The sequence below is a fragment of the Agathobaculum sp. Marseille-P7918 genome, assembly GCF_964248325.1.
In the GTDB taxonomy this organism is placed as follows: Bacteria; Bacillota; Clostridia; order Oscillospirales; family Butyricicoccaceae; genus Agathobaculum.
Map to the genome: position 1 here is coordinate 1 of NZ_CAXTXI010000015.1, position 57,671 is coordinate 57,671.

General features: G+C 51.8%; 54 protein-coding genes, 1 tRNA gene and 2 pseudogenes (1 of these 57 running past the window's edge). 39 read left to right on the forward strand and 18 right to left on the reverse strand.

What is annotated here, in order from left to right; translation table 11 throughout:
* Window positions 1-149 precede the first annotated feature (149 nt).
* Window positions 150-226, forward strand: a tRNA-Arg gene (locus ACESSO_RS15585).
* A 232-nt stretch (window positions 227-458) separates the two neighbouring features.
* On the opposite strand, the gene ACESSO_RS15590 is transcribed toward ACESSO_RS15585, so the two are convergent.
* Window positions 459-629, reverse strand: a complete 171-nt coding sequence (locus ACESSO_RS15590; RefSeq protein WP_373166467.1) for a hypothetical protein — start codon at window positions 627-629, stop codon at window positions 459-461.
* 304 nt (window positions 630-933) lie between these two features.
* On the opposite strand from ACESSO_RS15590, the gene ACESSO_RS15595 reads away from it, so the two are divergent.
* Window positions 934-1,254 carry a hypothetical protein gene (locus ACESSO_RS15595; RefSeq protein ID WP_373166468.1) on the forward strand — a complete coding sequence of 107 codons (321 nt, stop codon included), beginning with the start codon at window positions 934-936 and terminating at the stop codon, window positions 1,252-1,254.
* 309 nt (window positions 1,255-1,563) lie between these two features.
* Here the strand turns inward: ACESSO_RS15595 and ACESSO_RS15600 are convergent, their stop codons facing one another.
* From ACESSO_RS15600 to ACESSO_RS15635, 8 genes are all read right to left on the reverse strand, one after another.
* Window positions 1,564-2,136 carry a recombinase family protein gene (locus ACESSO_RS15600; protein WP_373166469.1) on the reverse strand — a complete coding sequence of 191 codons (573 nt, stop codon included), beginning with the start codon at window positions 2,134-2,136 and terminating at the stop codon, window positions 1,564-1,566.
* A gap of 96 nt (window positions 2,137-2,232) precedes the next feature.
* The gene (locus ACESSO_RS15605) at window positions 2,233-3,624 is read right to left on the reverse strand and encodes a stalk domain-containing protein (RefSeq protein ID WP_373166470.1); all 1,392 of its coding nucleotides are present in this window, start codon (window positions 3,622-3,624) and stop codon (window positions 2,233-2,235) included.
* Window positions 3,625-3,656: 32 nt separating this feature from the next.
* Window positions 3,657-4,049: an HI0074 family nucleotidyltransferase substrate-binding subunit gene (locus ACESSO_RS15610; RefSeq protein WP_373166471.1), complete on the reverse strand. Its 393-nt coding sequence runs from the start codon at window positions 4,047-4,049 to the stop codon at window positions 3,657-3,659.
* The gene (locus ACESSO_RS15615; RefSeq protein ID WP_373166472.1) at window positions 4,036-4,335 is read right to left on the reverse strand and encodes a nucleotidyltransferase family protein; all 300 of its coding nucleotides are present in this window, start codon (window positions 4,333-4,335) and stop codon (window positions 4,036-4,038) included. The genes ACESSO_RS15610 and ACESSO_RS15615 overlap by 14 nt, the downstream gene beginning before the upstream one ends.
* 310 nt (window positions 4,336-4,645) lie before the next feature.
* The gene (locus ACESSO_RS15620) at window positions 4,646-5,584 is read right to left on the reverse strand and encodes a class II glutamine amidotransferase (RefSeq protein WP_373166473.1); all 939 of its coding nucleotides are present in this window, start codon (window positions 5,582-5,584) and stop codon (window positions 4,646-4,648) included.
* Entirely contained in the window at window positions 5,584-6,690 is a 1,107-nt protein-coding gene (locus ACESSO_RS15625) for a zinc-binding protein (protein ID WP_373166474.1), read from the reverse strand. The genes ACESSO_RS15620 and ACESSO_RS15625 overlap by 1 nt, the downstream gene beginning before the upstream one ends.
* 14 nt (window positions 6,691-6,704) lie before the next feature.
* Complete coding sequence (locus ACESSO_RS15630) at window positions 6,705-6,992, reverse strand: DUF960 family protein (protein ID WP_373166475.1); 288 nt, start codon at window positions 6,990-6,992, stop codon at window positions 6,705-6,707.
* Window positions 6,993-7,112: 120 nt separating this feature from the next.
* A complete protein-coding gene (locus ACESSO_RS15635) occupies window positions 7,113-7,442 on the reverse strand; it encodes a helix-turn-helix domain-containing protein (protein ID WP_373166476.1) in 330 nt (109 codons plus the stop codon).
* A gap of 112 nt (window positions 7,443-7,554) precedes the next feature.
* Between ACESSO_RS15635 and ACESSO_RS15640 the strand changes: the two genes are divergently transcribed.
* The 4 genes from ACESSO_RS15640 to ACESSO_RS15655 are packed head-to-tail and all read left to right on the forward strand — an operon-like array spanning window position 7,555 to window position 11,690.
* Window positions 7,555-8,241, forward strand: coding sequence for a zinc ribbon domain-containing protein (locus ACESSO_RS15640; RefSeq protein WP_297283147.1), 687 nt, complete (start codon window positions 7,555-7,557; stop codon window positions 8,239-8,241).
* Window positions 8,242-8,260: 19 nt separating this feature from the next.
* Window positions 8,261-9,835, forward strand: a complete 1,575-nt coding sequence (locus ACESSO_RS15645) for a YARHG domain-containing protein (protein WP_373166477.1) — start codon at window positions 8,261-8,263, stop codon at window positions 9,833-9,835.
* Window positions 9,836-9,864: 29 nt separating this feature from the next.
* Entirely contained in the window at window positions 9,865-10,641 is a 777-nt protein-coding gene (locus tag ACESSO_RS15650; RefSeq protein ID WP_373166535.1) for an N-acetylmuramoyl-L-alanine amidase, read from the forward strand.
* A complete protein-coding gene (locus tag ACESSO_RS15655) occupies window positions 10,638-11,690 on the forward strand; it encodes an S-layer homology domain-containing protein (RefSeq protein ID WP_373166478.1) in 1,053 nt (350 codons plus the stop codon). The genes ACESSO_RS15650 and ACESSO_RS15655 overlap by 4 nt, the downstream gene beginning before the upstream one ends.
* Before the next feature lie 109 nt (window positions 11,691-11,799).
* Here ACESSO_RS15655 and ACESSO_RS15660 read toward each other — a convergent pair whose 3' ends face one another.
* From ACESSO_RS15660 to ACESSO_RS15670, 3 genes are all read right to left on the reverse strand, one after another.
* Entirely contained in the window at window positions 11,800-11,964 is a 165-nt protein-coding gene (locus ACESSO_RS15660; protein WP_373166479.1) for a helix-turn-helix domain-containing protein, read from the reverse strand.
* Entirely contained in the window at window positions 11,961-12,236 is a 276-nt protein-coding gene (locus tag ACESSO_RS15665; protein ID WP_373166480.1) for a MerR family transcriptional regulator, read from the reverse strand. Before ACESSO_RS15665 ends, ACESSO_RS15660 begins: the two co-directional genes overlap by 4 nt.
* Window positions 12,237-12,380: 144 nt before the next feature.
* Complete coding sequence (locus tag ACESSO_RS15670) at window positions 12,381-13,568, reverse strand: hypothetical protein (protein ID WP_373166481.1); 1,188 nt, start codon at window positions 13,566-13,568, stop codon at window positions 12,381-12,383.
* Between the two features lie 255 nt (window positions 13,569-13,823).
* Between ACESSO_RS15670 and ACESSO_RS15675 the strand changes: the two genes are divergently transcribed.
* Both ACESSO_RS15675 and ACESSO_RS15680 read left to right on the forward strand, forming a co-directional pair.
* Complete coding sequence (locus tag ACESSO_RS15675) at window positions 13,824-15,344, forward strand: hypothetical protein (protein ID WP_373166482.1); 1,521 nt, start codon at window positions 13,824-13,826, stop codon at window positions 15,342-15,344.
* 10 nt (window positions 15,345-15,354) lie between these two features.
* A complete protein-coding gene (locus ACESSO_RS15680; protein ID WP_373166483.1) occupies window positions 15,355-15,771 on the forward strand; it encodes an immunity 70 family protein in 417 nt (138 codons plus the stop codon).
* A 430-nt stretch (window positions 15,772-16,201) separates the two neighbouring features.
* Here the strand turns inward: ACESSO_RS15680 and ACESSO_RS15685 are convergent.
* Window positions 16,202-16,608: pseudogene (locus tag ACESSO_RS15685) on the reverse strand (transposase).
* Between the two features lie 603 nt (window positions 16,609-17,211).
* On the opposite strand from ACESSO_RS15685, the gene ACESSO_RS15690 reads away from it, so the two are divergent.
* From ACESSO_RS15690 to ACESSO_RS15730, 9 genes and pseudogenes are all read left to right on the forward strand, one after another.
* Window positions 17,212-18,585 (forward strand): glycosyltransferase family 39 protein, encoded by a 1,374-nt coding sequence (locus ACESSO_RS15690; RefSeq protein ID WP_373166484.1) that lies wholly within the window; start codon window positions 17,212-17,214, stop codon window positions 18,583-18,585.
* Window positions 18,578-19,198 (forward strand): annotated as a pseudogene (locus ACESSO_RS15695) (glycosyltransferase family 2 protein); the annotation flags it as partial. The gene ACESSO_RS15690 and the pseudogene ACESSO_RS15695, both read left to right, overlap by 8 nt.
* 11 nt (window positions 19,199-19,209) lie before the next feature.
* Window positions 19,210-19,731 (forward strand): GtrA family protein, encoded by a 522-nt coding sequence (locus ACESSO_RS15700; RefSeq protein ID WP_373166485.1) that lies wholly within the window; start codon window positions 19,210-19,212, stop codon window positions 19,729-19,731.
* Window positions 19,732-20,444: 713 nt separating this feature from the next.
* Window positions 20,445-21,938, forward strand: coding sequence for a sugar ABC transporter ATP-binding protein (locus ACESSO_RS15705; protein WP_373166486.1), 1,494 nt, complete (start codon window positions 20,445-20,447; stop codon window positions 21,936-21,938).
* Between the two features lie 14 nt (window positions 21,939-21,952).
* Window positions 21,953-22,900: an ABC transporter permease gene (locus tag ACESSO_RS15710; RefSeq protein ID WP_373166487.1), complete on the forward strand. Its 948-nt coding sequence runs from the start codon at window positions 21,953-21,955 to the stop codon at window positions 22,898-22,900.
* A 68-nt stretch (window positions 22,901-22,968) separates the two neighbouring features.
* Window positions 22,969-23,940, forward strand: a complete 972-nt coding sequence (locus tag ACESSO_RS15715) for a sugar ABC transporter substrate-binding protein (protein ID WP_373166488.1) — start codon at window positions 22,969-22,971, stop codon at window positions 23,938-23,940.
* Window positions 23,941-24,070: 130 nt separating this feature from the next.
* On the forward strand, window positions 24,071-25,654 hold the full coding sequence (locus tag ACESSO_RS15720; protein ID WP_373166489.1) for a response regulator: 1,584 nt from the start codon (window positions 24,071-24,073) through the stop codon (window positions 25,652-25,654).
* Window positions 25,655-25,663: 9 nt separating this feature from the next.
* Entirely contained in the window at window positions 25,664-26,485 is an 822-nt protein-coding gene (locus tag ACESSO_RS15725; protein ID WP_373166490.1) for a sensor histidine kinase, read from the forward strand.
* Between the two features lie 3 nt (window positions 26,486-26,488).
* Window positions 26,489-27,916: a hypothetical protein gene (locus tag ACESSO_RS15730; protein WP_373166491.1), complete on the forward strand. Its 1,428-nt coding sequence runs from the start codon at window positions 26,489-26,491 to the stop codon at window positions 27,914-27,916.
* Window positions 27,917-28,313: 397 nt separating this feature from the next.
* On the opposite strand, the gene ACESSO_RS15735 is transcribed toward ACESSO_RS15730, so the two are convergent.
* Window positions 28,314-29,690 (reverse strand): MATE family efflux transporter, encoded by a 1,377-nt coding sequence (locus tag ACESSO_RS15735; protein ID WP_373166492.1) that lies wholly within the window; start codon window positions 29,688-29,690, stop codon window positions 28,314-28,316.
* 295 nt (window positions 29,691-29,985) lie between these two features.
* Between ACESSO_RS15735 and ACESSO_RS15740 the strand changes: the two genes are divergently transcribed.
* The gene (locus ACESSO_RS15740) at window positions 29,986-31,179 is read left to right on the forward strand and encodes a PLP-dependent aminotransferase family protein (protein WP_373166493.1); all 1,194 of its coding nucleotides are present in this window, start codon (window positions 29,986-29,988) and stop codon (window positions 31,177-31,179) included.
* 5 nt (window positions 31,180-31,184) lie between these two features.
* A complete protein-coding gene (locus tag ACESSO_RS15745; protein WP_373166494.1) occupies window positions 31,185-32,186 on the forward strand; it encodes a D-isomer specific 2-hydroxyacid dehydrogenase family protein in 1,002 nt (333 codons plus the stop codon).
* On the opposite strand, the gene ACESSO_RS15750 is transcribed toward ACESSO_RS15745, so the two are convergent.
* The gene (locus ACESSO_RS15750) at window positions 32,147-33,040 is read right to left on the reverse strand and encodes a LysR family transcriptional regulator (protein ID WP_373166495.1); all 894 of its coding nucleotides are present in this window, start codon (window positions 33,038-33,040) and stop codon (window positions 32,147-32,149) included. The two genes, ACESSO_RS15745 and ACESSO_RS15750, sit on opposite strands and share 40 nt — an antisense overlap.
* Window positions 33,041-33,085: 45 nt before the next feature.
* On the opposite strand from ACESSO_RS15750, the gene ACESSO_RS15755 reads away from it, so the two are divergent.
* Together ACESSO_RS15755 and ACESSO_RS15760 are read left to right on the forward strand one after the other, a co-directional pair.
* The gene (locus ACESSO_RS15755; protein ID WP_373166496.1) at window positions 33,086-34,000 is read left to right on the forward strand and encodes an AEC family transporter; all 915 of its coding nucleotides are present in this window, start codon (window positions 33,086-33,088) and stop codon (window positions 33,998-34,000) included.
* A 170-nt stretch (window positions 34,001-34,170) separates the two neighbouring features.
* Window positions 34,171-35,013, forward strand: a complete 843-nt coding sequence (locus ACESSO_RS15760; RefSeq protein WP_373166497.1) for a bacteriohemerythrin — start codon at window positions 34,171-34,173, stop codon at window positions 35,011-35,013.
* Between the two features lie 120 nt (window positions 35,014-35,133).
* Here ACESSO_RS15760 and ACESSO_RS15765 read toward each other — a convergent pair whose 3' ends face one another.
* Complete coding sequence (locus tag ACESSO_RS15765; protein ID WP_373166498.1) at window positions 35,134-36,090, reverse strand: hypothetical protein; 957 nt, start codon at window positions 36,088-36,090, stop codon at window positions 35,134-35,136.
* A 267-nt stretch (window positions 36,091-36,357) separates the two neighbouring features.
* Between ACESSO_RS15765 and ACESSO_RS15770 the strand changes: the two genes are divergently transcribed.
* The 9 genes from ACESSO_RS15770 (at window position 36,358) to ACESSO_RS15810 (ending at window position 43,668) form a co-directional block, all read left to right on the forward strand.
* On the forward strand, window positions 36,358-36,678 hold the full coding sequence (locus ACESSO_RS15770) for a thioredoxin family protein (protein ID WP_373166499.1): 321 nt from the start codon (window positions 36,358-36,360) through the stop codon (window positions 36,676-36,678).
* Window positions 36,679-36,719: 41 nt separating this feature from the next.
* Window positions 36,720-37,649, forward strand: coding sequence for a thioredoxin-disulfide reductase (gene trxB, locus ACESSO_RS15775; protein WP_373166500.1), 930 nt, complete (start codon window positions 36,720-36,722; stop codon window positions 37,647-37,649).
* Window positions 37,650-37,673: 24 nt separating this feature from the next.
* Complete coding sequence (locus tag ACESSO_RS15780) at window positions 37,674-37,958, forward strand: GNAT family N-acetyltransferase (protein WP_373166501.1); 285 nt, start codon at window positions 37,674-37,676, stop codon at window positions 37,956-37,958.
* 18 nt (window positions 37,959-37,976) lie between these two features.
* Window positions 37,977-38,192: a hypothetical protein gene (locus ACESSO_RS15785; RefSeq protein ID WP_373166502.1), complete on the forward strand. Its 216-nt coding sequence runs from the start codon at window positions 37,977-37,979 to the stop codon at window positions 38,190-38,192.
* 342 nt (window positions 38,193-38,534) lie between these two features.
* Window positions 38,535-39,947 carry a protein kinase gene (locus ACESSO_RS15790; RefSeq protein ID WP_373166503.1) on the forward strand — a complete coding sequence of 471 codons (1,413 nt, stop codon included), beginning with the start codon at window positions 38,535-38,537 and terminating at the stop codon, window positions 39,945-39,947.
* On the forward strand, window positions 39,940-41,001 hold the full coding sequence (locus ACESSO_RS15795; RefSeq protein WP_373166504.1) for a hypothetical protein: 1,062 nt from the start codon (window positions 39,940-39,942) through the stop codon (window positions 40,999-41,001). The genes ACESSO_RS15790 and ACESSO_RS15795 overlap by 8 nt, the downstream gene beginning before the upstream one ends.
* Before the next feature lie 254 nt (window positions 41,002-41,255).
* Window positions 41,256-42,620 carry a phenylacetate--CoA ligase family protein gene (locus ACESSO_RS15800; RefSeq protein ID WP_373166505.1) on the forward strand — a complete coding sequence of 455 codons (1,365 nt, stop codon included), beginning with the start codon at window positions 41,256-41,258 and terminating at the stop codon, window positions 42,618-42,620.
* Window positions 42,621-42,890 carry a hypothetical protein gene (locus tag ACESSO_RS15805; protein ID WP_373166506.1) on the forward strand — a complete coding sequence of 90 codons (270 nt, stop codon included), beginning with the start codon at window positions 42,621-42,623 and terminating at the stop codon, window positions 42,888-42,890.
* Between the two features lie 166 nt (window positions 42,891-43,056).
* Window positions 43,057-43,668, forward strand: a complete 612-nt coding sequence (locus ACESSO_RS15810) for a recombinase family protein (protein ID WP_373166508.1) — start codon at window positions 43,057-43,059, stop codon at window positions 43,666-43,668.
* Between the two features lie 72 nt (window positions 43,669-43,740).
* Here ACESSO_RS15810 and ACESSO_RS15815 read toward each other — a convergent pair whose 3' ends face one another.
* Entirely contained in the window at window positions 43,741-44,067 is a 327-nt protein-coding gene (locus ACESSO_RS15815; RefSeq protein ID WP_373166509.1) for a PTS lactose/cellobiose transporter subunit IIA, read from the reverse strand.
* A 2-nt stretch (window positions 44,068-44,069) separates the two neighbouring features.
* Window positions 44,070-44,369 carry a PTS sugar transporter subunit IIB gene (locus ACESSO_RS15820; RefSeq protein WP_373166510.1) on the reverse strand — a complete coding sequence of 100 codons (300 nt, stop codon included), beginning with the start codon at window positions 44,367-44,369 and terminating at the stop codon, window positions 44,070-44,072.
* A 79-nt stretch (window positions 44,370-44,448) separates the two neighbouring features.
* Between ACESSO_RS15820 and ACESSO_RS15825 the strand changes: the two genes are divergently transcribed.
* The 9 genes from ACESSO_RS15825 to ACESSO_RS15865 form a co-directional block, all read left to right on the forward strand.
* Window positions 44,449-45,171, forward strand: a complete 723-nt coding sequence (locus ACESSO_RS15825) for a MurR/RpiR family transcriptional regulator (RefSeq protein ID WP_373166512.1) — start codon at window positions 44,449-44,451, stop codon at window positions 45,169-45,171.
* Window positions 45,172-45,380: 209 nt separating this feature from the next.
* A complete protein-coding gene (locus ACESSO_RS15830) occupies window positions 45,381-46,784 on the forward strand; it encodes a 6-phospho-alpha-glucosidase (protein WP_373166513.1) in 1,404 nt (467 codons plus the stop codon).
* 32 nt (window positions 46,785-46,816) lie between these two features.
* Window positions 46,817-48,115, forward strand: a complete 1,299-nt coding sequence (locus ACESSO_RS15835) for a PTS sugar transporter subunit IIC (RefSeq protein ID WP_373166514.1) — start codon at window positions 46,817-46,819, stop codon at window positions 48,113-48,115.
* Between the two features lie 80 nt (window positions 48,116-48,195).
* Window positions 48,196-48,774, forward strand: a complete 579-nt coding sequence (locus ACESSO_RS15840) for an RDD family protein (RefSeq protein ID WP_373166515.1) — start codon at window positions 48,196-48,198, stop codon at window positions 48,772-48,774.
* Between the two features lie 136 nt (window positions 48,775-48,910).
* Window positions 48,911-50,494 (forward strand): amidohydrolase, encoded by a 1,584-nt coding sequence (locus tag ACESSO_RS15845; protein WP_373166516.1) that lies wholly within the window; start codon window positions 48,911-48,913, stop codon window positions 50,492-50,494.
* A gap of 102 nt (window positions 50,495-50,596) precedes the next feature.
* The gene (locus tag ACESSO_RS15850; RefSeq protein WP_373166517.1) at window positions 50,597-51,847 is read left to right on the forward strand and encodes a DUF4317 domain-containing protein; all 1,251 of its coding nucleotides are present in this window, start codon (window positions 50,597-50,599) and stop codon (window positions 51,845-51,847) included.
* Between the two features lie 159 nt (window positions 51,848-52,006).
* Window positions 52,007-52,780: a 23S rRNA (guanosine(2251)-2'-O)-methyltransferase RlmB gene (rlmB, locus tag ACESSO_RS15855; protein ID WP_373166518.1), complete on the forward strand. Its 774-nt coding sequence runs from the start codon at window positions 52,007-52,009 to the stop codon at window positions 52,778-52,780.
* 21 nt (window positions 52,781-52,801) lie between these two features.
* Window positions 52,802-55,129 (forward strand): hypothetical protein, encoded by a 2,328-nt coding sequence (locus ACESSO_RS15860; protein WP_373166519.1) that lies wholly within the window; start codon window positions 52,802-52,804, stop codon window positions 55,127-55,129.
* Between the two features lie 464 nt (window positions 55,130-55,593).
* Window positions 55,594-57,671, forward strand: the 5' portion of a protein-coding gene (locus ACESSO_RS15865) for an elongation factor G (protein ID WP_373166520.1). 7 nt of this gene lie beyond the right edge of the window; only the first 2,078 of its 2,085 coding nucleotides appear in the window; its start codon is at window positions 55,594-55,596; its stop codon lies beyond the right edge, outside the window.

A 57,671-nucleotide genomic window follows, 5' to 3' on the forward strand; every position in this document is an offset into this window, starting at 1 on the left:
AACTCAACTTTAACCGATGTGGCCCTATCCTTCATCCCTTTTTTATTCAACTGTCCAAGATGTATTGTACTCCTACAACCCAAAAAGAAAAAGACCGAGGAGAATGCTTTACAAACGGGACAGTAAATGGTATAATACCTTTTGTACCCGCGCCCGTAGCTCAGCTGGATAGAGCGTTGGACTCCGACTCCAAAGGCCGTGCGTTCGAATCGCATCGGGCGTACCATAAAAGCCGCTTGTTCGTAAGAACAGGCGGCTTTTTTGTAACTTTTTAGAGTGGATAAAATAAGGGGTGACGGCTTTGGCGTCCGTCTTGGCGTCCATGACGGGAGCCAAAGACAGTGGAAAACGCAAAAGGGGGAAGGTGCTCCAAGTGGTCGGAGTGTAATTATAGGACTTGGAAAAGTCAGGCATATCAATAGTTCGCAGGCTGTCAGCAAGAGGATTTATCATATGGTTTAATACATTGCTTGTTTAATTCTGGATAAAAATTCTCTAATTTCGTTAGGAATATCATCAATCTGTAATTCCGCAATTATGGCTTTCTTTGATACTTTCAGCTTTTTTTCTTCATTGAGCCAAGATAAAATCTGCTTAAGCCCCTCTTTCCCCATTCCGGATCTTCTCAATTCATCAATCTCAGTAAGCGTTTCGTTAGCTGTACGTATTTCTTTTGCTTTCCTTCGGTATTCATTGCTGGAGCGATATAATTCTAATCCGTCAAAAGATGATAATTTTTGGAGATTATCCTCAATGACAGTACAGTAATCATATTTAGCTAATTGAATGGTATTTTGTAGTGATTTACAGATTTCCGTTTCAAGTTCTTCTATCGAGGGGATTTCTTTGTTTGGGTTCAGTTTCTCAAGTGTTCGACGAAGTAGAGGTGCAGATAAAATATAGGATTCAATTTCATAGTTTTTAAGAAAATAATTGAAAGCGATGGATAAGTTTTATCAACCCATGTTGGTTTTTAAACCCTTTAACCAATCACAGGGTATGCAGGTTGGATTAAGGAACTATGCAGATCTAGAATTGCGCGAAATAAAACCTACATTTAAAAAGCTAACATGTAAGCCTTTTGGAATGTTATTTTGCAGAACAGATAGATTAGCTCTTGATTTAGCGTTATATTGTAAATTATCTTATGAAAAGATGGTTCATCTTCGAGAGCAACTTCCTCAATATGTAACGAGTTATAAAGATAATCAGAAAGTTAAAAAAATGAATATGGGGATCAAGCTGCCGAAATAATAAAAGTTTTCACCGAGCTTATAAAACAAGATATTTATTCCTGCGGGATGTGCTGGGATGAAAAGTTATTATTGGACATTACTGCGCTATTATATTACTGCGTTGCAATACAATAAGGTTGGAAAATATGAATAGTACATCTGAAGAGAAATCAAAAGCAACTAGTATTTGACTGGTAACTGAGCATGGTTGCAGTAACTTACGTTGCATTGCATCTAGATGGTTTGCAAAGCAACCGAATCATTATTATATGGCGGATGTTATCTTGATGCTGGGGTATCTGGGTGAATCTCCCAGATACCCCAGCGATTAGAATGATGCGATATGGCTTTGTGCGTATTTCACTCTGCGATAGAACGTGTTGGATTTTAATCCCGTCTGCCGCATGGCTTCCTTGGCGGTGATCTCGCCACGCTGCCAGCGGGTGGCGACGGCTTCGAAGTTATCCGGCAGGGGAAGGGGCGCGCGGCCATGGTACTTGCCTTGTGACTTGGCGATGGCGATGCCCTCGCGCTGGCGCTGGAGGATGTACTCCCGCTCGAGCTCAGCCACCGCCGCGAATATGGTCAGCATGAATTTGCCGGTCGGGGTGGTGGTGTCGATCACCTCCTTCTTGGAGACGAACTCGACCTGCTTGGCTGTCAGATGCTCCACCAACTCCAACAGGTCGCGCGTATTGCGGGCGAAGCGGCTGATCGACTCGACGATCACGGTGTCGCCCTTTCGGACGTAGCTCATCATGCGCTGCAGTTCTGGGCGGTCGGTGTTTTTGCCGCTCGCCTTGTCGATGAAGATCTCGTCCGCGCCCAGATCGCGCAGCAGCGCCTGCTGCCGGGCGGGGTTCTGCTCCTCCGTGCTAACGCGGACATAGCCGATGTTCATATGACTGCCTCCTTTTGGTTCCGTCCAACGGATGGAAAAAGCCTGCCGGAAAATCCGGCAGGCTTTACCTTACTGTATATGCATTTTTAGCGATGCTCAACTTGCGCACTTCTGGCATGGCGTCAGACCGAGCGACTTGGCGTTCGACAACGTGGTCGGCGTGGCATTCTTGCCCGCGCAGCTGGCCTCATAATGATAGCGTTTGCCACTGGGCGTGATGTATACAGTGGACGGGACGCTGTCCTCTTGTCCGCCTGCATCGACCGAGGTGCTGGGTGTGGATGGTTCGGACGGAGTGGAAGGCGTTGTTGCAGGCGGTTTAAGCGCGGCCGTTCCCTTTTCCGCTGTCAGGCGGCAGGTCTGGCCGTCGGTCATGGCAATAATTGTGCCGTTCAAATCGGTACGCCAGACTGGCACGCCGGTCAGTTTTTGCAGCGTCGTGGCGCTCGGATGTCCATAGCTGTTGCCCGCGCCGCAGCTAATCACCGCGGCGTTCGGCGAAACCGCAGCAAGGAACGCGCTGCTCGTGGATGTGCTTGACCCATGGTGGCCAACCTTGAGCACATTGCTCTTAACATTCGTACCCGCCGACAGGATGGCATTCTCGACTTCGGTTTCCGCGTCACCCATAAACAGGAACGATGTATTCTCATAGGTTGCTTTAAGAACGATCGAGGTATTGTTCAGATTATCTGCCTGCTGCGCGGCCACGACCGAGACTGTCGCGTCGCCCAGCTGGAAGGCCTGGCCCGCGATCGGAACGGTCACAGAAACATTTTTTGTCTCGATTGCATCCAGCACATCCGTGTATGTCTGCGTGTTGGTAGTCGTGTCTGGCAGCAGTACATTGTCTACATCAAGTGCAAGGATGACGTCATCCATGCCGCCGATGTGATCGGCATGCGGGTGGGTGCCAACCACATACTTCAATTCATCCGCGCCTACATCACGCAGATAGCTGACAATATCGTCGCCGTCCTCGTTGTTGCCCGCGTCGATCAGCATGTATTCGCCGTCGCTCGACAACAAGATGCTGTCCGCCTGCCCGACATCCAGATACTCCACAACAAGCGATTCATGGTCGGAGGTGATAACATATACACTTTCTGTATTGCCGTCCCACAGCACGCGTGCGTCCAATGACTCGGAGACAAAGCGCGCCGGCACCATGGTGCGACCACCGATCAGCTTAGCGGGAACGTCCAGCGTTTGCGCGCGCCCATTGACATAGGCGGTCGTGTTGTCGATGGTAACCTGTACAGTCGTGCTGGCCTTTTGAGCCGAAGCGGTCTGCGTAGCGTTGTCCCAAGTCACATCAGCGTCCAGCGCTTCAAAAATTGCGCGCAGTGGCACCAGTGTACGACCGTTCAGGATGGTCGGCGGCACATCGGTTTGCAGCGCGCCGCCGTCCACATACAGGTCAACAGCAAACGTGCTCGGCAACAGCATTGTCAGCGCAAGCAGAGCGGAAAGAAGTTTCTTTTTCATAGTAGAACCCCTCGATCATAGCATAATTTCCGCTAATGCACCCAGTTTTGCTCAATGGATGTTTGCAATGCGCGGAACAGCGGTAGATAGGTGCTGCTGATCTGCGAAATGATCTCAAGGGCGGTTTGCTGGTTGTACGCGTGTGACGCGAGATTGCGCGCCTGCAATGCGTTTAGCCAAGCAGCCTCATCGTCGATCATATGCAGTCGATAGGCTTCCTTGATAATGCTGCGCGGCGAGCCGGTCACAGCGGTGTTGACACCTTCGTTTTCCATCGCCTCTTTTATGGCCTTCCAAGCCTGCTCAAAACAAATTTGATAGAGCGAAACCAGCCCGGTCAGTACAACATTGTCATAGGGCGGCTGATAATTTTGGATATCCTCCAGATTGTGCAGCGCCTTGCAGAAATTCTCAAACTTTTTCATAAAGCACTTTTCCGTCCTTCTCAATATTTTCAAGCAGCGCCTCATCCACGGTACAATCTAGATTGACCACGTCATATTGCAGCAGGGTATCAGTCTCTTCGTCTACCGCAAGCGCGAAGCCGGAAATATCACCGCCGCTGACCGCAAGGTCGATGTCGCTGCGTTCTTTGAAGTCGCCACGCGCGCGGGAACCAAACAAGACCACCTGGCACAAGCCATATTGTGCCGCGAGATCGCAGATCTGTTTCAAAACGACATCGCGGATGCCGGTCGATTCGGGCAGCATATTATCCCTCCTAGTTAGATTGTCCTCATTATAACAAAAATCGCTCTGCCCGTAAAGCAAGATGCTGTCGAATCGGGTCGAAGTGTTGCAATAGGGTCGGGTTCCGTTTTGACATATTGCAAAACCCCAAAACCGACCCTATTGCCATACTTTTCGCGTGTGTCAGTAGGGTATACCCTATTGACAGGCTATTTGTCTGGTGGTTTGCTGTTTTTCGCGGACTTCTCTGCAATCTCGATCACAACCTCGACCAATGCGCCGAGCAGCTCGAATGCTTTGGAAATTGCCCCATGTGTGATGATTCCCCCTTTTAATATGCGTATAGTAATTCGCCGGTCATTTCGTGCAGCAGCGCCGGGTCGTACAGCAGCTCCTCAATCTCGTCCGGGTCGCAGCCGTAGTCTAAGAGCGCTTGCACCTCGGCTTCGCTTACGCCCATCGCTTTGGCAGCGGCGACCAGCTCGTCATGCAGACCGCCATCCTCGTCCCAAGGGTAGCCGTAGCACGGGGAATAGCGCCACCAGTGTGGATAGGTCGTGCGCGGCATAAAGCTGTCGGTGGTTTGGGAGCCATGTTTGTCGATCCTCAAGATTTCACCTTCCTCCGGCTGCTGTACGCTTTCCGGTTTGCCCAGCCGCAGACGCTTGGTTGCCTTAACCAGAATGTCCTGCGTAGAAGCATAGAGGACAAAACCATCATAGTGAAACAGGCACAGCGGATTGTCACCCACGACAAACCAGATGGCATCCTCACTGTCTAATACCGTAAATACAAAAGAGCCCTCGACTTGTTCGGCCATGGTTTTCAGGCTGGCAAAGTCGAGGGCGTTTTGTTGTTGTAAGAGCTGCACAGCAACATAGCTGTCGGTTTCGACGCTGGTCTGCGGCAGGTTTTCCTGTTGTCGCAGGAGCTTATCGTTCCACAGGATGCCGTTATGCGCGAGGGCAAAGGTTTTGCCATTGATGCTGCCAGGGAATGGATGGTTGTTTTGATTGAACTTTTCGTTGCCCTGTGTCGTCATACGGGTATGTCCCATGATGACGTTCACATCACTCGGCACGCGCAAGCGCAGCTTGCGGGCTGGCAGCGGGCGCTTGAAGATGCGCAGCCGTCCGCCGAAGTGGTAGGCGATGCCGGTCGCATCCGTGCCACGCACCTCGCATTCGCGGGCAAGAGTGTTCAAAATGCGGTTCTTTTCGCGCGTGGTGAGCTTGTTTTGGTGATCAATTAGTCCGAATAAACTGCACATCAGCATGCCTCCTCATTCTCTATGTTGGTGTTTACCGGCTCGTTGACATAGAGCCGACGTTCTTTTAGGTACTGGATCAGCTCGGGTTCTTCGATACGGTCGAGAAAATCGAACCAGCTCAAGTCCTGCAATTCCGCGTCGGAAAGCGAAATCGCCACCTCACAGAGGTGGTTTACCATCTGCAAAGTGGCGATTAAAGTGTTCAGTTTTAGCGTGCCACGGAACAGGCGAAGCTCAATCGTGTCCGCATTGGTAAGGTTAACGGCGGTGTACCGTCCGGCACAGGAGTCCTTCGCGTGGTTGAGTTGTTCCCGTGGACACAGTTTCATGCCGTAACGTGCTGCCCAGCGATTGAGCTGTGCCTGCGTCCTCCGGCTGAACCGCAGCAACTCCGGCCAGAACTTTTCGACGAAGTACACCAGCCGCGCGATACAGGATTCCTGTGTCTCGTAAGTACAGCCGAACGCCATGCGCGAAATATGAACGTGCAGCCCACAGGTGCCTGCACCGTGGCTGCGGTAACCGAGGTGCTTGGCTTCGTGTAGGATGTCCTCCCACGGCATTTCGTTCAGATGATAGTCCAGCGTCATCGGGTGGGTGACGAGTTCAAGGCCGTCGTCCAAGCTGCCATCTGTTTTGATGTACAGGTTTTCAGAATGGCGGTTGGCAATGTCGAGAAAACGGCGTGCGTGCGCGGTGCTTTCTCCGCCCTCGTCGATCTCGAGTTCCACACCAAAGCGGCGCAGCCCCTTGCCGTGGAACACCAGTTCCGGCATATAGCTATATTCATGGATCGGTCCGGACTCGCAACGGTCATCATAGCAATCACGGCACAGATCTTCGCCGCCATATTGGTAGACAGAGTCGTTTGTAATCAACGCGCCGCAACGTTCGCAGTGGGTATAAAAGCGCTCCCGGCAGGCGTGGCAGAGGACATGGGTATCGTCACCTTCGTCATCGTCGATGTAGATGCGCGTGCCGCATTCGTCACACAGGATAGTCAGGTCGCCTGCGCAGTCCGGGCAGAGCACATCCTCGCCAACGTGGAACATTTCATCAAGCGGGTGGACAGCTCCGCAGTTATCACAGGTGTAGGTTTCTTGCATAGTATTTTCCTCCCCTAATATTCTTCGGCCAGCAGCATGGTGCTGTGGGTTTGATCGTCAATGACATAGATTTTGGCGCTCACCGCGTTGCCGCAGGGAACGTCCATTTCGTAGGAATAAGGCGGCTGTTCCTGTGAGTGGGCGATGTGCTGTCCGGCTGCGGTGCGCGTCAACTGGAATACCTGCAAGTAATCGCGTTGTTCGTCCGGGATGCGGTCAATGAGGCTCCAGAGCAGGATCACCAACCAAGCGGGAAGGCCATGCTGCACGCCGCGGGTCAAGTACTTCGGGTTTTGAAACATAGGCAATTCTCCTTTGAAAACGAAAATAGCCACTGGAACGACGTGTCGTTCCAGTGGCTCTATTATTATAGTATGTGTTTGATATGGCTGCAGGTTCAGATGTGAAAAAGCGGCCATTATTTACTCAAGCGATAAGATATTCTGTAAGATGATTGCAATTTTGTTTAGATTATTAACAGAAAGGCCTTGAAGCAGATCGTGCAGTTCCGTCAATATGGCATCTTTTTCTCCGCTGACTGGTTTCGGCTCGGCGAATAGTTCTGCCATTGAAATATCTAGCGCGCAAGCGATCTTTTCCAGCGTTTTTACGGTTGGGCTCTTAAGGCCGCGTTCCAAATGTCCTAAGAATGCGGGGTTGATCTCTGCCTGTAGTGCTAAAGTTTCCTGACTCCATCCTTTCAGCTTACGGAAGTATCGGATGCGGCTTCCGATATCGATTGCACAATACATAGCTTCACCTGCCCTTTGGTATTACGATATCTTCACAATTAGTATTGCGCAAATCCTTAAAAGTATTGTATAATAATACCTATAAAGATTGAAATGATCAGGGGGAGTTGAAATGAGCAAAAGATGTATAAATTGCGGTGCTGAGCTACCAGATCATGCGAAATTTTGCAATAAATGTGGCGCTACAGTGCCAGAGCAGAACAGTGCACTGTTTTGTCCGAAATGCGGTGCAAAGCTGGAGTCGGGTACGAAATTCTGTGGTAGTTGCGGAACTCCGATTGGAGGAGCTGCCAATACAGCTTCAGCAGGTACGGGTACTTATACGCAGGATCAAACCGGAAATCCTCAACCGATCACGGATTTTAGTATGGTACGCCCAAAGAAAAAGAACTGGACGAAAGTACTGGCGGGAATCGGTATCGTTGTGGTTATCTTGTTTGTAATTGGAATTTTGTCTGAGGATAAAGCCAGCAGTATTGTCCAGAACGGCACCTTCGATGATTATTCAGATAAAACGGTAGGCGAAGCGTTTGAAGAACGGTTTTTAAAAGGATCATGGTCGTCGGAAAATAGTGGGGATATAACGTATGTCACGTTCACAGGCTATGATTCCGATACGGTCACTGATTGGGAAATCGTGTTCAAAGTTTTAGATAATCGCTTCCGTGTGGAATCCGTTGCGGTCGATGGGGAGTATTATACTGACGCGTTATCAATTTCAGCTTTGCTGGAGTACGTCTATACAGGGAATACAGATTCTTTGTTAGGATATGCTTTCTTACAGGCATTGTTTTCATAAAAAGTAAGGAGTAATACATATGTTTTGTACAAAGTGCGGCAAAGAATTGCCGGATGGAAGTGCGTTTTGCACGAATTGCGGTGCAAAAATCGTATCAGAATTCTCAAACGGACAAGCGCAAAAGTCTGATCCACCACAGCCTGAGACAGCCTCTACAACCGAGTCCCATAGGGTATCCAAAACGCAGGATGGAATCCAATTCTCTCAACAGCAGACAGCAGAACAATCCGCAACGAGTGCATCAAATACAGGGTCAGAAGAAACGAATTCGGAAACAGTTGTGCAGCAGATCATCGGGAAGAATGCAGAGTACTATTTGACTCAATTTGTTCGCATGCGACAGGGTGCCAAAAGCAAAATAAATTGGGCATCGTTCTTTCTTGGTATAGGTCATGCATCCTATCGCAATGTATGGCGAGAGTGGCTGAAAGCAGTTCGCCTACCTTTGATACTGAGTATCGGCCTACAGGTGCTTGGTATACTGTTGCTACAGATTCAATTTATCCTTGGAATTATTGTGGAATGCCTTTCCATACCGGTTTCGATATGGTTTTGGGTTGCAGCGCTTTTACTATCAAAACGGTTTAATCAAATTTATATGCGTCATGTCGAAGATAAAGTGGCAAGACATGATTTGAAGCCGGATCCCTCCATCGGCAGGGCTATTTTAACTTGGTTTGTCAGTTGGATTGCCTATATGCTTCTTATGAGTATTTTGTCTTCGCTTTTGATGAGTGCGTTGATTGGCGCGTTTAGTGGAGCGAATGAACAGATATTAGATGATATGGTACCAAATCAGGAAATTGTTGATTCCATAGAGCCAATATCTCCAGAAACGGATGATTCTTTGGATTCACAAGCTTACGCAATCGATATGAATGATTATGTGGGCTCTTGGATGGTGGATCGGTATAACAGTTACATGGATGGCTTTGTTGGTTTTACCATCGAAAATAACAACGATCAGTTTTATTTCTCTGCAAATGGAGTATGGAATCAAGGCGATCGTGTCACCAACATTGAGTATGCGCAGATCGAACTCAATTACGAGGGGACCCAAGCGGGCGGTTATTATGAAGATGATCGCGGCAACACGGGCGATATCATTTTGGACTTTGAGGATGGAGAACTGTATTTAACGATTACTGTGGATGGCAGCGGCAATTATAGCTTCGCCATGTCGCATGAGCATTGTACGCGAGATTATGATACGGCAGGAAACATATCTGAGCCGGAAAGTGCGCCGCAGACGCAATCCTATAAGTTCTATCACGAGGATCATACCTACTCCAATGGAATGGATGGCTTGGGTGGATATACGATCGGTGAAGATCATCTTTGGCCGACCGATACGTTGACGATTACGGATGCAGATCTGAACGAGTTGACCCGCATGGAGGTTGCCGCTATCCGAAATGAAATCTATGCACGTCATGGCTATACATTCTCTTCGCAGGAATGGGCTGATTTCTTTGCCACAGCTACATGGTATGTACCAAACTTTGCATTCTCCAACGATATGCTGAATACAACAGAAAAACAGAATGTTGAAACCATTCTTGCCTATGAAAAAGCACGCGGGTGGAACCAATGAAGCAAATACTTTGCTGCTTGCTAATTACTATGTGCCTAAGTGGTTGTGCATTCAGTCTCAAACAAAAAACGGAAAGCGTATCTGGTCAGACAGAACCCGTATCATCTCAGCAACAGGTGAAGCAAGACGAACAGGAGATGGTGCAACCGGAAAAGAATTTGCCGTTGGAGGGAAAAGTGATCTGTGTAGACCCTGGCCATGAGGTTACCAATTTGCGGGAACAGGAACCGATCAATCCCTATAGCAGCGAGACAAAAGAGGCGTTTGTGGGCGGCACAACGGGCAAAAATCAAACAGAAGAACAACTGAACTTGTCGGTCGGCTTGAAGCTGCAGGCGCTGTTGGAAAAGCAGGGCGCGACGATTGTAATGACGCGCACGACTCATGAAAGCGATATGACCAGCTATAAGAGAGCAAAGCTAGCAAATGAGAAGCAGGCGGATCTGTGTATCCGCATTCACGCCGATGGTTCGACTGACTCTTCGGTACATGGAATGTCCATGCTGGTGCCGTATGGAGAGCAGCTTGCTTCGCAGTCGATTGTGGAGCCAAGTCGCCTTGCCGGAGAATATGTGTTGACGGCTGCCATCAAGGCTACCGGTGCGAAAAATAACGGCATCGTGCAGCGCTCTGATTTAACAGGGTTTAATTTCGCAGAAGTGCCGACGATTTTAATCGAAATGGGCTTCATGAGCAACCCGGAGGAGGATGCGCTGATGGAAACCAAAAGCTATCAGGATCAACTGGCACAGGGGGTGTGTGATGGTATTATAGCGTATTTTTCTGATCAGAAGAACAATGAATGAAAGAGGGAACAATGATGAAGATGATGAAAAGAAAAATGGCATTGGCACTGACAGCGCTTACTTTGTTTGGAGGGATGCTGCCTGTGGCAGGCGCTGCATTAAGTGACTTTACGCAACAACGTACTTATTCCGGTCAATTTTCAGATGTAGCTGCAAATGCTTGGTACTATGACAATGTAAAGACTGCCTATGAGCTTGGATTGGTGAATGGTTCAAGCAACACGACCTATTCGCCGGAGGATAATATTACGGTGGCGGAAGTGCAGACGTTGGTAGCGCGCATTCATGCGACCTATCATGGCAATACCATCCCTGCAAAGTCAGGGGCTTGGTATACCCCATATATAGAATACTGCATGGAGCACATCGACCGTGAGATTTGCTCCATGGCATATATGGTGGATGGGGGCACTAAGGTAGCAGATACACCGGCTAGCAGAAGCTATTTTGCATATTTGATGTATGCCGCGATGCCGTCGAGTGAATACACCGCAATCAATACCGTGGCAAATGGATCGCTTCCTGATGTGGACAATATCGTATTCATGGATGCCAACAAGCGGGTTTATGCGTTGTACCGCGCAGGCATTTTGACGGGAAGTGATAGCCAAGGTACCTTCCATCCGGATTCGAATATCACACGTGCAGAAGTTGCTGCAATTGTTGCGCGCATGATTGACCCTTCTCAGCGCAAAACTTTTGTATTGCAGAATGAACCAAGTGAACCTTCTTTGGATAACTATGTGGGTCAATGGTACTTTGTGAACACTCCGGATAGTGGGCTTTCGATTGAAAAAATAGGAAATGATTATTATTTGACGCTGACGGTAGTGCAGGGAACCGGCCTTCGGTTCAATGGCACATTGGAACCGGCAAAGCTTGTCAAGATGGGGTCGTATTATCAAACGGAACAGTTTGATACAATGGCGGCAACTACTGCAATAACGCAACTTCGTCCGGAAGGGTCGCAACTGGTTATTTCTTGCACAGAGTATGGGGATAGCAGCTTGTCGATCAACATGTCAGGTGTCCGTTGCAGCAGAAGATAGTTTTTTTATTTATAAGACAAGTTCTTATATGTAGTTATGGATGAAGCTACCTGCAGTGATGTCCAATGTAACGATATAAAATCGCTTCGATGAATTGAAAGTATTGTAATTATAACGTGTTTTCCAGAAAAAGTAGAATGCTTTCCATGGTAATCCGCCACTCCCGGCCGACTTTAACGGCCGGGAGTTCTCCGTTTGCGATCATTTTGCGAATCTGCTGGCGAGTGGTTTTCAGCTGCGCGGCGGCTTCTTTCACTGTCAGGATCTCACTCATGCCCATGGACCAGACTTCCTTTCCGGATTGGTATTGCCCCAAGAGGAGTAGCTGCCGCCGTCAGTGGCATTGCGCTGCTCCCGGTAAATGAAATTATGCAGCTTGCGTACCAAAACTTTGCGAAAGCCCCAGTTGCCGTACTGGTCTTCCTGCGGTGAAATGCTGTATTTCTCGACATATCGCCTGAGGTTGGCCTTGTCCATCTCGAACAGACGACAAACCTCGGCAATGGTGTAGAAGTCCTTCATATCGTTATAGCTGATGTATTTCATGCGATAACACTCCTTAACGTGAATTGGAATTTGGCGGCACGGGAAGATGCAGCGCACCGTATTTCATGCCGTCTTATTTCTATGTTAGGTAATTCACTTCAAAAAGCGCTGGTTTATAGAGGGAAATAGGACGAAAAGGGGAGGTTATTTCCATTTCCAATGGTAAAGCGCAACATTCACCGGCTGATTGCTGACAGAATGGAGAATTTCTGTTAGGCTGGGCATGCGATTTTCCAGCAGACTGGGCATGTGCTTTGTGCTATATCTTTCGAGCAATGGAATGGGATTGATACCGAGCTTGCGAAATTTATTGAGCAAACCGTCTGTTTTGATACCCTGCTGCTCCATTGCTTGAAATGCGTTGTCGATATTCTGTGTGCGACGCATTTTAGTCAGTAAGGTACTCATCGTGTCTTTCACAGGCTGCGGAAATTTATCATGGCTGTCTATGGCGGCAAGACCATCCTCATAACTGAGGTATGGCTGATCCGGATAGCACTTTCCCACTAGCTTGCAGATACGCTGTTCGCTCTCCTGCATCAACTGCCAGAGCAGGTCGAGTGGATCATCTGTTCCGCTGCTTTTTTCCAGACGGCGCAGCTTGTCCCGGCCGTAATGGACTTCGATGCGCAATACACCCGAAGGCAGGTTTTCGTAGTCCACCACCAGATCGTTTTCGTTCATCTGATAGGTCTTGTCGTAGATGACCAGCTCCTGAGAATCGCAGGCGATTCGGATGTAGTGCTTGTTATATTGGTTGGCTTTCTTCTTGTCTTTATGTTGGTAGAACCTGCGTTCGTATTTCTTGGGCGTTGCTGTTTTTCGCAGCAGCCGGACCAGTTCGCGGAACACCTTTTTGTTGTCGCATCGGATATTAGTACACAGATCGACTCGAGTGAGATAGTATCGATCAATCTCCCTTTCAAATGGTGATTTCCGAAGTGCGGAATAGAATGCCTTTTCCAGCAGTTCGATGCTGGTTTCATCCGGCGGCAGGATGCCAAGATAACCGCTTTGCGGGTAGATCAGTGTGCGCGGATTGACGACCATACGAACGTAGTAGTGCTTACTTTCCTTTTTGTCTGACGTATGCTCTAAGCAGATGCGAATACCGATATCTGCATATTTCATGCAGATATACACGCCTTTACAGGATTTGTCCGCGTAGATGCAGGTTTCGTTGGATATTTTTTGATCAGCGTAAAGCTGCTCTTTGCAGTTGTCCCACTCGGCTTTACCGAGCTGCATAGATAGTTCAAAAGTATGAATGGAGAACCCATCAGGTTCCAGGCGGATTTGCGCCTTTTGATGTGTCAATATCTTTTTGCTCATAGGAAAAACCTCCTGACAGAATGGATTTATTTTCTTGTCAGAAGGCGTGTAAAAAATATGCCCCCCTTGCAGGGAGCTAACATAGCAATAATGCAGGTTTTAGAATGATTTTGAAGGCATTTGCTTTGGAGTTGTTGGAACTTCAATAGGAAAATGGGGTATATGAGGTGCGCAAATCATTGCTCTTGTGAATTAAATCATTTCCGCTTATTCTATCAACTAACCGCAAAGTGGGTTTGAGAAGGGAGTAAGCGCATGCAGAAAATTAAAGAATTGACATTGCAAGATTCGATAAACGTAACTCGGCAAATCAAAGAGCAAATAGCATGGTTTTACGCAAGGTATCTGAAGGATACGGGAACAAACATATCTGCAATTACGAATGCCCTACTTACACGAGAAGAACGAATAGCCTTGTCAGAACCACAGGGAGATAAAGAAAAAGAAATATTGCTTGGTCCCTGTACTCGGTCAGCATTATTGGAAGCACAAATTTATGACAGAATAGCTGCATATACAAAACCTTTCTTTATGCGAGATGAGCAGACACCAGAGATCATCCGTCAACAGATGAATAATCGCTTGCTATCATTTCAAGAGCAAACGATGCATGAATTAAGGGGTACACTCTCTGCTTGTTTTCGCCAAGGAAATACAGTAGCTCAGAATGCAAGTGCATTGGAGCAGACTATGACCAAAGCAGTAAATAAGTTGGCAGCTGACATTGAAGTGTACTATTCCAAGGCAAGTTGGTATCGAATATTGCAACAGTTTGTTACGGCGGGATATGACCATTTTCGCTACATCATTGAGGTGACGGATAGCACTTGCCGCACATGTCTTTCACAAAGTCAACGAACTTATACACTGGAGCAGCTAGTACAATTGGATTTACTACCACCGTTGCATCCGAATTGTCGTTGCACAATTGTGCCAGAGTCAGATAGGATTGTATTGAACAATCTAGAAGAAGACACAAACTGGTATGATCCTTTGCTGCGTATTCCATCTGATGCTTTTTCATTACTAAAAGGGTTTGCTGATTCGCAAAAGGAGCGATTGGATAGAGGAACTCTGTCAGGTTTTCTCGACTGGCTCACTATGGGCATGGTGAGTGGTTTTGTTGATGGGTTAGCTGAACGGAATGAAAAACTATGGGAACAGCCTTCAGCATACAACTTGCTCAATTGGGCCACCCTTGGAATGGCTGATATGGTGAAAGGTGCGATTGATCCGGAAGAACCATTATCTTTGGAACATTGGTTGAATTCGTTGGGGATAGTGTCAGTGCTGTATGCTTCATATGCTGCGCTGCAACCAAACTCGTCTATTCGCTTAGAGGCGCACAACAGTAATGGATTGCATGCAAGAAATGAAAATACATTATCCCGGACAGGATCGCGCCCAAGTTGGAGACAATCCGAACTGGATGGAGCACTGGATTATCCGGATCATTTGCCGCAACAATCATTTTTACAAGGGAAACTTGTACCGTACGGAACAAAAGGAAGTGTTCGTCCGGATTTCTATTGTAAAGGGAGTAGTATTGATTATAAAAACTATGATATCAGCACAGCGGTAAAACGTAACAATCTAGTTCGCAATATTACGAATCAGTATTTCCGTAGAGTAGCAGAGTTGCCTTCAGGAACTATTCAAACATTTGTAATTGATATTCGAGGACAGGCTATAGGGGATTCCGTTTTAAATGAACTATATGATATAATTATGGTACGAACATCGTATGGACCCAATATTTATTTTAAAGTACAATAGGAGGTGCGATATGGCAGTAGGATTTACGGTAAAGCGGTATTTGTACACGATCGGTGGCGGCGATTTTCTTCATGCGTTTTTCTCGACCGTATGTGGACGGCTGGAGAACGAACAATGGGGCAGCAAATATCCCTATATCATGCAGGAGTTATATCAGGGTGAATTGTCTGCGGAACATTTGCGGCAGGCGGCAGAAGAGTTGGCGCAGATAGAGAAGGGTCTTGCTCGGTTTGCGCCCGATCAGGTGATCTGGGATATCGAGGATCGTTCGCTGATGCCGCCATGGGGCGATCAGATCAGCGACTCGATCACAGACCTCAGCAATTATTTTGTGACCAGCAGTGGCGAAGATTTGCTTAAAGTGTTTCACAGCGCATTGACCAAGGCGCAGCAGCTTCAGGTTCCGCTGCGTATTCAGGCGTTATAGGGATATAGAAGCTGCGTTGAGGTATGCTGGTTTGGCGTCCATATTTGGCGTCCGCAGCTTGTTTTTGGCGACTGGCCTCTCCTGAAAAACAGGTAATATAACGCGGAAAAACGGTCAGAAACTGCACTTTTAAAGCAGTAATCAGCGGGTAAACAGTCGCGACAAACCCCTCCGACTCCAAAGGCCGTGCGTTCGAATCGCATCGGGCGTACCAGATATCAATAATCCGAACGTATTCTTCTTGGAAGAGACGTTCGGATTATGTGTTTCTTGGAGAAAGGCGTAAAAGAAAACCGGTATCATGCAGATACCGGTTTTTTGTTATAACTGTAGGTATGGTTCTTTTAGGGTATATTACGGCAAATATGCATTCTATGGGCAAGCCTGCATCAAGGAAAGTTTGCAAAAAGGGTTTCTGTGAAAACCAAAGTTAAGCCGCTGATTGAAGTGTCGCCTGAACAGATTGCTCACTGGGATAAGCTCTGGAGGCAGACCAGTCCTCATCATACTCCATGAGATAAGTGGTCACCAATCTGGTGTAAGCATTTGAGCTGGGAAAGATTCCCGCAACACTGGTGCGTTGTCCAATCTCTCGGCTCAGGCGTTCCAGCGCATTGGCGGAAGGTATTTTTTGGCGTCCAGCTGTGGGAAAGAATAGAAAGCCAGACCATCCTCAAGACAGCGGTTCGCCTTAAAAAAGCGGCGCTCATATAGCTGGTACAACTCTTCTGCCTGTTTGCAGGTCTGCTCTCTGGTAGGCACCAGCCAGATGGCCTTCAGCTGCTGTGCAAAAATGTTTTTCTCCTTGTGGAGCGCATGCGCTAGAATGTTGCGCATGAAGTGCACTTTGCATCGCTGCCAGCTTGCACCAGAAAAGCCTTTGTTGTATGCCAAGAATCTCTCCTTTGGCAAGTCGCTTTGCTCGACATCAGTTATATACGGTTTTTGGGGAGATACCCAGTTGCCGACGCGCTGCGCCTACTCCGAGCACATCGGCTAATTTTATTGCACCAGTCTTATAGTCTGCATTATATTTCAGTTCCATCTGAGGCACTCCAAGTCATGCGCGATGCCAAGACCCGTCGCCGCCGCACCGAGCCGGCGCGCGAATACTGACAGGGAGGATACCAAAGCGAGGCGGAGGACGTGGAAAGCGTGGTCGGGTATGTGTGCCGCGTGCTTGAGTAGATGGAGTTGGGCGAATTACTCGGCCTATGTTGAGGCTATGAAACGAAAAAGGCCACCCAGAGGAGGGTGCCTTTTCATGCTTCTTTGGGTCAATTGACGGAAAATCTCGAAAAATTGCATGATACACTTCGAATATGGACAGATAGTGGGGATAACGCACAACAGGGAATAGAACCCCCATTAAATTTTCAAAGTTACTTTCAATCCGATTTTGAATGTGTAGATTCGTTTTTTGAAGAAGAGGTGGATAGCATGCATCATGCTTTTCATGTGATTCAACGACTGTTTGTGATCTGTTTTGTTCTTGCCGCCATCGGTATCCTGCTTTCCGGCGGATGGCTTGCCGGTCTGTGCGTCATTGCTGCCGCTGGCTGGATGGTACGCGGGCGCATAACCATCCGGCATTTCACGCTTTGGCTGTTGATCGGCGGTTTGCTGCTGCGTGTGGCGATCCTTCTGGTGCTCCATCCGCCGATCATCAGCGATTTCGGACTCATGTTTGGGGCTGCGCAAAGCTTGCTGGCTGGCGATACCTCGTTTCAGTATGAGCTGTATTTTTCGCTGTGGGCGTATCAGAGCGTGTTCATCGCCTGGCAGGCAATGTTCCTTGCGGTTTGGAACAATCCACTGGTGCTCAAATTCGTTGGCGCATTGCTCAGCACAGGTACGGTGTGCCTGCTCTACCGTCTGGTGCGCGATCATGTACACGAGAGCGCGGCGCAGGCTGCCATGCTGCTGCTGACGGCGTTCCCTTTTGTATTGACCTTGCCCACAGTACTCACCAACCAGATTGCGTCGGCGTTTTTTCTGACGCTTGGCGTGTGGCTGGTCGCCTGTCAGGATTGCACGCGGCTGGGCTTCTGGCGCTTTCCGCTTGCCGGCCTTGCGCTGCAGGCGGGCAATCTGCTGCGCAGCGAGGGAATTATCTTGGTGGTCGCTGTGCTGGCGTATGCGGTTTTCACCGTGCTGCGTCGGCTGGAGACGTTCAAGCGCATCCTGTGCGGCATAGCAGCGCTGCTGGTGGTCTATGGAGCGGTCAGCGTGGGCGCGGATGCCGCCGTACGCGCGTCCGGACTGAACGAAAACGGCACGGCAAACGGTTATCCCGCCTGGAAATTCGTCACCGGACTGAATTTTGATACAGAGGGAGGCTATTCCCAGAGTGATTGGAATCAACTGGCTCCCACATTTGACGAAACCGGTCATCCGACGGATGCGACCTACCAAATGCAGAATGAACTGCTCTCCGAGCGCCTGTACGCCGGGCCGAAAGCACTGCTCCTGCATGCGGTACATAAATGCAAGTTACTCTGGTGCGATGACGCACTGAACTGGGCGTTCGGCCATCTGCAGCTACATGATTGGCTGACGCTGATCTATAACAACATCCGGCAAATGGACCGGCTGCTGTTCTATGCCGCGCTGCTGCTGACAGCCTTCGGGTTGTACCGCCCGTGCCGCACGCCCGCGGCCTATCTTCCGCTGTTCGTTGTGTTCGCTGCATTCTGCGCGTTCCTGCTGATCGAAGTGCAGCCGCGCTATGCCTATCTGCCACAGCTGTTTCTGTTCTGCGGCGCATCGCTCGGCCTCGACCGACTGCTTGGAAAGGAGAAAAACCATGCCTAAAATCTCGATTGTTGTGCCTTGCTATAACGAGCAGGCTGCGCTGCCACTCTTTTATCAGGAGATTACCCGCGTAGCGGGCGAGATGGACGATACGGAGTTTGAATTCGTGTTCATCGATGACGGCTCGAAGGATGACACGCTGCCCACGCTGCGCCGTCTAGCCGCACAGGACAAGCGCGTGCGCTTTGTCTCGTTTTCGCGCAATTTTGGCAAGGAGGCCGGCATACTGGCTGGGCTAGACGCCGCGACGGGCGACTTTGTTGCCACCATGGACGCCGACCTGCAGGATCCGCCGTCGCTTTTGCCCGAGCTTTACAAAGCTGTGACCGAGGAGGGTTACGACTGCGCCGCCACCCGCCGTACCACGCGCGAGGGCGAACCACCGGTCCGCTCGTTCTTCGCGCGCATGTTCTATAAGCTCATCAACCGCATTTCGGACGCCGACATTGTCGACGGCGCGCGCGACTACCGCCTGATGCGCCGCGCAATGGTGGACGCGATCCTGTCCATGCGCGAATACAACCGCTTTTCCAAGGGTATTTTCGGTTGGGTTGGCTTCAAGATTAAATGGGTGCCGTTTGTCAATGTCGAGCGCGTTGCGGGCGAGACCGAGGAGGGCGTGCGATGAACAAGCTGCGCGGCCTGATCGACCGCAAGCTCGCTATATTTCTGCTGGTCGGCACGGCGATCATGTTCGGACTGTATAACCTCGCGCACTGCACCTACTGGGTGTCGAGCACGGCAAACTATATCCTGACCAGCATTCTGAGCTTTTTCTTGAACAAATATATCACCTTCGGCAGCCGGGAGAAGAGCGTGGGTGAGGCCGTGCGCTTCGCGGTCAACATCGCCGCGTGCTACCTGCTCGCCTACGGTATCGCCAAGCCGCTGTGCGTCGCGGCGCTCGCGGGCGCGTCGCCCGCTGTGCGGGATAATGTCTCGATGTTGGTCGGCATGTGCCTGTTCACTGGCTTTAACTACCTTGGGCAACGCTTTTTTGCGTTCCATGTAAAATATAATTCTAATGTCAACTTTAACTGCCATAGTGATCAATCAGGCGTTATTAGGGCCGAGGAATCCATTTTGATATATACTGGTTTGGCATCCGCAGCCTGTTTTCGGCGGTGTTCATCTCTGGAAAAATAGGCGATGATACGCAGAAAAACAGTAGAAAACCGCACTTTCAAAGCGAAAATCAATGGAAAAGCAGTTGCAACAAACCGATCCGCCTCCGAAGACTGTGCGTTTGGAGTACATCGGGCGTACCAAGAAAGCCGCTTGTTCGTAAGAACAGGCGGCTTTTTTGACTGTTTGCACAGATTAAGAAAAAACGTCAGATTCGGAGTTCATCCTGTTGATCAAAGTCTGCAGAAACAGTAAACAGAACAGCCGGCATTTCGGCTGTTCTTTGCAGAAAAGAGGTTGCTGTATGGATTGTCCGTCTTGTATAAATAAGTGGGCAGATTGCTTGAAAATGGACAGATGGTTGTAAAAGGAGAAGGTTTTCCATTCTTTGGCCGTGTCTGCGCACAATCAGTGTGTGCTTTATGCATGAAGTGGAATTTGGGGCGGGCTGAGGATAGCAGTACAATTTATGCGCATTTGTTTTTAAAATCAACCTCAGGTTGAATATTGGATAATATGCAATGCCAGTAAGGTTCTTTTATGTATAGAATGCTTTAAACATGCAAATTTTAATGTATAAAATTTACAAAATTAAATCAGTGATTTGTTCTATATTCACTATTTTACAAAATATCCAAAAATCCTCCCCCCTCATGTGAAAAATGAAAGTTTGAGAATATGAAATACTTTGATAAAATTATCACAAGGAAATGAAAAAGCGGGGAGGGAAAAGCATGGAGTATATTCTGGAAATGAAGGATATCAGCAAAACATTTCCCGGCGTCAAAGCGCTGAACCATGTACAGCTTCAGATAAAACCCGGAGAAGTGCATGCGCTTATGGGAGAAAACGGTGCGGGAAAATCCACACTGATGAAAATCTTGATGGGCATTTACACCAAGGATGAAGGCGGGGAAATCCTCTTTAATGGGCAGCCATATAAGGTTTCTAATCCCAAAGAGGCTATGGATCATGGTGTTGCAATGATTCATCAGGAATTGAATCCGATTCTGGATATGACCGTGTATGAAAACATTTTTGTAGGCCGGGAGCTGCGTAAGCACGGTTTGGTAGATAACAAAGCAGAAATAGAAGAGGCGCAAAAGCTGATTGAAGAATGCGGACTGCACGTATCTCCTAAGGAAAAGCTTCGCAATCTGACCGTTGCACAGTGTCAGTTGATCGAAATCATCAAGGCGATCTCTATCAAGGCAAAAGTTATTATAATGGATGAGCCAACAGCCGCCATCACGGAACGCGAAGTGGAGCTGCTGTTTGGCCATATTCGCAGGCTGAAAGAAAAAGGCGTTGCCATCATTTACATATCGCATCGTATGGATGAAATCTTCACCATTTGTGATCGTGTCAGCGTATATCGTGATGGTCAGTACATTGGTTCGGGCGACACAAAAGACCTAAACGAAGCGCAGCTGATTAAAATGATGGTCGGTCGAGAGATTACAGATGTATTCCCGAAATTGGATGCACAAATCGGCGATGTCGTTTTTGAAGCCAAAGATATTGTCCGTGCGGATAACAAGGTAAAGGGTGTCAGTTTTTCTGTCCGTAAGGGAGAAATTCTTGGAATCGGCGGTCTGGTCGGCGCAGGACGCAGCGAATTGGTGGAAGGCATTTTCGGTATGCATGAGCTTTCCGGCGGAGAAATTTTTGTTAAGGGCAAAAAAGTCAATGTGCACTCGCCACACGATATCATCAAGGAAGGCGTCGCCTTAATCACAGAAGATCGTAAGGTAACCGGCCTGAACCTAAGCGGTTCGGTCAACGATAACATTGCGATGGTTGCCATTCAAAAACTGGTCACCAATGGTTTGTATAACAAAAATAAAGCACGCAGTGCCTCAATGGAGTATATCAAAAAACTGAATATCAAAACTCCTTCCGGCGATCAGATTGTTGGTAATTTGTCCGGCGGCAATCAGCAGAAAGTGGTTATTGCAAAGTGGCTGCTGAACGATCCGGATATTATTATTTTGGATGAACCCACCCGAGGTATCGATGTCGGTGCAAAGCGCGACATTTATCTGCTGCTGGGCAGTTTGGTGCAGCAAGGTAAAGCGGTTATCATGATTTCTTCGGAAATTCCAGAGCTGATGGGTGTTTGCGATCGGATTATGGTAATGTGCGAAGGCAAGCTTTCGGGCGAGGTTACACGAGATGAGTTCTCGCAGGAACGGATTATGACGCTCGCCTCAGCCATTGAGGTATAAAGGAAGGGGAAACTATGAAAAAGACGAAAAGTGCAAAAGCACTGGTCAGTGAATATTTTATTTTCGTGATCTTTATTGCGTTGGTAATTGTGTTGACTTGCTTGAAGCCCAGCTTCATTCAGCCAAGCAATTTGGTCAATATTTTAAAGCAGGCATCGATCAATGGCATTCTGGCATTTGGCATGATGTTTGTCATCATTGCCGGTGGTTTTGATATGTCGGTCGGCTCCACGGTTGCATTTGCAGGCATTTTAGCTGCAATGCTTGGGCAGGGACAGTATCCGCTGATCGTACCGCTCGTTATCGCCATGCTGGCAGGACTTGCCGTCGGCGTTGTCAACGGCGTTGGCGTCGCAGTGGGCGACTTGCCGCCGTTCATTATGACGCTTGGTACCATGACCGCGGTCCGTGGCTTGGCACTTTTGACTTCCAACGGTAAGCCGATTACCGGTATCAGCCAGGAATATAGGGCGGTTGCCGCAAACTCGATTGCTGGTATCCCAATGTTGGCGATTTTCTTAGTGATTGTTATTCTGATTTGTTCCTTCGTGTTATCTAAAACGGTTTATGGTCGTCGCGTTTATGCCTGCGGAGGCAACTTACAGGCAGCTCGCGTTTCTGGTATCAATACGACGATGATCCGCATTTCCACCTTTGCGATTGCCGGCTTGCTGGCAGGCTTGAGCGGCTTCCTGATGACCTCTCGTGTTACGATTGGACAACCGACTGCAGCAGAAAGCTACGAAATGGACGCGATTACCGCATGCGTTGTCGGCGGCGTATCCATGTCGGGCGGCGTTGGCAAGTCGTGGGGGGTTGTCGTCGGCTGCTTGCTGATTACGGTAATTGCAAACGGTCTGGATATCATGGGTGTTTCGTCGCACTGGCAGAAAATCGTAAAGGGTGCCATTATTGTTCTGGCGGTTCTGATTGATGTCAAGGGTAAGAGTAAGAAAGACTGACGGATGTTAGGAACAAGGGCAAAATCCTGTCCTGTTCTTATCATAAATGCATTTGAGGAGGAAGTAAAATGAGTAAAAAGAGACTTCTTGCCATGCTGATGGCTGGCGCAATGACGCTGGGCGTGGCAACTGGCTGCGGCAACACCGCAACCAATGATTCGCAGAATTCTGATGCAGGCACAGATTCAACCGACGGTGCGTATAAGATTGCGCTGATTCAGCAGCATCAGACCAACGCATTCCAGATTGCAGTATCCGAAGCAGCCGAGGCAAAGGCCGAGGAGATGGGCGTTGACCTGACGATCCTGAGCGCGGATCAGGATGCTGCCACGCAGATCAGCCAGATTGAGCAGTGTGTCTCCGAAGGCTATAATGCGATTTTGTTTGAGCCTGTTGATCCAGACGGCCTGTGTGATGCCGCCAAGAGCGCAGCGGATGCGGGTGTGGTTGTAATCAACATCATTTCGGCTTGCACCGATTGGGAAAATTACGGCATTTCGGCGGTTTCCTATGGCGATAATGTCAAGGCTGGCGAGACCGAAATGCAGCATGTTGCGGATCTGCTGAATGGCAAAGGCAACATCGCGATCCTGACCGGCCCCTCCGGTGACTCGGGTGGATTGCAGCGCATGGAAGGCTATGAGAATGTTTTGAAGAATTATCCGGACATGGTTCAGGTCGTTGCACCGGCAGACTGCCAGTGGGATACTGCCAGCGCGCAGGCAACGGTGGAGAGCTGGCTGTCCGCATATGATCTGGATGCGATCATCTGCGAGAATGACGGCATGGCAGTTGGCGCCGGCAATGCAGCTGGTGCGAACAGCGGTATTGTTATTGCGGGTGTCGATGGTACGCCGGACGGCTTTGAAGCCATCAATGATGGCCGCATCACCGGCACGGTTTCCCAGAACGGCGGCGCAATGGCTGCCAATGCTATCGAAGCCGCCGTTACGCTGCTCGACGGCGGTACGCTGGATGAGAACGTGATCATCACTGACAACACCTGGATCGACGCATCCAATGTTGCGGATTACGAATAAGAGCCCTTATTCGTATATGCATGATTTTCATTTGGCAAACGTCAGCTAAAGTGTTATGATGAATATGGAAAAGGGAAAACGAATTCGTTTTCCCTTTTCTTATAGCATCCGTATTTACCGGGGGTGGATTATGTTAAGGGTAGTTCTTGCAGACGATGAAATCAAAGTGATTTTGCTGATGCAGAAGCTAATTGATTGGCAATCGCTTGGTTATGAAGTCGTCGGAATTGCCAATGACGGCCTTCGTGCTCTGGAGCTGGTAAAAGAAAAGCAGCCTCACCTGCTTATAACCGATATACGCATGCCCGGTTGTGACGGAATTGATTTAATCCGTCGTGCCAAGGAGCTGCAGCCCAAATTGCATTCAATTGTAATCAGTGGGTATCGCCAATTTGAATATGCACAGAATGCCCTGAAATATGGTGTTGAGGATTATCTTCTCAAACCGCTCAAGCAGGAAGAACTGTGCGGGATTCTGCTTCGCTTAAAGGATAAACTGGGAGAGGAAGCGGAACTGGAATTTCAGTTGAAAAAGAGCGGGGAGCGGTGTCAGGAACAGCTGATGGCTGCGCTTGAAAATGCTGTTGCCCGACATGAGTCCTTTCTAAACGCGGAACAAGCAGCGTCAGAATATGGCTTTCACTTTGCAGCGGGCAGCTATTTCGCTGTTCTGGTCAAACCGGATATCTCCAATGCAGAACAGTATCGAGATGGATACCAGATGATCATGCACCATGCTTTGGAGATTGTGCGACGTGAGGTTCATCAACTGGCCGATGAATATGCAGTTTCTGTCCAAAAGGAAGGCGTAGCAGCCATATTATTCCTGCGGAATTATCAGGCGGTCGAAGTTAAACAGGCGTTCACGAAGATTCGTAAGGAGATCGAAAAACAGCGCGATTTGTTTTGGGATATCCGAAGCACAATCTGCTTGGGCAGTCGGAAAAACTGTCTGGAGCAAATGGATATTTCTATGCGTGAGGCGATGTGGCTTTGTCTGGATCGACTTTGCCGGGTGCAGCCATGGCGGGATGCGGAGGCCGAATCGCCTGCATTGGGCGAACGGTATCAAATGGACCCTGCGCAGAAAAAGCGATTCCAGGAAGCGGCGGAATGCTTGGACGAAGACCGGTTTCAACAGGAATTGGATGATAGTTATCGTTGTATTTTGCCAAGAAAACCGCTGAATGGACAAATGCTGGAAGACTGGTTTGAACAGATTGTGGATGCCGCCAATTACGGTATGAAGCAAAGCGGAAACGTAGAAGATCGGTTTTCAGAAACCATGCGGGAAAAATTCTGGCGATGCACCAACGCACAAGATATTTTCCGATTGCTGCGAGAAGGCATCCGGCAGCAGATCCAGTCGCTCAAGGAAGAAAAATCTCGAAAAGAAACGCGTCCGATCACCGAAGCCAAGCGCTATATCCAGCAGCATTATCAAGAAGCATTGCGTCTGGAGGATGTCAGCAGTGCGGTTGGATTCAATGCAACCTATTTTTCTGCCCTATTTAAAAAGGAGACCGGTCAGAATTTTATGGATTATTTGACCGAGCTGCGGATCAATAAATCCAAAGAGCTGCTTTGTGCGGATGGCTTGTCCATTCAGGATGTTGCAGAAATGGTAGGCTACCGGGATCTGAAGTATTTTTCCCGCCTGTTCAAAAAAACGACAGGCGTAAGTCCATCGGATTATAAAAAGCTGTACAAGTAAGGTGATCCTATGTCGTTGAGAGGTGGATTGCAATTCTGGCGTGCACTTCGACGTTATAAAAATGACAAAAATCTGGAAGCCGTGCTGCGTTTGGACTGGAGCAGAAGTCCGAATTTGAGTGCATTTCTGGGTGCTATTGAGGACCGGCTGCATGGTGAAGAAATTACGAAGTTACGGCAGAAACAGGCGGAATATCTCGCGCTGCAAAATCAGATCAATCCGCATTTTCTCTATAATGCGTTGGAAGCGATCCGTGCGGATGCGCTGCTGTCGGATTGCGAAGAAATCGCTGAAACTACCGAGGCTTTAGCCACTTTTTTTCGCTATACCATTTCCAATGTGCAGGAATACGTCACCTTTTCCGATGAACTGGACAATGCTGAAAATTATTTTACCATTCAGCGCTGCCGTTTTGGTGACAAACTCTCTCTGGAGTTGGAAATGGAAAATGAAAATCTGTTGGAGGCACGCATGCCCAAGCTTATTTTGCAGCCTCTTGTTGAGAACGCGGTTTCACATGGGCTGGAAGGTAAGATTGAGCATGGTACGGTTCGGATCATTGTGGAAAACAGTGAACAGACTCTGTTTTTGCGTGTGCGCGACGATGGCATCGGCATGCCGGAAGAACAGGTCGAAAGATTAAATGCACAGTTTGCAGGGGACAGCACAGCTGTCAGCGGTCAGCAGCGAGGCGGCATTGCGCTGCGGAATGTCAACAGTCGAATCCGACTGATGTTTGGAGAAGATTACGGCCTTCGGATTTACAGTGCGGCTGGTATTGGTACGGAGTGCTGCATCACGCTTCCGCTGCTATCGCAGGAGGATGGATAATCGATGAAAGAAGAACTAATCCGTGTTGAAAATGGCCATTTTCAGCGAGAAGGAAGCGATTATCAATTTGATATTGCGATTTCCCGTGGAGAGTGCATCGGAATCTACGTGGATGAGCACTTAACATCCGGTACTGCTTTCTTGGATATTTTCAAGGGTTATTCGCATATGAAAAGCGGAAAAGTCTTTTTATATGGACGCCGTATGGGTTCTATTGATTTAGAGCACTGGGTCATGCAGCACAGTATCATAGCCGATAAATTTCGGTTTGATTCCAAAGAATTGACGGTCTGGGATTTTATGATGGCTCTGAGCAAACCGATGCGGTGGCGAAAGAATAAAAAAGCAGAAGCCGCGCTGCACACGTCGGAAACAGCGGAAATGCTGCAGCAGATGGGGCTGTTTTTTTCATGGACGCAAAAGCTTTGCTCACTTTCCTTGCTGGATTACTATCGGCTTTCTGTGTTCCGTGTTTGGTTTTGGAAAAGCGAGTTGCTCATTTTGGATCGATTGACGGAGATTCTGCGGTGGAAGGATTTGGAGCAGCTCATGCAGTGCATCCAGATTTTGCTCAAGCAGGGGACCTCCGTGATGCTCTGTGATATGGATGAAGAATTTCTGTATCAATATACCAGCCGGGTTGAAATTATCAAAAATCGAAAATCATTTTATCGATTATATCCGGAAGAATATGACGATCGACTGTATGAAATTCTAGGGTGGAAACGTCGGAGTAGCACAGTCCGTTCGGAGCCGTATCACGATGAAAAAATCATTCTGTCGATTGAGAATCTGACATTTCCCAAGCTGAAACCATTGAATTTTCAGATTCGCAGCGGTGAAATTGCTTTTCTGAGGGATGAAAACTATAATACGGTATCACAAATCCGGGATTGTTTTTTACGGGAACAAAGCTGGTTGAGCGGAGAATTTCGTCTGAATGGCAAAAAATATGAGCACAGCGAATTATCGCGCATTATCGGTACGGAAATCGGAATCCAAATTGAACGTCCGGACCGTCCAAGCGGCGTATTGTTTGATAAATTGACCGCGCTGGACAATCTGAGCATCTGCTTGCTTCCGAAAGCCGGGAGGCACATTATCCGCAAAAAAATTATGGGAAATATTCAGCAGGAAGCATCGAGATGGTTTAATGGGGATGCTCTGCTGCGTCCACTGTGTGAATGGACCCTGCCGGAACGGCTTCGGTTTTCCTACTATAAATGGTATTTGCTCAATCCACGGCTGCTGATTTGTTATTTTCCGTTTGCGGGGCAGGAATCGGCACATCACGAAATGATTATTGATATGCTTGTAACCTGTGCCAGAAGGGGGATGGCAATCTGGGTTATATCATCTGGTATTGATGCAATTTGCGAAAAAACACAAAACAAAGAATTTCTGCAAAGGTTGCACTATATTAACGAATAAATTCTCCGCTTTACCTTCATGTCATACTGTGGTTAAAGGTATCTGAATATGCATGCTTTGCCGTATGATGGCTTGGCGTCCGCGGCTTGTTTTCGGTGGAGTACATGCGTTGCAAAACAGGCGGTCATGCACGAAAAAACGAGAGAAAACCGCACTTTCCAAGCTGCAACCAATGAAAACAGCCGGAGTCAACTGCTCCGACGCCAAAGACCATGTGCTTAAATCGCATCAGGCATACCAAGAAAGCCGCTTGTTCGAAAGAACAGGCGGCTTTTTTGTGATTTCTTCGCAGTTTTTGATTTTAAGATAAATAACTTTGGTGTTTTTATGTCCGTTTTCTGCTGGGATTAGGTGTTTGAGCGTATAGCTTGCAGATGCAAGCAAGAGGATGCTCATATCAGGATACGTGGTTGCCCGAACACCGTAGTCGTGGCAAAATGTACGAGAAAAACAGCAGCAGGCTGAACGACGCGCCGACTGCATCTGAAATGGTGCCTGCCAGAAAGATGTACTGAATGTCCAGCAAGTGCGGCAACACAAGGATGCATGCCAAATAGACCAGCTTGCGGAACACGGAAAGCGGTAGCGCATAGCGGATCAGTCCCATTGCGGTCAGGCCGTCGACCAGTGCATACTGCACAGCCACGCCGATCAGCGCGAACGTGTACAGCCGCAGTGCGTTCACGGCGAGCGCGTACAGGTTGCTGTCTTGCAAAAACAGCCCGACGAATACCTGTGGAAACAACTGCACGCTCAACTGCATCAGGCCGATATACAGTGCGCAAAGTGCGAACATGTACGCGAATGCCTGCCGGATTTTGGAGAAGTTGCGTGCGCCGTAGTGGTAGCTGAAGATCGTGCCGCAGCCTGTGGTGATGCCTTGCGCGGGACAGAAAACAATAGTCAAAAAGCTCTGCACGACGGTTGCGCAGGTGATCAAGCGGTCACCCTGTACCGCACCGCCATATTTGCGCAGTACGATATTCAGAAGGATGATGATCAGATTATCCAGAATTGTGATCAAAAAGGACATTGAACCGATGGTCACGATACGGCGGCACAATGCACTTTTCCATGAATGAAGTCCAAGCCGAATCGGTATGTTGGGGCGGCGCAGTTGAAAAATCACATACAGCGCCATGCAGGTTTGCGCAGTCACCGTTGCGACCGCGGCGCCTGCCACACCCATGTCCAGCCCGAAGATCAGCAGCGGGTCAAGGAGCAGATTGATGCCCGCACCGATTACCACCGAAACCATTCCCTGCCGGGCATAGCCTTGCGCGAGTAGGAACTGATTCAGGCCTATGCTGCACAGCGAGGCGACCGTACCACACAGATAGATCGTAAAATAGCTTTGTGCATAGGGGAACATTGCGTCACTGCATCCAAGCAGATAGAGCACCGGCCGCCGGAATAGCAGCAGCGACACGGTCACAACTGCCGAGATGCCGAGCAATAGCAGCATCGCATTGCCAAGGATTGCGCGGGCGCGTTCCGGGTCTTTTTGACCGAGGCTGATGCTCATGGCAGATGCGCCGCCGATGCCAACCATATAGGCAAAGGCGGTGATCGCAGTCAGCGCCGGGGCACATACGCCGATCGCTGCTAACGCGATCCCGCCGGTTTCCGGGATCTGACCGACGAAAATACGGTCGACAATGCTGTAAAGAATATTAAAAAACTGGCCAAACATCGCTGGGATACCCAGACGCAGCACCAGATGCCGCACCGTATGCTGCTCGAGCAGCCGGGCGGTTGAAAGGGATTGTTCCATGGTGGTTATGCAATGTGGGCGCAGAGTAAATTGTGCGCCGTCCTTTCTAAAATATCAAAGCTCCGGCCGAACAGGCGGCGCAGACCAAATCTATCTTAGCACAACAGCATGCCGCTGTATAGCAGAAAATAGCAAAATTTGCTCATTGACATTCCTGTTGGTTATACCGTTATAGCCGTTTTCTATTGGACAAATAACAAGTACGCTGGTATACTGTCATCATCAGCAAAGGCGCTGAAACCTATTTTGGGGTTTCAGCGCCCTTTTTTATTTTCAAATCAGGGAGCGTATTGATATGCAATTTCAGATTTCCAACCGGTTGTCCGGTGTGCACGGCTCGGCGATCCGTGAGCTGTTTAAGCTTGGCGCTGATCCGAACATAATCTCGTTTGGCGGCGGCAATCCGTCCGCGGAGACATTTCCCTGTGCGGAAATTGAGCAGATCGTGACAGAAGTGCTGCAAAAAGCACCGGTTTCCATGCTGCAATACGGATTGTCCGAAGGGTATATGCCGCTGCGGGAGACGATGAAGCGTTATCTTGCCGCGCAAGAGGGCTTTGATTTTGAGAAAAACGAGTTGTTCATTGTATCGGGTGGACAGCAGTGCGCCGATTTGACCACCAAGGCACTGGTCAACGAAGGCGACGTCGTCCTGACCGAGGAGCCGGCGTTTGTCGGCTGTCTGAACACCTTCCGCGCGTATGGCGCGAAGTTGGTCGGCATTCCTATGCAGAAAGACGGCATGGATATTGATGCGCTGGAGGCTGCGCTCAAGGCATATCCCGAGGCCAAGCTGCTGTATACAATTCCTTCCTTCCAGAACCCGACCGGCATCACCACTACGCTGGAAAAACGCAAAAAGGTGTATGAATTGGCTTGCCGCTATGACATCGCGATTCTCGAGGACAACCCTTACGGCGAACTGCGTTTCGCGGGTGAAAATGTGCCTACCATCAAGTCGATGGATACCGAAGGGCGCGTTATCTATGCGGGCAGCTTTTCCAAGGTCATGGCGCCTGCGTTCCGTCTGGGCTTTCTGGTGTTCGACAAGGCGCTGACCATGCCGCTGACGGTTGCCAAGCAGACGACAGATGTACATTCTAATGTGCTGTTCCAGTATGTCTGCGACACCTATATGAATCAATATGACTTCGCCGCGCATCTGGAACAGTCGCGCAAGATCTACCGCGCTAAATGTCAGCTCATGCTGGACACTATGCGCCGCACCTTCCATCCGGCTGTGCAGTTCGGCCAGCCTGAGGGCGGTCTGTTTGTCATGGCGTTTCTGCCGGACGGAATGGATGCGCAGCCCTTTGTGCGTGAGGCGATTAAGCGCGGCGTGCTGTGCGTACCTGGATCGGCATTCCTCGCAGACGAAAGCAAGGTTTCGAACGGTTTCCGCCTGAATTATTCCACTCCCACGGATGAACAGATCGTTCGCGGCATTGAAATTCTCGGTAAACTGACACACGAATGGATTAAGGAGTGAAAAAGATGCAAATGAAGGTAATGGCGTTCAGCGCCCGTCCGGACGAGCGCGCCTTTTTTGAGCACTGGTCACAGACGCTGGATATTGCGCTGACCTATCAGCCGGAAGGCTTAAGTATGAAAAATGTCAACATGACGAAAGGCTTTGATGGCGTGTCCTGTGTGGGCACCTGCAATCTGTCCGCGCCGGTGCTCGAGGCGCTGGCGGAGAACGGTGTTCGCTATGTGGCGTTGCGCACGATCGGTTTTGATAATGTCGATTTGCAAGCTGCCGCCCGTCTGGGTATCCGTGTGTCGCACGCGGGGTACTCGCCGTATTCGGTAGCAAACTACACGGTCATGCTCATGCTCATGTGCATTCGCAAGGTCGGATATATCATGTTCCGCTCTCACACGGCAGACTATTCACTGGGCGCTGCGGGCGCCGCGCGCGGCATGGAAATGCAGAATTTGACGGTCGGCGTGATCGGCACCGGACGTATCGGTAAGGCTGTAATCGAAAACCTGTCCGGCTTCGGCTGTCGCATCATCGCGTACGATCCCTATCCGTCGGCCAACCTGACGAATGTGGAGTATGTTTCGCTCGACCAGTTGTATGCACACGCAGACGTCATTACGCTGCACACTTTTTTGGATGACAGCACGCGTCACATGATCAATGCGCAGGCAATCGATAAGATGAAGGCAGGCGTGGTGATCATCAACTGTGCGCGCGGCGCGCTGATCGACACCGGCGCGCTGATCGACGGCATTGAGTCCGGTCGGATCGGCGCGGTGGGTGTGGACTGCTTTGAGGGGGAAGACGACGTCATCCGTGTCGACCACAGCTATAACAGCCGCGTCACCAACCACGACTATATCATTCTGAAATCCTTCCAGAATACCATTGTGACCCCGCACATGGCATTCTTTACCGATCAGGCGGTGTTTGACATGGTGCAGTGCTCGCTCGAAAGCCTGCGGCGCTTTTATGATGGCGAGACCGTACCGCTGGAAGTCTGTGCCTGAGCCTGAATATCGGTGAAAAATCGGCGGAGATAGGCTTTGAAGTCCCGCATGCCGCGCGTTTGGTATCGGCTGAGTGTTCGCATATAGAGATAACGGCGGCAGTCGGCATCTCGGATGTGCAGCAGACGAATGTCGTTGTTCTGTTGCGCATGCTGCCAGGCATTGGATGCGACCAATGCGACGCCCATGCCAAGCGAAATCAGCTGGTTTTGCAGAGCCGCATTGTCACATTCAATGGTGATACGAGGGTTCAATCCGGTGGCGCGGAAGATGTGTTCGGACACTTGCCGGAATGAGTGCGAGTTGCGCAGTACAATGAAGGAATCTTCCGTCAGTTCGGATAGGGCGACCGCTTCCTGTCCTGCCAGCTGGTGCGAGGATGGTACTGCCAGACAAATCTCCTCGCTGCCGAGCAGCTCTGCATCCGCAGGGATTTCTTCATGCGAGACGGCGGAATCCAGCAGCAGATCGCTCTGCTCGGGCGTGGTGGTGACACGGAAACGAATATCACCGCAGACACGTGTAAAACCGGATAATATTTCACCGATCTGTTCGCTTAAGGACAGTGCGCAAATGCATAAGCTGCCGGCCTGCTGCGCGCTTTCCGCGATTTCGCGGCGCGCATCCTCCTCGGCCTGTAAGATCTGCTGGGCATAGCGCAGCAGAATATCGCCCGCTTCTGTACGGCGCAGGCCCTTGCCCGTGCGCTCAAACAGCTCAACGCCCAGTTCATTCTCCAGATGCCGGATCGTCTTGGATACTGCGGGCTGCGCCACATTGAGTTCCTGCGCGGCGCGTGTCATGTTTTCCAGCCGCGCCGCTGCTGCAAATTGTCTGAGCTGATATAGTTCCAACCCGCAACCTCCTCTTTAATTCAAACTGACAGGAAAGAACATCTTATGATCACACAGATCCTCATTCAACAAACCCTCATCATGTTCCTGCTGATGCTGCTTGGTCTGCTGTTGTCCCGTCTGGGCATGCTGACCGAGCAGGGCAGCCGGGATCTGTCCAACATTCTGCTGTATGCGGTGATTCCGTGCGTTGTTTTGCGCAGTTATATAACCGCGTTCAGCATGGAAAAACTGTATGCGCTGGGCTTTTCTGCCCTGTTGGCGGTTGTGGCCATAGCGGTTGCCATCCTCGTTTCGTTTTTTTCCTTTGGCATGCGAGACCGTATCGAAAACTTCGGCGCTGCCTTTGGTAACGCGGGCTTCATTGGCATTCCGCTGGTGACCGCAGTGTTTGGCGGCGAGGCGGCGTTTTACGTTGTCGCGTTCGCTTCTTTGGTCAATTTGATGCAATGGACGTATGGTATTGTTATTATATCAGGCCGTCGGGACACAATCAACGTCAAAAAGATTGTGCTTAACCCGGTGTTCCTGTCCATGCTGGCGGGACTTGTGCTGTTTTTCACGGGCGTGACGCTGCCTGTGATTGTGGACCAGTCGCTCTCGCTGATTGCTGCCTCCAACACCCCGCTGGCTATGCTGGTGCTGGGATATTACCTGTCGCAAATCAAGCTGCGCGAGTTGTTTTGCGGCGCGCGGCTGTATGCGGTCGTGGCGCTGCGCCTGCTGGTGATCCCGCTTTTGACCATTGCGGCGTTTTTGCCGCTGCCGTTTGCACGCGGTGAGATTGCGATGATCACACTGGTCGCGGCGTCGACACCGGTCGCAACCAGCACGGGAATGTTTGCCCAGAAGTTCGGCGGTGACTATCGCCGCGCGGTTGCCTATGCCTGCGCTTCTACTGTGCTGTCGATCCCGGCAATCCCGCTGGTGATCTTGATAGCGGAACATTTTTTGGCCTAAAGGGTAGGTCGTCTGTGCGAAAGAGAAGACTGTCTGCACAGTAAGAAGTTTCAGGTTTGTTCAATCGGTGCTTTTTTGTGATGCCTCGGCCGGGCGGGGAGTGCTTGCCTTTCTGTGTGAAACATGGTACAATAATACAAGATTTTGTTTCAAAGAGGGTTTGACAACACATGATGTGGAAAGACAGCTACCGGATCGGCGTAGACCGGATCGATGAACAGCATATCGAATTGTTCCGGATGACGGAGGAACTGGTCACCGCGGTGAAGAACGGAGCCACGGTAGAAACCTACCGGAAGGTTCTGGCGTTTTTGAAGGATTATGTCATCTATCACTTTCGCGACGAGGAAGCGTATCAAGCGTCCATCGGGTACAGCGGCCTCGAAGCGCACCGCGAGGAACACCGTCAGTTTACCCAGACCGTGCTCAATTACGAGAAGCGTCTGACGGAAAACGGATTTGACGTAAAAATCATGAAGGACTTGGCCGGTACGGTAACGGCATGGCTCATTTACCATGTGGTCGACACGGATCAGAAAATCGTGTCCGGCGGCAAAGAGGCTGATGAGCAGACGGAGTTTGATAAATTTGTCGACCTGTTCTCTCACAGCGCACTGGACGTGATGGAAACCATGGCGGGACTGCATCAGGATGGTGCACAGATGCAGGCGGCCGACCGGAACCAGCCGGAAGGAGATATTTTTGTCACGATCGAGTTGGTCGGGGATGTGAAAGGGCGGGCTGTTTTTGGTTATTCCAAAGAGCTTGCACTCAATTTGCTGCAGTCCATGACCGGCATGGAGTTGACTGAGCTAGACGAACTGGTGCAGTCCGCGCTCTGTGAGCTGACCAACATCAGCTGCGGCAATGCGGCTTCCGCGTTGGTCAAACGCGGCTTGGCGTGCGATATCAAGCCGCCGGTGGTCTCGCAGGAGGTGCCGAAAGATGCGCATGGTAACGCAGTCCACATTGACACGAACGCAGGCTGGCTGGGTGTCGATGTATTGATGTAACCGGGCGCGCCCTATAATCAGGAATGTGCGGCAAGCGCTGTGCGGAGAGAAAAAGCCTGTGCGATCGTTATGATCGCACAGGCTTTTGTTTGTGTTAAAACCGGGGATTTGGCACGGCGATTAAGCCATCAGATCGATGATACCAGCCGGTGTCGTGTAGGGATCAGCGTAGTCGAACCAGTAGAAGAACGCACGCACGCCTGACAAGTCAATACAGCAATAGGCCGTTGCATTGTTTTCGCCGCTCATCTCATCGGAATCTGTATGGAGTTCGGTTTGATAGCCCTTGGCAAGCAAATCCGTGTAAGTCGCGTTTACAGGTAGACCGGGAGCAATTTCACGGATCTGCGGATAGGCGTTTTGTCCGAGTGAAACCATGATGATCGGCTCCGGTCCCTGTGCATGACCTGCGAAATCTGCGTCGTAATAGTAGAAAACCATTGGTACGCGCATGTCATCGTAATAAACGCCCTTGGCGTTACCACTGTACCAGTAATCCATATAGGTGAAGGGGAACCCCCACAGATCACCAAGCTCATCCATCGTCATACCAAGGTAATCGATTGGCAGCATTTCTTCCCGACTGGGCTTGTCGTAGCCCTGCGTGGTCGAAATGTCGACCCGCTGAGCGGCTGCGTCCCAACCGATGCCGATATCAAGAGCGGCGGCCAGATCGCGCAGTTTGAAGTAGTTATTATCCGCGATCTCGTAGGCGGTGAAGTAGAATGGACGACCGTCTATGTAGATATTATGCGAGCTGGGCCTGGCCTGCTGTGTAACAGTGCCTCCACTCAGTTCACCGCCGACCGGCGCATAGGGGTTATCCGTACTCACAAAGATGCACTGGTTCTGCTCGTTCCAGCTGACAGAAAACTGCTTGTCCGTGCCGTTGACAAGCGCGGCCAGATCGCGCAGCTTAAAATAGTTGTTGTCGGCAATTTCATAGGCGGCGATTTGGACCGGCCGACCGTCGACGTAAACACTGTGTGAACTGGGCTTGGCCAGTACAGTGGACGCAGCCGCCGCCATGGACACCATCGCGATGCCGGCCACAAGACTAATGATGCGTTTTTTCATTTCCGTTACCTCCTCCATTTGTGAAACTGTAACCGATTCGATACAGAGCAGCTATATGCCGTGCATGTGTTGTGTATAGTATAGCACGGTGTCTGCGGAACAAACAATACTCGTTAAAGTGAGTTGCGATGTGGCAGCAGAGTAAGACACAGACAATATTTCCTGTTGGCTATTTCATGTCAAAAAACGCCTTTTGTGAGTTTATCACAGAAGGCAATCCCGGAATCGGGTATACTATAATCAAACAAAGAAAAAGGAGTTGCTATCATGGCTGCTATTCATATGCATGCGGATGAGTTCCGCGAAACGACAAAACAGGAGACGCCGGTGCTGGTCGAGTTCTGGGCCCCGTGGTGCACCTACTGCCGCCGCATCAGCGCAGCTTACGAAAAAGTTGCAGAGCAGAACGAGGGAAAGCTGGTGGTTGCAAAAATCAATATCGATGAAGAACCGCAGATTGCCGAGCAGGAGCGCATCGAGCTTGTGCCGACTCTTGTACTCTATCAGAACGGCGTGTCGCTCGGTTCGATTGTGGCGCCCGATTCCAAGGCGAAAATCGACGCATTCATTACGGAAACACTGTCCTGACCACAAAATGGCGGGTTGCTGCATCAAAGCAGAAAGAAGGAATGAATATGGACCACATTTATGATATGATCGTTATCGGCGGCGGTCCGGGCGGCTACACCGCTGCACTGTACGCCACGCGGGCCGGACTGGATACACTCGTACTGGAAAAGTTATCTGCGGGTGGCCAGATGGCACAGACCACTCAGATCGACAACTATCCCGGTTTTGAGGAAGGCATTGACGGTTTTGAACTGGGCGAAAAGATGCAGGCGGGTGCAGAGCGGTTTGGTGCGAAAACCGAGCTGGCTGAGGTGCATGCGGTTCATGTGATGGAGAATCCCAAGCGTGTAGAGACCAGCGAGGGGATGTTCTTTGCTAAAACCATCGTGATTGCTACCGGCGCCGATCATCGCTCACTTGGCGTTGAGCGCGAGACGCAGCTAACCGGTCGAGGCGTCGCCTATTGTGCGGCCTGTGATGGCATGGGCTTTAAGGGCAAGACGGTTGCAATCGTTGGCGGCGGCAATTCGGCTGCAGCTGACGCATTGCTCCTGTCGCGCATCTGCCAAAAGGTGATCTTGATTCACCGCCGGGACAGTCTGCGTGCGACCAAGATCTATCATGCTCCGCTGATGCAGGCGGGCAATATCGAATTCCGATGGAACAGTACAGTAGAACAGCTGCTGGGTGACGATCGTCTGTCCGGTGTTCGTCTGTGGGATACGGTGACCGGTGAGACGACCGACCTCACCGTTGACGGGCTGTTTGTCAGCATCGGCCGCGCACCCAAAACTGTCCTGTTTGCCGGACAGATTGCTTTGGATAACAGCGGGTACATTATTGCGGATGAGTCCACCTGCACCGGCGTGCCGGGTGTATTTGCCGTAGGTGATGTACGCACCAAGGCAGTGCGGCAGGTGATTACCGCCGCGGCCGATGGTGCGGTCGCCGCATATTACGCCGAGCAGTATCTGGCCGAAAATGGTTGACTGAATCAAATGGAGGGCATTCTCATGGAGTTTTGCAAGCGTTCCGACCGCATTTGGCTGGAGGATGAAACCGGAAGAGAACTCGCTTATGTTGCTTTTCCGGCGCGGGATGAGCATACGGTCACAATCGCGTCCACAGTGGTGGACGACACATTGCGCGGGCAAGGTGTAGCTGGTGCGCTGCTGAATTCACTGGCACAGGAGCTGCGTGCAAGCGGACGCAAGGCCGTTCCGGTTTGCTCTTATGCCGTGCGGTGGTTTCAGCGGCATCCGGAGCAGGCTGATTTGCTGGCGCAAACCGATCGGTAACTTACGGGAGGCACCGCAATGAAACAACGACTGATTCGATGGCTGCGTCCTGCCTTGTTTACATTCGGCGGCGCACTGGTTGGCTATCTGTATTACCGTGTGATTGGCTGCGCTTCCGGCGCTTGTGCAATCACATCCAATCCGGTCAATTCTATGCTTTATATGGGTGCGATCGGCTGGCTGCTCTCTATCGCGTTTGGCAACAGCGGTTGCGACAGCGATGAACAGAGGTAGCCGTGCTTGCATCACACGGGCGTGCCCTGCTCCAAAACACAGGGTGTGTCTGCACGAAGCAATTCGCTGTCAGATCGTCGTCGGCACATCGATAGAAAGGTTAAAAAAACAGCGCGATGGGCGAAAAGCCTGCCGCGCTGTTTTTCGTATGAAGGGGTTTGTGCCGCATGGTGTTTGACATGTAGCTTGCCCGTGCGGTTAGGATGGACCCTGTACTGGGCAGCCGTTATGTCATGCCTTACGTCAGTCTGGAACAATGGGGCGGGTTGTCAGGTTGGTTGGCTTATTGTATAATAATTCCCAGACAAGTCATTCCATGACAAAAGGAAAGGATTACAGCCTATGGAGAGCCTTGAGGAACGGCTGCGGGGCTATGCGCCTCTTTGGGGGCAGTGGATTCCGGAAACACGAATTTATCGAAATGGCAGCTGTTGTGTTTATACCCTGTCCGGCGGAAGAGCGGAACAGGGCTTTTCCTGTGTGATCAAAGTTGTTACGGTTCTGGGGCGAGGGGAAGAGCTGGAGCAGAATCTCGCAGACGTCCGACAGGAAATCGCCGCACTGGAGCGACTGCGCGGCTGTGAAAATGTAGTGACGCTTTACGACGACGCCTATTTTCCGCTGTATGACGGGGACACGCTGGTCGGCTGGGATGTGCTCATGCGCATGGAGCAGCTGGACTGCGTGGCGGAACTGCTGCGGGAAGGGGAGAACTTGCCCGTATCGGAGGTCTGCACGTTGGCGCGCGATATTGCTGCTGCGCTTGCTGCGGCGCATCGCGCCGGTTTGATTCACCGGGATGTCAAGCCTGCCAATCTGTATCGCACCGCCGAGGGACGTTTTCAACTGGGAGATTTCAGCATTGCGCGCCGCTGCCGCGCAGGGGTTCTGGAGACAATGACCGGCACCGCCGCCTATATGGCGCCTGAGGTTGCCCGGGGCGAGGTCTATGATGGGCGCGCCGACCTCTACTCGCTGGGCATTGTCCTTTATCAGCTGCTCAATCATGGACAGCTGCCTCTGATGGATGAAAATACACCCTTTTCCGAGCGGGAAACAGCGGTCCGGAGCCGCTGGCAGGGGACGAAACTGCCGCCTCCGCCGGAAGGAGACAGGCGGCTGAAAAAAATCATCCTGCGGTGCTGTCAGGCACAGCCGCAAAAGCGCTTTTCCTCGGCGGATGCACTGCTGCAGGCACTGGAGCGGCCAAAGAACGGCTGGCGGACGGCAGCTGTGGCGGGATGGGTCTGCGCGGTGTTTGCCATAACGATGGCGATGCTTCCCTATCCGATGCAGGCGCTTCGCGCGACGTTTTTGCCGCCGTCGGCAACCAAACTGGCGGAAGTTCGGCCGGAAGAGGGCTGCCGCTATGCAGTGGTCAAAGCAACCATGAATTGGGAGGAAGCGCAGGTTTACTGCGAGGCGCGGGGCGGACATCTGGCAACGATCACAAGCCAGAAACAGATGGATACCATTACTGCGCTGCTGGAAGAAAACCAGATCAACACGGTCTGGCTGGGGGCGAATAATTACAGCAGCAGCAGCGGCTTTCGGTGGGTTACAGGCGAGCCGTTTGAGTTTGCGGCGTGGGCCATCGGTGAGCCTAACAACGACGGCGGTGACGAGCATTACCTGATGATGTACCGTAAGGACGATCAGGGCTGGGTTTGGAATGATTCGGTGATAAACGGCGTGTATATGTTTGATGCGCAATCCTGTGGCTTTGTCTGTCAGTGGGATGAGACCGATGGATAGGGCCGTGGAGGTGTCCCGCTGCGAAACGGTTGCCGATGTGCTGGCCTTACTGGAGGAGCGGGACGGGTGGGCTGAGCCTTGGCAGAGCTTCTTTGCCGGTCTTTTGGATGCTTCCGGACTGAGCTACAGCCGCTTTGCCTCCCGATGCGGTCTGAGCAAAAATACAGTGAAGCGATGGCGGCTGCAGGGCGGTGCGCCCAAAAGCCGCGATACCTATATCAGGATTGGTTTGGGGGTAGCAATGCCGCCCAAAGCGGTCAGCGATATGCTTTCCCGCTATGGCGGCTATTGTGGCCTCAATCCGAGAGACCCCTTTGACGCCTGCTGCATTTTCTGTTTACAGCGGCGGGAACGGGGCGATCTGCGGTATGATTATGCTGCGGCAGAGGCTTTGTATCATCGGCTGTTGTCTGATTGGTCGCCGGACGGTCCTTCCGGTATCACCACCACCAAGCTGATGGCCCATTTGTCGGCCGTGGATACCGAAGCGGAATTTGCGGCGTTTTTGCAGGCGTTTGGGGCGGAACTGACCGGGCGCAAGCAAAAACTGGAGCGGTATCTGGAGGAATATCTGACCGTGCACCGTCTGGAAGCGGTTCGGGACGGCGGCGGCAGCCTGCACAGTCTGGGCCTTCCGGCGTGGGTGGAGAAACAGCTGTCTCAGCTGCGATGCCATGGTATCGTGCCGCGGCGTCGCAGCCTGACGGCGCTGGGACTGCATCTGAACATGACACTGGAAGAACTGGACGTGCTGCTGCATTATGCGGGTATGGATCCGCTGCGCGCGCGGGATCGGCTGGAATGTGTGCTGATCTATGCATTGCAGCAGCTTACTCTGACGCATCCGGAGCTGGCGCTCGGAAACGCGACAGCGCTGCTGGCGGTGACACGGGATGCCGCAACCCGCCGCCGCTGCACCGAGCTGGCACAGGAATATTGGCAGGCCGGATATCGCAGCGAAGCGGAGGACGTGGAAAGCGTGGTCGGATATGTGCGCTATGTACTTGAACAACTGGATTTGGAGGAGGCGGATGAACTGCTGCATCTGCTTTAATTGATAGATATTAAAAGTGTCAAAACCCTGTAAAAAGATTGCATCTGCATCTTTTTGCGGGGTTTTTCTGTAAAAGCATGTTCTGTTGTGTTGCCTGCGCAACAGGGTCAATTTGCGGAAAACGATGTAAAACAGTATGCTATACTCCCATTGCATTGAGAAAAAGGGGCGAAGGATTGTATGCTCCTAAATGAAAAACATCGTAATGTCCGGCGGCGGGCCGCAGGGCATTTTGCAGGCAATGGGGTGTCAATATGTCGGCCAATAAATTTTTTGTCGAAAAACTGCTGTATCCGGCGATGGAATACGGCAAAGGAAATCGGATTCGGGCTTATCTGCGGGAGATGAAGCAGACGCAATATGCCGCTCCAGAGGCACTGCACACACTGCGGACGACGCGCCTGAAGCAGCTTTTGCATGCATGCGCTGCAGGTGTGCCTGCCTATCAGAGCCTGGGCATCACCGACGAGGGTATTGAAAAGGATCCGTGGGCTGTATTCCATGCGATTCCGATTCTGAAAAAATCCGCATTCCAAAACGAGCCGCATCGGTTTCTGAACACCAAATATGACCGGTCGCAGATGATTCCCAATGTCACCGGCGGGTCCACCGGAGAACCGGTGAAATTCTTTATGGATCGGTGCACTGTGGAGCATTACGAGGCTGCCCGGTGGCGGGGCCTGTCATGGTGGGGGATTACCCCGGGCAGCAGAAGCGTCATGATTTGGGGGAACCCCATTGAACTGAGTCAAGAGCAGCAGCGTTCTGCACGCTGGAAGGACCGCTTGTTGAAGAATCGGACTATTCTTTCCGCTTACGACTTGACCGAGGAGGAGGTGACACAGTATGTCCGCTTCCTCAACCGTTATCAGCCGGAATATCTTTATGGTTATGCCAGCGCGCTCGAAACATTTGCCCGTCTGCTGGAACCGTCTCGGGAGAAATTGCGACTGAAGCATCTCAAAGCAGTTGTTTCTACCTCGGAAACGCTCAGCGATTCCCGACGGCAGTGCATTCGTGACACGTTCGCCTGTCCTGTCTTGAACGAGTATGGCGCGCGCGATGCGGGCATTTTGGGTTATGAATGCCGGTGCGGTCACCTGCACATCACTGCAGAAAACTGCATTCTGGAGGTGGTGAACCCTGTCACGCTGGAACCGGCAGCACCGGGCCAGAGCGGTTTGGTTGTCACCACGGATCTCAATAATCTGGCCATGCCCCGTCTTCGTTATCTGTTGGGTGATACTGCCACGCTGTCGCCGGAAGTGGAATGTCCCTGCGGGGTGACGCTCCCCAGTATCCAAAGTCTGGACGGGCGGGAGGACGCGATTTTCGAGCTGCCGGATGGAAAACTGGTCCATGGTAATTTTGTCAACCAGCTCTCCAGAAAGTATCACACCATCCGACAGTTTCAACTGGTCCAGACCAGCGTGGATCGTGCGGAGCTGCGGGTGGTGATATGTGAGCACGGAATGTTAAAGGAGGTAGAAGCGTTCCGAAGGGATGTTTCCGGTTTTATGCCGGGCGTAGAGGTGAAGGCTGTCGTAGTTCCCTGCATTGAACCGAGCAAATCAGGGAAATTCCGTTACTCTATTCGTCAGTTCGACCGGAGTATTTGATTGCCGCTGCCTTCCGGTGATGCTTTGGGCGAATTTATGGACGATACTGCCATACATAAGGGTGGTGCATTAAATTATCGCGGAAAAATCGGTAATAGAAGTTGGAAAAGAGATGCTGTGGCAACATTGGTTCATGAAATGGGACATAAGGAGGAAGAACCTATGCGGGCAGCACTGTTTTTGAAATTTGTAAATCCAACGGATTATGATTTAGGATGCTGTTTCAAAGGAATTCGAGAATCAAATACGCATCATGAGACCGGCGGGTGAAGGTGCCGTCGTTGGATAAAGTTCTTTATGTGGATTTGCAGGATGTATCAAAGAAATAGCAGCGGGAATAACAGGGTGTGGGCTGGTATCGTGAAGATGCCGGCCCATTTTTTTTGGCATCTGGGGTAGAATAGGCGGTAGATACTATTGATATGGAGGCGCATCGATGAAAGAACAAATGTATGGGTATATCCGTGTATCTACCAAAGATCAAAATGAGGCGCGGCAGCTGGCTGCGATGCAGGAGTTTGGGGTTTGTGAAAAAAACATGGTTGTGGAAAAACTTTCCGGGAAGGATTTTTGTCGGCCGCTGTATCAAAAGTTGATTGCGCGTTTGCAGCCGAACGATGTATTGGTCGTCAAGAGCATTGACCGCTTGGGCCGCAACTATACGGAAATTTTGGATCAGTGGACTTATCTGACGAAAAAGCGGAATATTGCGATCGTGGTGCTGGACATGCCGCTTCTGGACACACGGCAAGGGAGGGATTTGACGGGAACACTGATTTCTGATATTGTCCTGCAGCTTCTCAGTTATATTGCCGAAACCGAACGTCAAAATATCCATCAACGGCAGGCGGAGGGAATTGCCGAGGCCAGAAAGCGCGGGATACAATTTGGCCGAAAGAGGATTGCAATGCCGCAGGTTTTTGTCGATTTGGCCATGGGATGGAAACGCGGTGAAATTTCCTCTCGTGCAGCTGCGGAGCAGTTGGGGGTTTCTTATCAAACTTTTTTGCGCCGTGCCAAAGAGTTTTGCGAGCATGCATCGGGATAAGCTGCCATGAAACAAAAACAGAGGGGATATCCCGGGTAAATGGGAATCCCCTCTGTTTTGCGGATGCGGATTTTATTTCTGCAAACGACGGTACAATTCAATGATCTGTTCGGAGAACAGGCGCGCGGTTTCCGCCATGGCAAGCTGATCTTCGGCATGCACCAGCGTTAAACGGGTTAAAAGCCCGGTTTCGCTGCTTACTTCTTCCTGAATCAGGTCAAAGTGTGCATTGTGCGCTTGTAGGTATTCCTCGTTGCCGCGTGTGATGGCGGCTTCTGCTTCGGTAAAATTACCGGTTTTTGCGTACTCAATCGCTTCCAGATAGTCGCTCTTGGCTGCGCCGCTGAAGGAAATCAGCTGGAAACAGGCCTGTTCCAGTTGTTCTTGTGTGATGGCCATTGTTATACTCCCATGATTTTTTTGATATCGCCATAGACCTTTTTGCCGTCCATGGTGCCGTAAGCCATCATATCGATGACTTCTACCGGCTTGCCTTCCGCAATCGCCGTAATGCGATTTTTAAGATAGCGGATTTGCGGCCCGAGCAGAATGATATCCGCCTTGCCGACGTGCTCACGCGCCTTGATTTCGCTGGCGGCCCATATGGTCATGTCGCAGCCGTCCTCTTTGGCGGCAGCTGCAATCCGGTCGCACAGCATGCCGGTGGACATGCCCTGTGAGCAAAGAAGTAATACGTTCATAACTGGAATGCCTCCTCTTGTGAATGGTATGAAAAATATGATATACTTACAGAAAAACAAACACGGTGGGGGTAGAGCAATGAATCTTATCGATTTGTCCAAGCGATATTTGCTCAATGAAACCGAACACCGGGTGTTGGAGTGTATTCTCCGTGCTGTGGAGCATGGGGATGCAAAAATCAACATCCGCGCGATCGCACAGCAATCCTTTGTATCGACAACGACCGTGATAAAGCTATCCAAAAAGCTGGGGTATCAGGGTTACAGCGATATGATGTATTCCCTGCGCCGCCACTCCGAAGAGGAGCGGGACGCCGCGGCCGGCATCGACCTGACAAGCATTCTGGAAACCGTGGATACGGACTGCATTGAAGCGTTTGCCGACGAGCTGCTGCGCTGTCGGAATCGCTGCATTTTTATTGTTGGTCTGGGCTTTTCCACGATCGCCTCGTCGTACTTTATGCGTCGTCTGGCAACGCTCGGCATTCTGGCTTACGATGGAGCGCCGGTGGATATGATGCGGGGCGGCAACGAGCCGAGCCTGACCATTATCCTGTCCAAAAGCGGGGAGACGCGCGATCTGGTCGACATCGCTTTGCATGCGCAGACGCTGCATCATAAGCTGTATACCATCACTGCGCACGGCGATTCCACGCTTGCACGGATGAGTGATAACCGTCTGGTGATTCGCACGGGTGGGTCGGTCGCCTATAATGTGCCGGATTTTTTCATTGGCCGGACGATTATTCTGTTTGAGTACATTCTTTCCCGTTTGGTTGACCGGTTGCAGCAGGAAAACTGACCGTGCTGCTATGAGCATTTTAACATGCCGCACAGTGGGCCGCAACAGATGCACAGAAAACAAAAACATGTTTTTTATGCAGTTGACAAATTTTTTATTCATCCAAAACGCTTGAAAAAACGTCTGTATTCTTTATGCTTATGGTTAAAGAGCAAGAGAATACAGACGTTTTTTGCTGCCGAAAAGAGGATTTAAGGAGGAAATACCGCATGAAACAGTTTTCGATCGTAATTGCGGGCGGTGGAAGTACTTATACACCGGATATGCTGGAAATGCTTTGTCTGGTGCGGGAGCATTTTCCGCTGCGCCGTGTGGTGCTGTATGACATTGACGCGGAACGACAGGAGCATATCGGGCGTTTTGGCAAGATTTTGTTCCGGGAATATTATCCGGAGGTGGATTTTTCCTATACGACTGATGCGGAAACCGCGTTTACCGATATTGATTTTGCGCTTGTACAGATTCGGCCGGGCGGTCTGAAGATGCGTGAAATGGATGAAAAGATTCCGCTCAAATATGGTGTTATCGGACAGGAAACCTGCGGACCCGGCGGTTTTGCCTATGGCATGCGCTCGGTGCCGGCAATGATTGAGCTAGTGCGCGCAATCCGCCGCTATTCGCCCGAGGCGTGGATTCTCAACTATTCCAATCCGGCGGCTATCGTGGCTGAGGCGACCAAGCGTGTGTTCCCGGATGATTTCCGGCTCATCAATATCTGCGATATGCCGATTTCCATCATGGATATCTTTTGTCCGCTTGCAGGCGGCCGCAAACGGACGGACGTCGAGCCGCGCTATTATGGTCTGAATCATTTCGGCTGGTTTACCGCCATGTATGATAAAAAGACTGGCGAGGACGTCCTGCCGGAGATTCTGGACAAGCTCAAGCGCGGCAACTGCGATGAAGAACTGGGATTCTCGGGAAAGAACGATGATTACTGGAATTTCACCTTTAAGCATCTGGAAAAGATGGTGCAGGATTATCCGTTCTCGCTGCCCAATACCTATATGCAGTATTACCTGTACCCGAATACCATGGTCGCACACACTGACCCCAACTACACCCGCGCCAATACGGTTATCGATGGTCGTGAGAAGCGCGTCAAAGCATATTGCGATGAGATAGTTGCGCTGGGTAAGATTCGCGGCACCAAATTCGATATGGACCGCAAATACAGCCAAGGCTCGCATAAAAATGCAGACGGTGAGTTTGAGTCGGCGACGATTGCGCACAACGACGCGCACGCAACCTATATAGTCGAGCTGGCCATGAGCATCGCCTACAATCAGGGTGAGATTTTCCTGCTGATGACTGAGAACAACGGCATTGTGCCCAACCTGTCGGACGGGATGATGCTCGAGGTCGCTTGTCGCGTGGGGGCGCGCGGAGCGGAGCCGCTGCGCATCGCGCCGGCGGGCACGTTTGAAAAGGGCCTGCTCGAAGGGCAGTATGCTTATGAGAAACTGACGGTGGATGCAGCGCTCGAAGGCTCCTACCAGAAGGCGCTGCAGGCGCTGGTGGTCAACCGCACCGTGGTGGACACCGACTTGGCCCGCAAGATTCTGGATGAATACATTGCAGTGAACGGGGAACACTTTCCGGTTCTGAAATAAGGCTGAGCCAGTTGAAGTAAGGGGGAAAGAAAATGAACAAAATAACCGAATTTATGGAGACGCATCTGATGCCGCTGTCGCAGAAGCTGTCCAGCAATAAATATCTGGTTGCGCTGCGCGACGGTTTGATGCTGTCCATGCCGCTGTTGATTATTGGCTCGATTGCCATTGTCATCGGTGATTTTCCGGTGCAGGCGTTCCATGACTTCATGACTTCGCTTGTGGGTGACGTCTGGGGTTCGTGGTGCTGGGATATGGTCAATCCCGCGACGATGGGGTTGGTTGCCCTGTTTGCCGTGGTCGGTGTATCGCACTCGCTGGCGTCGGAAGAAGGTGTCGAGCCGCTGCCCGCAGTCGCTATTTCGATTTCGGCCTATTTCCTGCTGCTCCAGCAGATGGACGAGGGCGGCTATGCCGCATCCAGCTTTGAGGCGAGCGGTTTGTTTACGGCGATGCTGACCGCGCTGCTTGCGACCAAGCTGTATGCGGTGCTGCTCAAGAAAAATCTTAAAATTAAAATGCCGGAATCCGTGCCGAGCTTTGTTTCCCGTCAGTTCGAGGCGCTCATCCCGGCAACCATCATCGTGATTTTGTTCCTCGCCATCCGTCTGGTGTTTGCGGCAACGCCGTTCGGCACGGTGACAAATTTCATCGTCACAGTGATTCAGATGCCGTTGACCAATATCGGCACAACGCTCATCGGCACGATGTTCATCACCATTCTCAATTCGATTTTGTGGTTCTTCGGCATCCACGGCACGGCGGTTATTGATTCTTTTATGGGCCCGCTGTGGTATGCGGCGCGTTTCGCAAATCTGGATGCGTTCAACGCGGCGGCGGATGCGGTTCGTCCGTATATTGTCACGCAGGACTTCGCCAATCATATCATCTTCCTCGGTGGTACGGGCAACACGGTTTCACTGGCGGCCATCATGGCGTTCCGCTGCCGCTCCAAGCGCATCAAGTCGCTGGGCAAGCTCGGCTTGCTGCCGGGTATCTTTAATGTCAATGAGCCGATCATCTTCGGCCTGCCGATGGTGCTCAACCCGATGATGGCAATTCCGTTCTTCATCGTTCCGCCGATTACCGTGTTGCTTTCGTTCTGTGCGATGTACTTTGGTCTGGTGCCTTACCCGACGGGCATCACCGTTCCGTGGACGCTGCCTGCACCGTTTGGCGGCTGGATGATGTGCGGAGACTGGCGCGGCGGCGTGCTGCAGCTGGTGGTAATCATTATCGGCGGTTTGATTTATTATCCGTTTATTACAGCGCTGGATAAGCAGTATCTGGAAGAAGAACAGGCAGCTCCGGCGGAAACGGCGGCGGAATAACAGAAGTCGGAAAATCATATGTCGGTAATGCGTGCCGGCCAGTCGAATGGAGTGGAATGCATTTGCAGCATGAAAAAGCAATGAAGAGTATAGGCGTCAGTCCGCTGCGCCGTCTGGCGGCGTATGCAGTGGATTGGTATCTGGCGACGATGGTGTGCGGCGCACCGCTCCTGCTGGTCAATTCCATGCGCACGGGAGTGGCTGCGTTGGATACGTCGCTGCCGCCTGATGGCGCGGGATGGCTTTGGGGAACGGCGGCGATTGCGCTGGGCGTGCTGTATTACTGGCTGGTGCCGCTTGTGTGGAACGGTCAGACACCCGGCAAGCGCTTGCTGCGGCTGAGAGTCGTGCGCGCGGATAACGGAGAGTCGGTTCCTGCGGCTAAGCTGCTGCTGCGGCAGGTTGTCGGGCTGCTCGTGCTGGAGGGCGCGGTGGCGTTTCCAAGTCAGCTGCTGCGTGAGCTGTTGGTTCGTGTAGCGGGCGAGAGCGCAGCGGATGTCATGCGTATCGGCATGGTGGCTATCACCATCGTGTCGGTGATGCTGGGCGTGTATACGCCGGGCAATCGCATGCTGCACGACCGGATTTCCGGTGTCCGTGAGGTGGTTTTGCCGGAAAAGGACGCAGCCTTCGACAAAAAATCAAATACCAAAGCATAAGCGCATACGGGCCGGCGTCAATTTTGACGCCGGCCCGCTTTTGTGTGGTCTGACGTAAAATTCACAGTCTATTCAATTATTTGAGCGTCTGCGTGTTATACTGAAACCAAAGGCAACCGGAAAGAGGGAAGCGGCAATGAAGATGCTGTATTATGGCGGCACGATCCATACGATGGAAGATAAGGAACAAGCGGAAGCGCTGCTGGTGGAAAACGGTGTAATTGCAGCGGTAGGAAAATATGAGCGGCTGCAAGCGCGGGCGAAGGATGCAGCCCAGATCGATCTGGATGGTCGTGTGCTGCTGCCTGCGTTCATTGATGCACACAGCCATTTTTCCGGTGCAGCTTATGCGATGCTGCAAGCGCCGCTCGGGGAAACGGTCAATTTTGCAGAGATTGAGGCCGCACTGACACGGTTTATCGCAGACAACCATATGCCCGATGGGCAGTGGGTGGTTGGCAAGGGGTATGACCAGAATGCGCTTGTCGAGCAGCGGCATCCGACGCGCGAGATACTTGACCGTGTATCCTCGCGTCACCCCATCATGCTGGTGCATCAGTCCGGTCATATGGGCGTATTCAATACGCTGGCGCTTGAGTTGCTCGGTGTAACGCCAGATACGCCCACGCCGGAAGGCGGTGCCATCGGCAGAGAAAACGGTTGTTTGACCGGTTATATGGAAGAAAATGCATTTTTACAGTATCAACAGAAGGTCCCTGCTCCCGATCTTGCGGATTTAATGGATGCTTGCCGCCGTGCGCAGCAGCTTTATGCCTCGTATGGTATCGCTACCGTGCAGGAGGGTATGATGCCGGAAAGTCTGGTCGGACTGTATCAGGCGCTGCTGACGCATCAAAAGCTTGAGCTGGATGTGGTGGCCTATCCGGGTGTGGATGTGCTCGATGAAATCTGCGATGCATTCCCGGAAGCGGTGCGGCGGTATGACCGGCATTTCAAGCTCGGCGGCTGCAAGATGTTTCTGGACGGATCGCCGCAGGGCCGTACCGCATGGCTGCGTGCGCCATATGCGGATGCACCGGACGGTTATCGCGGTTACCCCACCATGACGGATGATGCATTGCGGCAGGCGCTCACCACGGCTTACCGCAGCGGAATGCAGCCGCTGGCGCACTGCAACGGGGATGCCGCTGCCGCGCAGTATCTTTCCGCCGTGGCGGAGATGGAGCGGTCGCGTTCGGATTTCCGCGAACTGCGGCCGGTGATGATTCATGCGCAACTGCTTGCACCTGACCAAATGGAGGAGGTAGCACGGCTGGGTATCATCCCATCGTTTTTCATTGCGCATATCCACCAATGGGGCGACGTGCATCTTCGCAATTTGGGGCCGGAGCGCGCCTCGTGCATCAGCGCGGCGGGTTCTGCGCTCTCGCATGGCATTCCGTTCACTTTTCATCAGGATACCCCTGTTCTACCGCCCGATATGCTGCACACGATCTGGTGTGCGGTGGAGCGTGTGACCAAGGACGGCGTGACGCTCGGTGGAGATGAGCGTATTCCGGTTATGGATGCACTGCGCGCGGTCACGGTGAACGCTGCGCGGCAGTATTTTGAGGAAGCGCGCAAGGGTTCGCTGCGGCCGGGAAAAACAGCCGACTTGGTATTGCTCGATGCCGATCCGCTCGCCGTGCCACCCGAACGGCTGCGGGACATTCGCGTACTCGAAACGGTCAAGGTAGGGGAGACCATCTTCCGTGCGTGAGAACCGCGCGGCAAAAATCCCTTGCGTTCCGCATATGTGATGCCGTATACTAAGACGGAAGATCACCGGCCCCAATGGGGCGCAGAACAGGAGAGAAGCAACATGAATATCACCAAAGGCGATGTGCTCGAGCTGCGCCGCCGCCTGAAAAAGACTGAATGCACCTTCGGTCGTATGTGCGGCTGCTATGTGAACAGCGGCAAACAGGTGGTGCTCAAATTCAGCGAAGCCTTTTCCGAACTGGAAGAGGACGAGTTTTATAAATATCTGGAGATTGCCAAGAAAGCACTGTCCGGTACGCTGGGCAGCAATCTGCTCGAACTGGAGTTTGATCGCAGCGAGGTGGCGATGGAGCATCAGAAGTATCTGCTCGCGCTCAAGGAGAGCAAGCTGGCGGGCGAGGAACTGCTCGACCGGCTATATGAGCAGATTATTGAGCAGTACGCCTATCCGGGCAACTACCTGATTCTGGTGTATCATGATATTTACGATGTGCCGTCCAAGGCGACCTCGGGCGAGGAGCAGGACGAATCCGAGGAGATTTACGAATACATACTTTGTGCGATTTGTCCGGTCGAGCTGTCCAAGCCTGCGCTGGGCTACCACGAGGATGAAAACCGCATTGGCGCGCGTGTGCGCGACTGGGTGGTCGGTCTGCCTGATCTTGGTTTTGTCTATCCGGCGTTCGCAAACCGCGGCAGCGATGTCAATGCCGTGATGTACTATGTTAAAACCGGCAAAAGCTCTCATCCGGAACTTGTCGAGCAGGTGCTCGGCTGCGTGCCGCAGCGCACGGCGGCCGAGGACAAGCAGGCATTCCGCAGCGTGGTGCTTGATGCGTTTGGAGAGGACGAGGAGCAGGCGGATGCCGCCTTTTTCCAGATTCAGAAAACCATCAGCGGCATGGTGGCCGAGCGGGAGGAGGACGAGTCCCTGCCGCCGGTCAGCCTGACGGCTGAGACACTGTCCGGTCTCGCCACTGAGGCAGAGGTGCCGGAAAAGGTGCGCGAGCAGATTGAAAAGAGTTATGCGCATGTGTTCGGCGATACGCCGCCTGTGGCGGATAATGTGCTGGATAACAAGCTGGTCGAGGAAGGAACCGCTCGTGCGCATACAGCGGCGCTTGAGCAGAAAGTGGCGGTTTTGCAGCAGGAGCTGGCAGCACAGGCGGCGCAGCGCGCCGATGAGGACGGCGACACGCCCTGGCGCGAGGATACAGAGATTGAACTGCATGTGCCGCAGGAACGGGCAAGCCGCATTCGTGCGGATGTGGTGGACGGGCAGAAATGTTTGCTCATTCCGCTTGAGGAAGGCGAGCACGCCCGCATCAACGGCGTGGAGCAGCCGCTGTAATTCTCCCAAAATGCACAGAGGACGGGGCAAAGCTCCCGTCTTTTTGCATATAAATGAGGAAACAAGCCCTGTTTTGCGTTTTTTGACCGGATATGATTGAATGTGATGGAGAAAGTGTGCTATAATGTCACTATCTAAGGTTTTTTGGAGCGTAGGTATATGGCTTATGAAAAAAACAGACGTCGGCCTCCGAGAGAGGACGACGGCACATTGATTGAAGGCCGAAATGCGGTGCTCGAAACGCTGCGCGCAGGACGCGCGGTGGACAAGGTTTTTGTAGCGGAGGGCGCGCGCATCGGTGACGTGGCGGCGGAAGCACGCCGGCATGGTGTGCCGGTGGTCACCTGCGATCGCCGCAAGCTCGACCACATGAGTCCGACGGGCAACCATCAGGGCGTGATTGCGCAGGCGGCGGCACAGGAATACGTTTCGCTCGATGACATTTTCCGCGTGGCGGAGGAGCGGGGCGAGGTGCCGCTCATTGTGGTATGCGACGGCATTGAGGACCCGCACAATCTGGGCGCTATCATTCGCTCGGCGGAAACGGCGGGCGCACATGGTGTGATTATCCCAAAACGCCGCGCGGTCGGCCTGACGGCGGCGGTGGCGCGCGCGGCAGCGGGCGCGCTGGCCTATGTGGGCGTACACAAGGCGAACAACCTTGCCGCTGCGCTCGACGAGATGAAAGCGCGCGGCGTTTGGCTGTTCGGCGCGGAGGCCGACGGTACAGTCGGCTTGTATGAAGCCGCGTTTGACCGGCCTACGGCAATCGTCATCGGCTCGGAAGGACAGGGCCTCAGCCGTCTGACGCGGGATAAGTGCGATTATATTGTCAGCATCCCCATGTGCGGCCGGGTCAACTCGCTCAATGCGTCCAATGCTGCGGCGGTATTGCTGTTTGAAGCGGTACGTCGCCGCACGCAGGCCGACTAAAGGAGGCAAACAGATAAGGATATGGACAGAAAAGACGAAACCATGAACCTGGAAGCGATCAAGGCGATGCTCAGTGATGTGCCGGATGGCGATGAGTTCGATCTGGATTCCATTATCGCGGAGGTAGAGGGTGGCACACCGGCCCAAGCGCATCGCGCGTCCCGGTCCGAGCCGGCACCCTCCAAAGCGGCACAGGAAAAGCAGCCGCCTGCACCTCAGGCGCCTGAAGCAGCGCCGCAGGTACATGTGCAAGCGCCGAAGATGCCGGAGGCAGAGCCGCGCAAGGCGACGCCGATACAGGAAACGCCATCTGCACCGCAGGCCGCGCCGCGTACCGCACCGAAAAAGCGTGCGCCGCGCAAGGCCGAGCCGGAGGAGCAGATTCCGGATCTGACCGCTTTTGAGGAGGCGGTGCAGGATGAGCGCGCCGTACGCATTGCTGCAAGAGAGGCCAAAGCTGCGGCACGGCAGGAAAAGGCGGCAGCGAAGGCGGCGGCCCGACAGGCAAAGCGTGAAGCAAAGATGGCCGCTAAGCAGGCCGCGGATACGGAGGATGAATTTGATGATATTCCGGAGGCAGAGCCGCCCGCTCCGGTGATAGCATCCAAGCGTGCAGCCCGCGGCACTAAGATGACGCGCAAGGAGGCCCGCGCGGCTCGCATTGCAGCCGAGCAGGCGGAGGAGGAAGAGGAAATCCAATTGCGCGATCCGGCGCAGGCGCAGCGGGCGTTTAAGCGCCGCGCACAGGGCCTGTCTGTGCGTTCCATCGTTGTGCTGATTCTTGCGGTGGCCGCGGCATATCTCAGTCTCGCACCCAGCTTTGATGTTCTGCCGCTGCCGGTGGCACTTGATGCGGTGGAAAATCCGGCCATCGGCATCGGTGTGCTGCTTCTGCTGCAATTTATTGCGTTATTTGTTGGTATTGATGTGTTCGGTATGGGTTTTTACAATTTGCTGCACGGCATGCCTGACCGCGCTTCGCTGGTGTCGTTTGCAATTCTTGCGGCGCTGCTGCACGGTGCATCTATCATTGTGTTTGATAATCAGTCCGGTGTGCAGATACCGTATTTGGCGGTCAGCATTCTGCTGCTGTATGCTGCAATGCGTGAGGAACGCGGCCGCTTTGCAGCGCGCGCGCGTGCCTATCAGGCGATCTGCTCGGCAGAGCAGCCTGCGGCCATTTACAGCCATTATGACGCAGAGGATGATGCCTGCCGTGCGGTCAAGGGTCCGCTGCATGCCGAAAAGGCTTTTCTGACCGAGATGGAACGTGCGGACACGGTGGATCGTTTTTCCATGATTTATGTGCCGGTTGCACTGGCAGCCTCAATTATTTTTGCGCTGCTCGCTTCGGTTGGGCGTGGTGAGCCGATACGCTTTTTCTGGGCGTTTTCCGCGATTTTGTCGGTTTCCGCTCCGCTTGGCCTCATTTGTGCGTTTGGCGCAAGCTACAAGAATGTGTCTCGCCGTCTGCTTGCCTCGGGTGCGGCGATTGCAGGTGCGCGGCAGGCTAACCTGCTGCGCGGCACGGAAGAGGTCGTGCTGACAGAGAACGATTTATTCCCGTCCGGCTCGATCAGCTTGGAGTCGCTGCAGAATATGGGCCGTCTGTCGGATGACAAAGTGCTTGCCTGCGCGGCGGCGCTGGCGGATGCGGCCGGTCTGGAGCTGGGCCGCGTGCTGACCGAAGCCACGCGAGAGCGCTACGGTGTGACACTGGCTGCGCGTAATGTGCAGGAAGTGGAAGGCGGCCTGACGGGAGACATCGGCACCAGCCGTGTGGTGCTGGGTACGGCAGCATTGATGGTGAAAATGGGCATCCGCATTCCATCCGGACAGGGAGAACAGGTTTGCTCATATCTGGTGGTGGACAATGCGCTGGCCGGTGTGTTGACGCTGCGTTATCAACCAACAAAGCATACTTACCGTGCGATGCGCATGATGCGCCGCATGCATATGAATGCAGTGCTGGCGGTGCGGGATTTCAATATCTCGCCTGCGATGATAGAAACGGAATTTGATCTGCGCCGCGGATTTGCCGACCAGCCCGATCCGGCCGGTGTGATGCGGCTGCTCAACCCCGATTATTCGAATGGGGATGCGCCCGCCGCTATTTTGACGCGTGAGGGAGCGGGTGCGTTTGTGCAGGTGCTGCGATGTGCGGACAAGCTGGCGGGTGCGGTGCGCTCCGCACTGACGTTGGGTGCGTTTGCGGGCATTTGCGGCATGCTGATTGTCGCCTATCTGGTGTCTCAGAATGCGGCGGACGCGCTGCCGGTGATGAATATACTGTTGTATTTGCTTCTCTGGTATATCCCGGTATTCATTATCACACAACAAACGCATTGAGAAACGAAAAAAGCAGGTCTGAACCTTCATGGTCCAGACCTGCTTTTTTGCCTTGCGCGGCAACAGGGAAGAGAAGATCCGCCCGAGGCGGTAAAAAAGAGAGAGAAAAGAATCAAACGGGCAGGACGGAGGCTACAGAAAAAACGGCAAGCGCAACCGCCAGCACGGCTGCTGCGGTAGCAAGATAAGCACGTGTCATAAGATCCGCCTCCTTGGATACATTAAAATACTTTATACTATATAAACGTATGTCATGCCGATTTTGTGACAGGAAAATTTGTAAAAAATAAAATTTTTTTGTCAGTCGGATTTCAACGCTGGAAAAGAGGAAAAGAAGCGTCAAAAATGCACAAAAAACAGCTTGCACACATGCGTGCAATAGTGTATAATTACAAATAAGGGAGTCGTTCCCGCTAACAAAGCGCCCGCATAATAAGGCTCGGGCAGGGGAGTGTTTATCAAATATGGCCAATTACCCGGTTAACAAGATTCGTAATGTATGTCTCATGGGACACGGCGGCGACGGCAAGACCTCGCTTGTCGAAAGTATGCTCTATATCGCCGGTGTAACCGATCGTGTCGGCAAGATCACGGACGGCAACACGGTTTGCGATTTCGACCCCGAGGAAATCAAGCGTCAGTTCTCGATTTCGACGGCTGTTGCGCCGATCGAGTGGAACGGCTGCAAAATCAATTTGCTGGATACCCCGGGCTTCTTTGATTTTGAAAGCGAAGTAAATTGCGCTCTGCGTGTGGCGGAGTCCGCCCTCATTATCGCCACCGGCAAGTCCGGTCCGGGCGTCGGCACGGAAAAGGCGTGGGAGCGCTGTGAGGCGCGCGCTATGCCGCGTATGTTTTACATCTCCAAGATTGACGAGGAAAATTCGGATTACTATACCTCGCTGCATAAGCTGCAAAAGCAGTTCGGCGTATCGGTTGCGCCGATTGTTGTGCCGATTTTCGAGGGCAATCGCGATACCGTCGGCATTGTAGACTGCGTCATTCGTAAGGCGTATCGTATGGAAGGCAACAAGCGTGTCGAGATTCCGATTCCGGACGACATGAAGGAGCGTATCGACCAGCATCGTGCAGCGCTGTGCGAAAACGTGGCGGAGCTGTCTGAAGAGCTGATGGAGCGGTATTTTGCAGGCGAGGAATTCTCGGATGAAGAGCTGATCGCCGGCATCCGTCAGGGTGTTAAGGATTTGGTGATTGCACCGGTATTCTGCGGTACTGCGGCAACCGGCATCGGTTCCTATGCGCTTTTGAAGGGTATTGCTGACTATATGCCGTCCCCGGACGAAAAGCCGGTGGAAATCTGCGAGGATGAAAAGGGCGAGCTTATCGAAATCAACTGCACGCCCAATGGTTCGACCTGTGCGTTTGTTTTCAAGACGGTTGCCGATCAGTATGGCCGTTTCTCGTATTTCAAGGTGATGTCGGGCGAAGTGAAGCAGGATATGACGCTGGTTAACAAGCGCGCGGACGCCAATGAGAAAATGGGTCATATCTATACGGTTTGCGGCAAAAAGACCACTGAAGTTCCGGTGGTTGGCTGTGGCGATATCGGTGCGGTTTCCAAGCTGGTTACCACCAAGACGGGCGATACGCTCTCGATGAGCGTGCGCAAAGTCGAGCTGGAGCCGATCGAGTTTGCGCCGCCGTGCTATACGCAGGGTATTGCGCCGAAGGTGAAGGGCGCAGAAGAGAAGATTTCCGCGGGTCTTGCCCGTCTGCACGACGAGGATCCGTCCTTTGAGACCGAGTTCAATCCGGAAACCAAGCAGCACACCATTTCGGGTGCGGGCGACATTCATCTGGATGTGCTCTGCTCTAAGCTGAAGGATAAGTTCGGTGTAGAAGTGGCGCTCACGCCGCCGATCGTGCCGTATCGCGAGAAGATTCGCAAGACGGTGACGGTTGAAGGCAAGCATAAGAAACAGTCTGGCGGTCATGGCCAGTACGGTCACGTTAAGATGGAATTTGCACCGTATCCGGAAGGCGATTATCTGTTCGAGGAGAAGATTTTCGGCGGTTCGGTGCCGAAGAATTTCCATCCGGCAGTCGATAAGGGCATTCGCGAGGCGATGGAGCATGGCGTTCTGGCGGGCTATCCGCTGGTCGGTCTGCGCGCCACCCTGCTCGACGGCTCGTATCATGATGTAGACTCCAACGAGTTGTCCTTCAAGATGGCAGCACGTCTGGCGTATAAGGCGGGCATTCCGCAGGCAAGCCCGGTGTTGCTTGAGCCGGTCTGCTCGATGAAGGTTGTGATTCCGGATGCCTATATGGGCGATGTCATCGGTGATTTGAACAAGCGCCGCGGTCGCATTATGGGCATGAATCCGATTGAAGGCGGCAAGCAGGAGATTCTGGCTGAGTGTCCGATGGCGGAGTTGTCCGACTACGCGATCACGCTGCGTTCGATGACGCAGGGCCGCGGTTCGTTTGTTTCCAACTTTGAGCGATATGATGAAGCGCCCGCACAGGTGCAGGAAAAGGTTATCGCGGAGAACAAGGCGAGACTGGAAGCACTGAATAA

Coding starts and splice junctions, on each gene's coding strand:
- ACESSO_RS15600 (WP_373166469.1), bottom strand. CDS start 2,136: ATGAACATCGGCTATGTCCGCGTTAGCACGGAGGAGCAGAACCCCGCC.
- ACESSO_RS15605 (WP_373166470.1), bottom strand. CDS start 3,624: ATGAAAAAGAAACTTCTTTCCGCTCTGCTTGCGCTGACAATGCTGTTG.
- ACESSO_RS15610 (WP_373166471.1), bottom strand. CDS start 4,049: ATGAAAAAGTTTGAGAATTTCTGCAAGGCGCTGCACAATCTGGAGGAT.
- ACESSO_RS15615 (WP_373166472.1), bottom strand. CDS start 4,335: ATGCTGCCCGAATCGACCGGCATCCGCGATGTCGTTTTGAAACAGATC.
- ACESSO_RS15620 (WP_373166473.1), bottom strand. CDS start 5,584: ATGTGCAGTTTATTCGGACTAATTGATCACCAAAACAAGCTCACCACG.
- ACESSO_RS15625 (WP_373166474.1), bottom strand. CDS start 6,690: ATGCAAGAAACCTACACCTGTGATAACTGCGGAGCTGTCCACCCGCTT.
- ACESSO_RS15630 (WP_373166475.1), bottom strand. CDS start 6,992: ATGTTTCAAAACCCGAAGTACTTGACCCGCGGCGTGCAGCATGGCCTT.
- ACESSO_RS15635 (WP_373166476.1), bottom strand. CDS start 7,442: ATGTATTGTGCAATCGATATCGGAAGCCGCATCCGATACTTCCGTAAG.
- ACESSO_RS15640 (WP_297283147.1), top strand. CDS start 7,555: ATGAGCAAAAGATGTATAAATTGCGGTGCTGAGCTACCAGATCATGCG.
- ACESSO_RS15645 (WP_373166477.1), top strand. CDS start 8,261: ATGTTTTGTACAAAGTGCGGCAAAGAATTGCCGGATGGAAGTGCGTTT.
- ACESSO_RS15650 (WP_373166535.1), top strand. CDS start 9,865: ATGTGCCTAAGTGGTTGTGCATTCAGTCTCAAACAAAAAACGGAAAGC.
- ACESSO_RS15655 (WP_373166478.1), top strand. CDS start 10,638: ATGAAAGAGGGAACAATGATGAAGATGATGAAAAGAAAAATGGCATTG.
- ACESSO_RS15660 (WP_373166479.1), bottom strand. CDS start 11,964: ATGAGTGAGATCCTGACAGTGAAAGAAGCCGCCGCGCAGCTGAAAACC.
- ACESSO_RS15665 (WP_373166480.1), bottom strand. CDS start 12,236: ATGAAATACATCAGCTATAACGATATGAAGGACTTCTACACCATTGCC.
- ACESSO_RS15670 (WP_373166481.1), bottom strand. CDS start 13,568: ATGAGCAAAAAGATATTGACACATCAAAAGGCGCAAATCCGCCTGGAA.
- ACESSO_RS15675 (WP_373166482.1), top strand. CDS start 13,824: ATGCAGAAAATTAAAGAATTGACATTGCAAGATTCGATAAACGTAACT.
- ACESSO_RS15680 (WP_373166483.1), top strand. CDS start 15,355: ATGGCAGTAGGATTTACGGTAAAGCGGTATTTGTACACGATCGGTGGC.
- ACESSO_RS15690 (WP_373166484.1), top strand. CDS start 17,212: ATGCATCATGCTTTTCATGTGATTCAACGACTGTTTGTGATCTGTTTT.
- ACESSO_RS15700 (WP_373166485.1), top strand. CDS start 19,210: ATGAACAAGCTGCGCGGCCTGATCGACCGCAAGCTCGCTATATTTCTG.
- ACESSO_RS15705 (WP_373166486.1), top strand. CDS start 20,445: ATGGAGTATATTCTGGAAATGAAGGATATCAGCAAAACATTTCCCGGC.
- ACESSO_RS15710 (WP_373166487.1), top strand. CDS start 21,953: ATGAAAAAGACGAAAAGTGCAAAAGCACTGGTCAGTGAATATTTTATT.
- ACESSO_RS15715 (WP_373166488.1), top strand. CDS start 22,969: ATGAGTAAAAAGAGACTTCTTGCCATGCTGATGGCTGGCGCAATGACG.
- ACESSO_RS15720 (WP_373166489.1), top strand. CDS start 24,071: ATGTTAAGGGTAGTTCTTGCAGACGATGAAATCAAAGTGATTTTGCTG.
- ACESSO_RS15725 (WP_373166490.1), top strand. CDS start 25,664: ATGTCGTTGAGAGGTGGATTGCAATTCTGGCGTGCACTTCGACGTTAT.
- ACESSO_RS15730 (WP_373166491.1), top strand. CDS start 26,489: ATGAAAGAAGAACTAATCCGTGTTGAAAATGGCCATTTTCAGCGAGAA.
- ACESSO_RS15735 (WP_373166492.1), bottom strand. CDS start 29,690: ATGGAACAATCCCTTTCAACCGCCCGGCTGCTCGAGCAGCATACGGTG.
- ACESSO_RS15740 (WP_373166493.1), top strand. CDS start 29,986: ATGCAATTTCAGATTTCCAACCGGTTGTCCGGTGTGCACGGCTCGGCG.
- ACESSO_RS15745 (WP_373166494.1), top strand. CDS start 31,185: ATGCAAATGAAGGTAATGGCGTTCAGCGCCCGTCCGGACGAGCGCGCC.
- ACESSO_RS15755 (WP_373166496.1), top strand. CDS start 33,086: ATGATCACACAGATCCTCATTCAACAAACCCTCATCATGTTCCTGCTG.
- ACESSO_RS15760 (WP_373166497.1), top strand. CDS start 34,171: ATGATGTGGAAAGACAGCTACCGGATCGGCGTAGACCGGATCGATGAA.
- ACESSO_RS15765 (WP_373166498.1), bottom strand. CDS start 36,090: ATGAAAAAACGCATCATTAGTCTTGTGGCCGGCATCGCGATGGTGTCC.
- ACESSO_RS15770 (WP_373166499.1), top strand. CDS start 36,358: ATGGCTGCTATTCATATGCATGCGGATGAGTTCCGCGAAACGACAAAA.
- trxB (WP_373166500.1), top strand. CDS start 36,720: ATGAATATGGACCACATTTATGATATGATCGTTATCGGCGGCGGTCCG.
- ACESSO_RS15780 (WP_373166501.1), top strand. CDS start 37,674: ATGGAGTTTTGCAAGCGTTCCGACCGCATTTGGCTGGAGGATGAAACC.
- ACESSO_RS15785 (WP_373166502.1), top strand. CDS start 37,977: ATGAAACAACGACTGATTCGATGGCTGCGTCCTGCCTTGTTTACATTC.
- ACESSO_RS15790 (WP_373166503.1), top strand. CDS start 38,535: ATGGAGAGCCTTGAGGAACGGCTGCGGGGCTATGCGCCTCTTTGGGGG.
- ACESSO_RS15795 (WP_373166504.1), top strand. CDS start 39,940: ATGGATAGGGCCGTGGAGGTGTCCCGCTGCGAAACGGTTGCCGATGTG.
- ACESSO_RS15800 (WP_373166505.1), top strand. CDS start 41,256: ATGTCGGCCAATAAATTTTTTGTCGAAAAACTGCTGTATCCGGCGATG.
- ACESSO_RS15810 (WP_373166508.1), top strand. CDS start 43,057: ATGAAAGAACAAATGTATGGGTATATCCGTGTATCTACCAAAGATCAA.
- ACESSO_RS15815 (WP_373166509.1), bottom strand. CDS start 44,067: ATGGCCATCACACAAGAACAACTGGAACAGGCCTGTTTCCAGCTGATT.
- ACESSO_RS15820 (WP_373166510.1), bottom strand. CDS start 44,369: ATGAACGTATTACTTCTTTGCTCACAGGGCATGTCCACCGGCATGCTG.
- ACESSO_RS15825 (WP_373166512.1), top strand. CDS start 44,449: ATGAATCTTATCGATTTGTCCAAGCGATATTTGCTCAATGAAACCGAA.
- ACESSO_RS15830 (WP_373166513.1), top strand. CDS start 45,381: ATGAAACAGTTTTCGATCGTAATTGCGGGCGGTGGAAGTACTTATACA.
- ACESSO_RS15835 (WP_373166514.1), top strand. CDS start 46,817: ATGAACAAAATAACCGAATTTATGGAGACGCATCTGATGCCGCTGTCG.
- ACESSO_RS15840 (WP_373166515.1), top strand. CDS start 48,196: ATGAAGAGTATAGGCGTCAGTCCGCTGCGCCGTCTGGCGGCGTATGCA.
- ACESSO_RS15845 (WP_373166516.1), top strand. CDS start 48,911: ATGAAGATGCTGTATTATGGCGGCACGATCCATACGATGGAAGATAAG.
- ACESSO_RS15850 (WP_373166517.1), top strand. CDS start 50,597: ATGAATATCACCAAAGGCGATGTGCTCGAGCTGCGCCGCCGCCTGAAA.
- rlmB (WP_373166518.1), top strand. CDS start 52,007: ATGGCTTATGAAAAAAACAGACGTCGGCCTCCGAGAGAGGACGACGGC.
- ACESSO_RS15860 (WP_373166519.1), top strand. CDS start 52,802: ATGGACAGAAAAGACGAAACCATGAACCTGGAAGCGATCAAGGCGATG.